45 protein-coding genes (1 of these 45 running past the window's edge) are annotated in these 57,671 nt (G+C 66.0%); 10 read left to right on the top strand and 35 right to left on the bottom strand.

Annotated elements, in window-relative coordinates; genetic code table 11:
* The 8 genes from AC3WTC_RS14180 to gap all read right to left on the bottom strand — a co-directional run.
* Positions 1-266: the 5' portion of an ABC transporter substrate-binding protein gene (locus tag AC3WTC_RS14180; protein WP_492711703.1), read on the bottom strand. The gene continues 847 nt to the left of window position 1, outside the view; only the first 266 of its 1,113 coding nucleotides appear in the window; its start codon is at positions 264-266; the stop codon falls past the left edge of the window.
* 135 nt (positions 267-401) lie between these two features.
* Entirely contained in the window at positions 402-1,406 is a 1,005-nt protein-coding gene (locus AC3WTC_RS14175; protein ID WP_025874258.1) for a class I fructose-bisphosphate aldolase, read from the bottom strand.
* 198 nt (positions 1,407-1,604) lie between these two features.
* Complete coding sequence (pyk, locus tag AC3WTC_RS14170) at positions 1,605-3,071, bottom strand: pyruvate kinase (protein WP_032975201.1); 1,467 nt, start codon at positions 3,069-3,071, stop codon at positions 1,605-1,607.
* Between the two features lie 181 nt (positions 3,072-3,252).
* Positions 3,253-3,921, bottom strand: coding sequence for an HAD hydrolase-like protein (locus tag AC3WTC_RS14165; protein ID WP_051501629.1), 669 nt, complete (start codon positions 3,919-3,921; stop codon positions 3,253-3,255).
* Positions 3,918-5,093, bottom strand: coding sequence for a phosphoglycerate kinase (locus AC3WTC_RS14160; protein WP_025874255.1), 1,176 nt, complete (start codon positions 5,091-5,093; stop codon positions 3,918-3,920). Before AC3WTC_RS14160 ends, AC3WTC_RS14165 begins: the two co-directional genes overlap by 4 nt.
* A 630-nt stretch (positions 5,094-5,723) precedes the next feature.
* Positions 5,724-7,100 (bottom strand): DUF3999 domain-containing protein, encoded by a 1,377-nt coding sequence (locus AC3WTC_RS14155; RefSeq protein WP_492711700.1) that lies wholly within the window; start codon positions 7,098-7,100, stop codon positions 5,724-5,726.
* Positions 7,097-9,781, bottom strand: coding sequence for a DUF2339 domain-containing protein (locus AC3WTC_RS14150; protein WP_492711698.1), 2,685 nt, complete (start codon positions 9,779-9,781; stop codon positions 7,097-7,099). The genes AC3WTC_RS14155 and AC3WTC_RS14150 overlap by 4 nt, the downstream gene beginning before the upstream one ends.
* A 127-nt stretch (positions 9,782-9,908) precedes the next feature.
* Positions 9,909-10,913, bottom strand: coding sequence for a type I glyceraldehyde-3-phosphate dehydrogenase (gap, locus tag AC3WTC_RS14145; RefSeq protein ID WP_025874252.1), 1,005 nt, complete (start codon positions 10,911-10,913; stop codon positions 9,909-9,911).
* A 193-nt stretch (positions 10,914-11,106) separates the two neighbouring features.
* Between gap and AC3WTC_RS14140 the strand changes: the two genes are divergently transcribed.
* The 3 genes from AC3WTC_RS14140 (at position 11,107) to AC3WTC_RS14130 (ending at position 13,907) form a co-directional block, all read left to right on the top strand.
* Positions 11,107-11,736, top strand: a complete 630-nt coding sequence (locus AC3WTC_RS14140) for an OmpW/AlkL family protein (protein ID WP_025874251.1) — start codon at positions 11,107-11,109, stop codon at positions 11,734-11,736.
* A 541-nt stretch (positions 11,737-12,277) separates the two neighbouring features.
* Positions 12,278-13,096 carry a S1/P1 nuclease gene (locus AC3WTC_RS14135; RefSeq protein ID WP_032977182.1) on the top strand — a complete coding sequence of 273 codons (819 nt, stop codon included), beginning with the start codon at positions 12,278-12,280 and terminating at the stop codon, positions 13,094-13,096.
* 10 nt (positions 13,097-13,106) lie between these two features.
* Positions 13,107-13,907 (top strand): MBL fold metallo-hydrolase, encoded by an 801-nt coding sequence (locus tag AC3WTC_RS14130; RefSeq protein WP_492711696.1) that lies wholly within the window; start codon positions 13,107-13,109, stop codon positions 13,905-13,907.
* Between the two features lie 41 nt (positions 13,908-13,948).
* Here AC3WTC_RS14130 and AC3WTC_RS14125 read toward each other — a convergent pair whose 3' ends face one another.
* Genes AC3WTC_RS14125 through AC3WTC_RS14115 form a run of 3 tightly spaced genes read right to left on the bottom strand, consistent with a single transcriptional unit; the run spans position 13,949 to position 16,120 of the window.
* Positions 13,949-14,509 (bottom strand): hypothetical protein, encoded by a 561-nt coding sequence (locus AC3WTC_RS14125; protein ID WP_492711695.1) that lies wholly within the window; start codon positions 14,507-14,509, stop codon positions 13,949-13,951.
* Positions 14,509-15,762: a M56 family metallopeptidase gene (locus AC3WTC_RS14120; protein WP_492711693.1), complete on the bottom strand. Its 1,254-nt coding sequence runs from the start codon at positions 15,760-15,762 to the stop codon at positions 14,509-14,511. Before AC3WTC_RS14120 ends, AC3WTC_RS14125 begins: the two co-directional genes overlap by 1 nt.
* On the bottom strand, positions 15,755-16,120 hold the full coding sequence (locus AC3WTC_RS14115) for a BlaI/MecI/CopY family transcriptional regulator (protein ID WP_025874246.1): 366 nt from the start codon (positions 16,118-16,120) through the stop codon (positions 15,755-15,757). The genes AC3WTC_RS14120 and AC3WTC_RS14115 overlap by 8 nt, the downstream gene beginning before the upstream one ends.
* A gap of 118 nt (positions 16,121-16,238) precedes the next feature.
* Here AC3WTC_RS14115 and AC3WTC_RS14110 point away from each other — a divergent pair, with 118 nt between their 5' ends.
* The 4 genes from AC3WTC_RS14110 to ybiA all read left to right on the top strand — a co-directional run bounded on the left by AC3WTC_RS14110 (position 16,239) and on the right by ybiA (position 20,001).
* Positions 16,239-16,796 carry a flavin reductase family protein gene (locus AC3WTC_RS14110; RefSeq protein ID WP_492711691.1) on the top strand — a complete coding sequence of 186 codons (558 nt, stop codon included), beginning with the start codon at positions 16,239-16,241 and terminating at the stop codon, positions 16,794-16,796.
* Between the two features lie 32 nt (positions 16,797-16,828).
* The gene (locus tag AC3WTC_RS14105; protein WP_100436847.1) at positions 16,829-18,781 is read left to right on the top strand and encodes an acetyl-CoA hydrolase/transferase C-terminal domain-containing protein; all 1,953 of its coding nucleotides are present in this window, start codon (positions 16,829-16,831) and stop codon (positions 18,779-18,781) included.
* 161 nt (positions 18,782-18,942) lie between these two features.
* A complete protein-coding gene (locus AC3WTC_RS14100; protein ID WP_202968391.1) occupies positions 18,943-19,353 on the top strand; it encodes a hypothetical protein in 411 nt (136 codons plus the stop codon).
* 99 nt (positions 19,354-19,452) lie between these two features.
* The gene (ybiA, locus tag AC3WTC_RS14095) at positions 19,453-20,001 is read left to right on the top strand and encodes a riboflavin biosynthesis intermediates N-glycosidase (protein WP_492711690.1); all 549 of its coding nucleotides are present in this window, start codon (positions 19,453-19,455) and stop codon (positions 19,999-20,001) included.
* A 111-nt stretch (positions 20,002-20,112) separates the two neighbouring features.
* On the opposite strand, the gene tkt is transcribed toward ybiA, so the two are convergent.
* The 13 genes from tkt to AC3WTC_RS14030 all read right to left on the bottom strand — a co-directional run bounded on the left by tkt (position 20,113) and on the right by AC3WTC_RS14030 (position 36,160).
* Positions 20,113-22,110 carry a transketolase gene (gene tkt / locus AC3WTC_RS14090; RefSeq protein ID WP_032977193.1) on the bottom strand — a complete coding sequence of 666 codons (1,998 nt, stop codon included), beginning with the start codon at positions 22,108-22,110 and terminating at the stop codon, positions 20,113-20,115.
* A gap of 202 nt (positions 22,111-22,312) precedes the next feature.
* The gene (locus AC3WTC_RS14085) at positions 22,313-23,647 is read right to left on the bottom strand and encodes a dicarboxylate/amino acid:cation symporter (RefSeq protein ID WP_025874240.1); all 1,335 of its coding nucleotides are present in this window, start codon (positions 23,645-23,647) and stop codon (positions 22,313-22,315) included.
* A gap of 57 nt (positions 23,648-23,704) precedes the next feature.
* Positions 23,705-25,405 (bottom strand): BatD family protein, encoded by a 1,701-nt coding sequence (locus AC3WTC_RS14080; RefSeq protein WP_492711689.1) that lies wholly within the window; start codon positions 25,403-25,405, stop codon positions 23,705-23,707.
* Positions 25,402-27,261, bottom strand: a complete 1,860-nt coding sequence (locus tag AC3WTC_RS14075; protein WP_492711688.1) for a tetratricopeptide repeat protein — start codon at positions 27,259-27,261, stop codon at positions 25,402-25,404. Before AC3WTC_RS14075 ends, AC3WTC_RS14080 begins: the two co-directional genes overlap by 4 nt.
* On the bottom strand, positions 27,258-28,262 hold the full coding sequence (locus AC3WTC_RS14070; RefSeq protein ID WP_492711687.1) for a vWA domain-containing protein: 1,005 nt from the start codon (positions 28,260-28,262) through the stop codon (positions 27,258-27,260). The genes AC3WTC_RS14075 and AC3WTC_RS14070 overlap by 4 nt, the downstream gene beginning before the upstream one ends.
* Positions 28,259-28,708, bottom strand: coding sequence for a DUF4381 family protein (locus tag AC3WTC_RS14065; RefSeq protein WP_492711686.1), 450 nt, complete (start codon positions 28,706-28,708; stop codon positions 28,259-28,261). The genes AC3WTC_RS14070 and AC3WTC_RS14065 overlap by 4 nt, the downstream gene beginning before the upstream one ends.
* Positions 28,705-29,634, bottom strand: coding sequence for a DUF58 domain-containing protein (locus AC3WTC_RS14060; protein WP_025874235.1), 930 nt, complete (start codon positions 29,632-29,634; stop codon positions 28,705-28,707). The genes AC3WTC_RS14065 and AC3WTC_RS14060 overlap by 4 nt, the downstream gene beginning before the upstream one ends.
* An 8-nt stretch (positions 29,635-29,642) precedes the next feature.
* A complete protein-coding gene (locus AC3WTC_RS14055) occupies positions 29,643-30,668 on the bottom strand; it encodes an AAA family ATPase (RefSeq protein WP_100436853.1) in 1,026 nt (341 codons plus the stop codon).
* Between the two features lie 347 nt (positions 30,669-31,015).
* Complete coding sequence (locus tag AC3WTC_RS14050) at positions 31,016-32,998, bottom strand: type IV pilus secretin PilQ (RefSeq protein WP_059064959.1); 1,983 nt, start codon at positions 32,996-32,998, stop codon at positions 31,016-31,018.
* 21 nt (positions 32,999-33,019) lie between these two features.
* Complete coding sequence (locus AC3WTC_RS14045) at positions 33,020-33,526, bottom strand: pilus assembly protein PilP (protein ID WP_080150643.1); 507 nt, start codon at positions 33,524-33,526, stop codon at positions 33,020-33,022.
* Positions 33,527-33,552: 26 nt separating this feature from the next.
* Positions 33,553-34,209 (bottom strand): type IV pilus inner membrane component PilO, encoded by a 657-nt coding sequence (locus tag AC3WTC_RS14040; RefSeq protein WP_025874231.1) that lies wholly within the window; start codon positions 34,207-34,209, stop codon positions 33,553-33,555.
* Positions 34,206-35,102: a PilN domain-containing protein gene (locus AC3WTC_RS14035; protein ID WP_134833024.1), complete on the bottom strand. Its 897-nt coding sequence runs from the start codon at positions 35,100-35,102 to the stop codon at positions 34,206-34,208. Before AC3WTC_RS14035 ends, AC3WTC_RS14040 begins: the two co-directional genes overlap by 4 nt.
* On the bottom strand, positions 35,102-36,160 hold the full coding sequence (locus tag AC3WTC_RS14030) for a pilus assembly protein PilM (RefSeq protein ID WP_032951624.1): 1,059 nt from the start codon (positions 36,158-36,160) through the stop codon (positions 35,102-35,104). The genes AC3WTC_RS14035 and AC3WTC_RS14030 overlap by 1 nt, the downstream gene beginning before the upstream one ends.
* A 217-nt stretch (positions 36,161-36,377) precedes the next feature.
* Between AC3WTC_RS14030 and AC3WTC_RS14025 the strand changes: the two genes are divergently transcribed.
* Entirely contained in the window at positions 36,378-38,804 is a 2,427-nt protein-coding gene (locus AC3WTC_RS14025; RefSeq protein WP_140227852.1) for a penicillin-binding protein 1A, read from the top strand.
* 310 nt (positions 38,805-39,114) lie between these two features.
* Positions 39,115-39,759, top strand: coding sequence for a hypothetical protein (locus tag AC3WTC_RS14020; protein ID WP_059064965.1), 645 nt, complete (start codon positions 39,115-39,117; stop codon positions 39,757-39,759).
* 61 nt (positions 39,760-39,820) lie between these two features.
* Here AC3WTC_RS14020 and AC3WTC_RS14015 read toward each other — a convergent pair whose 3' ends face one another.
* The 7 genes from AC3WTC_RS14015 to AC3WTC_RS13985 all read right to left on the bottom strand — a co-directional run bounded on the left by AC3WTC_RS14015 (position 39,821) and on the right by AC3WTC_RS13985 (position 51,809).
* Positions 39,821-40,558, bottom strand: a complete 738-nt coding sequence (locus AC3WTC_RS14015; RefSeq protein WP_492711685.1) for a hypothetical protein — start codon at positions 40,556-40,558, stop codon at positions 39,821-39,823.
* Positions 40,559-40,627: 69 nt separating this feature from the next.
* On the bottom strand, positions 40,628-45,457 hold the full coding sequence (locus AC3WTC_RS14010; RefSeq protein ID WP_492711683.1) for an ESPR-type extended signal peptide-containing protein: 4,830 nt from the start codon (positions 45,455-45,457) through the stop codon (positions 40,628-40,630).
* Positions 45,458-45,523: 66 nt separating this feature from the next.
* Positions 45,524-46,222: a pilus assembly protein gene (locus tag AC3WTC_RS14005; RefSeq protein ID WP_492711682.1), complete on the bottom strand. Its 699-nt coding sequence runs from the start codon at positions 46,220-46,222 to the stop codon at positions 45,524-45,526.
* Between the two features lie 19 nt (positions 46,223-46,241).
* Positions 46,242-47,372 (bottom strand): CblD like pilus biogenesis initiator family protein, encoded by a 1,131-nt coding sequence (locus tag AC3WTC_RS14000; protein WP_492711680.1) that lies wholly within the window; start codon positions 47,370-47,372, stop codon positions 46,242-46,244.
* A complete protein-coding gene (locus AC3WTC_RS13995; RefSeq protein ID WP_492711678.1) occupies positions 47,369-50,092 on the bottom strand; it encodes a TcfC E-set like domain-containing protein in 2,724 nt (907 codons plus the stop codon). Before AC3WTC_RS13995 ends, AC3WTC_RS14000 begins: the two co-directional genes overlap by 4 nt.
* A 49-nt stretch (positions 50,093-50,141) precedes the next feature.
* Positions 50,142-50,648 (bottom strand): CS1 type fimbrial major subunit, encoded by a 507-nt coding sequence (locus AC3WTC_RS13990; RefSeq protein WP_025874221.1) that lies wholly within the window; start codon positions 50,646-50,648, stop codon positions 50,142-50,144.
* 393 nt (positions 50,649-51,041) lie between these two features.
* Positions 51,042-51,809: an alpha/beta fold hydrolase gene (locus AC3WTC_RS13985; RefSeq protein ID WP_492711676.1), complete on the bottom strand. Its 768-nt coding sequence runs from the start codon at positions 51,807-51,809 to the stop codon at positions 51,042-51,044.
* A gap of 93 nt (positions 51,810-51,902) precedes the next feature.
* On the opposite strand from AC3WTC_RS13985, the gene AC3WTC_RS13980 reads away from it, so the two are divergent.
* Entirely contained in the window at positions 51,903-52,676 is a 774-nt protein-coding gene (locus AC3WTC_RS13980; RefSeq protein WP_492711675.1) for an AraC family transcriptional regulator, read from the top strand.
* Between the two features lie 237 nt (positions 52,677-52,913).
* Here the strand turns inward: AC3WTC_RS13980 and AC3WTC_RS13975 are convergent, their stop codons facing one another.
* From AC3WTC_RS13975 to AC3WTC_RS13960, 4 genes are all read right to left on the bottom strand, one after another.
* Entirely contained in the window at positions 52,914-54,014 is a 1,101-nt protein-coding gene (locus tag AC3WTC_RS13975; protein ID WP_154881016.1) for a hypothetical protein, read from the bottom strand.
* A 608-nt stretch (positions 54,015-54,622) separates the two neighbouring features.
* A complete protein-coding gene (locus tag AC3WTC_RS13970; protein ID WP_025874217.1) occupies positions 54,623-55,900 on the bottom strand; it encodes a citrate synthase in 1,278 nt (425 codons plus the stop codon).
* A gap of 296 nt (positions 55,901-56,196) precedes the next feature.
* A complete protein-coding gene (locus AC3WTC_RS13965) occupies positions 56,197-56,439 on the bottom strand; it encodes a type B 50S ribosomal protein L31 (RefSeq protein ID WP_006389217.1) in 243 nt (80 codons plus the stop codon).
* An 87-nt stretch (positions 56,440-56,526) separates the two neighbouring features.
* Positions 56,527-57,465, bottom strand: a complete 939-nt coding sequence (locus AC3WTC_RS13960; RefSeq protein WP_059064983.1) for a nucleoside hydrolase — start codon at positions 57,463-57,465, stop codon at positions 56,527-56,529.
* Positions 57,466-57,671: the final 206 nt, after the last annotated feature.

Below are 57,671 nucleotides of genomic sequence, written 5' to 3'. Positions count from 1 at the left end.
CCATTGTTGAACACGGCGATCGAGCCGCGCAGCGCACCAGTCAACGTGATGCCGACCAGTTGCTTGTCTTCCAGCTTCAGCTGGTACAGCTGATGGTGGCTGCCATCGTTGAAATTGACGCCGCTGCGCGAGGTGATTTCGCCGGAGACCGGCTTGTCGAACTCCAGCGAGGGGGCCTTGCCCATGTCCGTGCTGCCACCCATCCGGTTGCAGCCGCCGACAGCCAGCACGGTGGCCACGGCCAGCGTGATTGCGGTGATACGCATGTTTTTTCTCCTTGGCCTTCCATGTATGCCCCACGCACTGGCCTGGCGTGCGGGAGGCGGCAACGATACCGGCAAAAGCAAACGCCGGCGTGATGCCGGCGCTGCCTTGTTCAGTTCATGCTGCGCAACGACGGATCAGCCGTTCCACTTGCCCAGCGCGGCCTGGCCGTTTTCCTTGGCGCGCTCGTAGACGGTCTTCTGTGCTGCGGCGTAGTTGCCCTTCATGTCCTTGGCCCACAGCTTCAGTGCCGCCTGCTGCATGGCACGGCCATAAGAGAAGCTCAGCGGCCACGGCAGGTTGCCCATCTGGTTCATGGCGTTGAGGTGGGCGGTGGACTGCTCGTCGCTCTGGCCACCGGACAGGAACACCACGCCCGGCAGGATCGCCGGCACGGTGCTCTTCAGGCACATCACGGTCGACTCGGCCACTTCCTCGACATCGGCCTGCTCGTCGCAGCCCTTGCCCGAGATGACCATCGAAGCCTTCAGGATGGTGCCTTCCAGCAGCACGTTCTGCTGGTACAGCGCGTCGAACAGCGAACGCAGGGTGGCTTCGGTGACTTCGTAGCAGGTCTCGATGTCGTGCTCGCCGTCCATGATCACTTCCGGCTCGACCATCGGCACCAGGCCGCATTCCTGGCACAGCGCGGCGTAGCGGGCCAGCGCATGTGCGTTCGACTCGATGCAGGTGCCCGACGGAATGCTCTCGCCGATGTTGATGACCGCACGCCACTTGGCGAAGCGCGCGCCCAGCTTGTAGTACTCCTGCAGGCGCTCACGCAGGCCGTCCAGGCCCTCGGTGACCAACTCGCCCGGGCAGCCGGCCAGCGGGTGCGCACCCTTGTCCACCTTGATGCCCGGGATCATGCCGTGGTCGGACATGTACTTGGCGAACGGCACGCCGTCCTTGGTCGACTGGCGGATGGTCTCGTCGTACAGGATGGCGCCGGAAATGTGCTCGTTGAGCTTCGGCGTGGTCAGCAGCAGTTCGCGGTAGGCGCGACGGTTCTCTTCGGTGTTCTCGATGCCGACGCTGGCAAAGCGCTTGGCGATGGTACCGGTGGATTCGTCGATCGCGATGATGCCCTTGCCCGGGGCAACCATGGCCTGGGCGGTTTCAGCCAGCTGTTCGATGCTCATGTACTTCCTGTGGCGGGTGCGGGAAAAACGTAAGTATAGCCCCGCTATCCGTTGCCCCGACGTGGAGGCTCGGATGGAACCGGTTCCACTGTCGGTGCGGGACAGGAAATGTCCTGCCGGATCGGGTCAGAGCCCCTTTCGGGGATCTGACCCCGGGTCGGATCCGCGCCCGCGGCTCCGACCCGATGTGGCCACCTCTTACAGGTCGCCCAGACCGCTGGCGCGGCCGTCTTCGCCCACTTCCAGCAGGCGCAGGGTATTGGTCGCGCCGTGGGTTTCCATGTGCTCACCGCTGGTGAACACCACACGGTCGCCGGCCTGCAGCATGCCGCCCTCCACCAGCAGGCGGATGCTGCCGCGTGCGGCTTCGCGCGGGGTGAAGCCCCGGCTGTCGAAGTTGATCGGGAACACATCGCGCATCAGCGCCATCTGCCGGCGGGCGCCGTCGTGGCGGGTGACCGCGAACACCGGTGCCGAGGCACGGAATCGCGACAGGTAGCGCGCGGTGCCACCGGATTCGGTCATCGCCACGATCGCGCGCACGCCCACGTGCTGGGACAGGAACATGGTGGCCATGGCAATGGCCTGGTCGGCACGTTCCAGGTTGCGCGGCGAAGCGCCGAAGTCGGTCTCGGTCTGGAACTGGCGCTCGGCACCCAGGCAGATGCGCGCCATCGCTTCGACCGCCTTGACCGGATACGCACCGGCGGCGGTTTCGGCCGACAGCATCACCGCATCGGTACCGTCGATGACCGAGTTGGCCACGTCCAGCACTTCGGCACGGGTCGGGATCGGGCTTTCGACCATCGACTGCAGCATCTGGGTGGCGGTGATCACCACCTTGTTCTGCGCCAGCGAGGCCTTGATGATCTTCTTCTGCAGGCCCGGCAGTTCGGCATCGCCGATTTCCACGCCCAGGTCGCCACGCGCCACCATCACCACGTCACTGGCGTCGACGATCTCTTCCAGGTTCTCGATGGCCTCGGTGCGCTCGATCTTGGACACCAGCGCGGCGTAGCAGCCGTGCGATTCGGCGATCTCGCGCGCATCGTTCATGTCCTGCGCATTGCGGCAGAACGACACGGCGATGAAATCCACGCCGATCTTGGCGACGATGCCGATCAGTTCCTTGTCGCGCTCGGTCAGCGCGCCCAGCGACAGGCCACCGCCCTGCTTGTTCAGGCCCTTGCGATCGGACAACGGACCGTCATTGAGCACGGTGTTGATGATGCGCTCGCCCTGCACTTCCACCACCTGCAGCTGCATCAGGCCATCGTCGAGCAGCAGCACGTCACCGGCGGTCACGTCCTGCGGCAGGCCGAGGTAGCTCACGCCCACCTGGGTGGCATCGCCGGGGCCGGCATCGGTGCTGGCGATCAGGTCGAAGCGGTCACCGGCCTTGAGATGCACCTTGCCCTCGGCGAAGCGCTCGATGCGGATCTTCGGGCCCGGCAGGTCTGCCAGGATGCCCACTTCCACACCCACGCGCTGCGCGGCGGCGCGCACATCGGCGGCACGCTTGGCCTGGCCGGACGGGTCACCGTGGCTGAAGTTGAGGCGCACCACGTTGACGCCGGCGCGGAACAGATCCTCCAGCACGCCCGGCGGATCGGTAGCCGGACCGAGGGTGGCAAGGATCTTGGTGCGACGCTGACGCTCGAACATGATGGATGGGCCTCTCCCGTTAAAGGACGGAAATTAGCACATCCTTCACGTCCCATGTATACGGTTACAGCCTTGTGCTGCCTGACTCTGCGGGACATCGCATGGACATGTTCCGGACATACGCTGGTCGATGGCAGCGGAAACGCCGCCGGGCAAGGCCCGGCGCGCGGGATGGTCCAACTCAGGCGAGCAAGGCCAGCAGCTGCGCCGGATCACGGGCCAGCTGCCCGGCACCGGCCTCGGTCAGCTCCTGCTCGCCACCAAAGCCCCACAGCACGCCCACACTGCGCAGCCCGTGGTGACGGGCGCCCTCGATGTCCATGCGGCGGTCGCCGATCATCCAGCAGCGTTCCGGCGCCAGCTGCAGGCGATGCAGCGCCTCGCCCACCAGCTGCGGCTTGCTGCTGCGCGAGCCATCCGGGGTTGAACCGATCACGTCCTCGAACAGGCCACCGAACGGCAGATGCTCGACGATGCGGCGGGCATGCGGCTCGTTCTTGGCGGTGACCACCGCAAGGCGATGGCCGCGTGCGTGCAGCGCGCGTACCACCGCTTCGATGTCCGGGTAGATCGTATGCTCGCGCCAGCCTTCCACGTCGAAACGCTCGCGATAGAAGGCCACGGCCTGCTCCACCCGCTCGGGCTCACCGAACAACGGCGCGAACGTGGTGCGCAGCGACGGACCGATCCAGCCCAGCAGCGTTTCCTGCGGCGGCACCGGGTGATCCATTTTCTGCAGCGCATAGGCGATGCAGGTGGTGATGCCCACTTCCGAATCGATCAGCGTGCCGTCCATGTCGAAGAAGAGCGTTGCACGCTCTTCTCCGTCCACCCGCGGATCGACGCTCATGCGCCGCGCGCGGCCAGGGCAGCCACCGCCGGCAGCGTCTTGCCTTCCAGGAATTCCAGGAACGCGCCGCCACCGGTGGAGATGTAGCTGACCTGCTGGGCGATATCGAACTTGTCGACCGCGGCCAGGGTATCGCCACCACCGGCGATGGAGAACGCCGGCGAGCTGGCGATGGCGCGGGCCAGCGCTTCGGTGCCCTTGCTGAAGGCTTCGAACTCGAACACGCCGACCGGGCCGTTCCAGACCACGGTGCCGGCCTTGGCGATCAGCTGTGCGTACTGCGCGGCCGTCTGCGGGCCGATATCCAGGATCAGGTCATCCTCGGCCACCGCATCGACGGCCTTCACTTCGGCAGCCGCGTCGGGCAGGAACTGCTTGGCGGTGACCACGTCCACCGGCAGCGGGATGTCCGCACCCCGCGCCTTGGCGTCGGCCACGATCTTCCGGGCGGTATCCAGCAGGTCCGGCTCGTACAGCGACTTGCCGACCTTGTAGCCGGCCGCCGCGATGAAGGTGTTGGCGATGCCGCCACCAACGATCAGCTGATCGACCTTGCCGACCAGGTTGGCCAGCAGCTCCAGCTTGGTGCTGACCTTGCTGCCGGCGACGATGGCCAGCAGCGGCTTGGCCGGCGCATCCAGGGCCTTGGCCAGTGCATCCAGCTCGGCCATCAGCAGCGGGCCACCGGCAGCGACCGGGGCGAAACGGATCACGCCATGGGTGGATGCCTGCGCGCGGTGCGCGGTACCGAACGCATCCATCACGAACACATCGCAGAGGGCGGCGTACTTCTTCGACAGGGCTTCATCGTCCTTGCCCTCGCCAACGTTCATGCGGCAGTTTTCCAGCAGCACCAGCTGGCCCGGCTGCACGTCGACGCCGTCGACCCAGTCACGCACCAGCGGCACTTCGCGGCCCAGCAGCACCGACAGGCGCTCGGCCACCGGCGCCAGCGAATCGGCTTCGCTCCACACGCCTTCCTTGGGGCGGCCCAGGTGCGAGGTGACCATCACCGCCGCGCCCTGCTCCAGCGCGCGCTTGAGCGTCGGCAGGGAAGCGGTGATGCGCTGTTCGGAGGTGATGCGGCCATTCTCGATCGGCACGTTCAGATCCTGGCGGATCAGCACGCGCTTGCCGGAGAGGTCGAGGTCGGTCATGCGGACGATGGACATGGGCAACTCTTTGGCTCTGGAGATGGGATGCCGGCGTGCGGCAGACGGTCATTGTATCGGGTGCCGATGCCTGCGGCAGGCAGAGGCCAACGGCTAACGGCAACAGCCACGGCAACAGCAACGGCCAGAGCGCTGGCGCTTCGTGGTGCTGTGGGTGGGCCGGGGTGGTATGGGTTGGCAGGGGACGCCGTAAACCCATCCTTGGGGGCTTGGCCGCGGCATCCATGCCGCGGACACCCCTGCCAACCCATACCGCCCCGGCCCCGACACGTTCATGAGGCGGAGCGGACGGCGGAAGCAAAAGCGGTTTCTGGTGTCGGATGAAGAAAGAAAAGAAGGGGGCGGATCCGTTTTTCCTGCGGAAAAAGGCTCCGACCTCGATGGCCGTGGAGCGAAGCGACCCGCTTTGGCTCCTGCTCTTCTTTTTTCTTTTCCGTGGGTGGATGCACACGGAAATTGTCAGAGGCCGGGCGGGTGGGCTGGGCAGGGGTGTCAGCCGCATGGATGCGGCTGCCAAGCCTACAAGGACGTACTTGCGGCGTCCCCTGCACAGTCCACCCGCCCGGCCAGACCACGGCTTCTGCTCTCAACGACTGCCCACCCACGAGGGGCTGCGCCGTTCGCTGCAAACTACGCCGAAGGCGACGGCTTCTGCTTCAGCAGGCTCAACGCCAGTCCACCAACAACCAGCACGCCCAGCCCCAGCAACGCCCACAGCAACCACGCCTTCCAATCGTGCTGCGGCTTCAGCGCTGCGTCACCGGCGAGCGTCTCCGGACTGCCCTCCAAGCGTGCCAGCGTCGGCTGCCACGACGGATCATTGCGCTGCCGCAGTTCCTCGATCAGCACCGTGATCGGCGCCTCCGCGCGGCGCGCGGTCGTACTGCCCACGGCCAGCGCGTAGGGCGCTGCGCCCTGGCTGAGGAACACCATCACCTCCGGTTGATAGCCCAAGCGCAGGGTCGGGGCGCTGGTGGTCTCCACCGGGCTCGCGACCAGCTTCCAGTAACGGTCGCGGTACATGCCGCCCAACGGCTGGGCCGCCGATTGCTGGCGCTGGCCCGGTGCCCCCTGCTGCAGCTGATAGGCGATCCAGGGCGCGCTGCGGCGCTGCCATTCGGCGCTTTCGTCGTCGCGGCTGAACAGGGTCCACTGCACCAGGCTGTTGTCGGTGCTGGCCACGTCGGCGCGGGTCACCGGGAATCGACCATCCAGTTCAAAGGTGAATTCCCCCTTGCCCTGCGCGGTCGGTGTCAGCGACAGCCACTCCCAGGGCACCGTTGCCGGTGCCGGCGGCAGTTCGGCCAATACACTGCGCAGCTCCGGCAGGCGCGCCTCGCCCTGCGGCAGGATCCGCAGGTAGCGCACATTGCTGTCGACCTGCAGGCGTCGCTGCAGCAGGCGCTTGCCCGCACGCTGCAGGTCCACCAGGGGGACATCACGGGCGATCGACTGCCAGCGCTGCAGATCATCGCTGGCGTCAAGCTGTACCTGCGCCTGCAGCGGCTGGCCACTTTCGGCCCAGTCCAGCACCAGCGCTGCCAGCGGCTGCTGGCCAAGCACGCTGGCATCGATCAACCAGCCGCCCTGCCCGTTCGCCACCGCACCACCACTAAGCCTGGCCTCGACCCGGCGCACACGGCCGTCGGTATCGCGCTCGGTCAGCAGCTGCAGGTCGTTGCGCTGGGCCTCGGCCAGTGGTGGCAGCGCGAACCACGGCAGTTCGCGCTGCACCGGCGGCTGCGCCAACGGCTGGTCCGGCGCCAGCAGCGCCGATGGCAATGCCTGGCCGGCAGCGTTGAACACCTGCAGATCGCCCAGATCAGCGGCGCCTGCGCGGCGGTAGATCGCCGGCTCCAGCACCACACGATAGGCACCGGACTGCGCGCTGGACAGGCTCAACGGCCACTGTTCGGCGTACTGCGCGCGGTAGTCCGTGGCCTGCGCGGCAACCGCACCGGCCACGCCGAACAAGACCGGCAGCAACGCTCGGCTCCACTTCCTCATTGGTTTTCCTCCACGGTTGGCGGCGCGCTCGGCGGCGCGGGCGCCAGGTAGCCCACCACGGTGCACAGCAGGCCGTAGGCGATGAACGATGCGATTCCCAGCAGGTTGCCCAGATGCTGGCGGTCGATCAGCACCAGCTTGGCCAGCACCACGGCCATCAACACGGCACCGACCATCCACAGCACACGCTGGCCGCGACGCGAGCCCCACACCCAGGCGATCACGCCCAGTACGCTCCACAACACGGTCAGGCTGGTCTGGGCCAGGCTGAAGCGGGCCATCGTCGGATCCCAGACCACACCGCCCCAATGATGCACGCCATGCAGCACGGTACTGGTCAACGCGATGAAACCGGCCACGGCCAGCACCGGCACACGCAACCGCTGCAGCTGCGCCGGTCCCTGTGGGTCATACAGCCAGCGCGCGATCAGCAGCAGGCTGACCCACTGTGCAAGCTCGGCAGGATTGAGCAGCGGCAACCACGGCAACGGCGTAGCGTCGCCCGCCAGGGTCAGGCCGAACAACCAGGCCAGCGCCAGCACCGCGAAAATCACGCACTGCAGCGGCAGGCGCACCGGGTCAAACGCAGCACCCAGCGGCCAGCGCAGCACGTTCCAGCGCCACAGCGACAGCGCCGCCAGCAGCAGCCACGGCAGCGTGACCAGCAACGCGGTCCAGCCCTGCGCCAGGCGCGCGTCGCCGCCGCCCCACAGGGCCAGCAGCGAAAGCAGCGACGGCCACAGCAGCCACCACAGGAACTGCGCGATACGGGCCACGCCGCCGCTGCCCTGGCGCAGGCACAGCAGGCTGCGCACGCCGAGCACGGCGAACACTGCCCATGCCAATGCGCCGTAGCCGGCAAAGGGCTGCTGGTGGGCATCGCTCTGCAGCAGGGCCAGCGGGAAGCCGGCGGCCAGCATCGCCAACGCGGTCACGCCCAGCGCACGTGCCGGCATGCGGCGTTGCACCTCCGAGGCCAGCCAGGCGGTGACGGCGGCCAGCACCAACACCGCGTCGGCCTGCGCCGAATGCTGGAAGAAGCGGCCGATTTCATGCACCAGACCGCCCAACCACCACAGCAGGCCCCACAGGTAGTACGCCAGGGCGATGTCATGGCGCTGCCTGCGCTGATAGCTCCACGCCGCCGCGAAACCCGCCACGGCCAGCAGCAGTGCGCCGATCGCGGTCGGGTTGAGCAGGAAACGCTGGTCCTGGTGCCAATGGTCGGCGCCCACCACGAATGCGAATGCGGCGGCGAGCTGCAGCAGCGCACCGGTCACCTGCGGCAACCAGCGCTTCTGGCGCAACCCCAGCCACGCCAGGCCGGCACCTTCCAGCGCGAACACCGCACCGGTGGCCCGCGCCGACAATGCCAGCGGCACCGCCAGCGTCGCAAAGCCCACCGCCAGTACCGCATGCGACTGCGCCAGCACCGTGTACGACGCGCGTGCGATCAGGGCCCGTGCCAGCAACGCATAGATCGCTGCCAGGCCCAGCGCGCACAGGGCCAGCGTCATCGGTTGTTCGTGCAGCATGCCGGCCTGCAACGAGAAGGCGATCAGCGGCGTGCCGAACACCAGGCTGCCGTCGACCAGATCGCGACGCCCGGCCGGCTGCCGGCGCGCATACAACAACGGAATCAGCAGATAGAAGACGAAGAACAGCAGCAGGAACGGTTCGGTACTGGCGAACTTGGCCGCGTCGTACTGCAGCACGCCCCAGAAGGTGCCGATGCCGAAGGTGAACGCGAAACCCAGCAGGTTCAGCACACGCCACGGGCGATACCAGGCAATGGCGAAAATGCCCGCGTTGAGCACGGCGTAGTAGCTGAACAGCCCGACGTGGTTGCCACTGCCGGTGGACAGCCACAGCGGCGCCATGAAGCCGGCCAGGATGCCCAGCACTGCCAACGTGCGCGAGTTCTGCACGACCGCCAGCACGCACAGCCCCGCCACCAGCGCGATCGAGCTGGCAAAGGCGAAGCCGGGCGCGAGCAGATCGAAACGCTTGAAGGCAGCGAAGATGGTCAGCAGCAGTACGCCGATGGCGCCCCCCTGCAGGGCCAGCGCGAACATCCGCCGGCGCTCGCGCTGGTGCCAGCCGAAGGCCAGCAGGCCCAGCGCACCAACGGTGATGCCCGCCAGCCGCAGCTCGACCGGCACCACCAGCCAGCCCTGGTCGCTGACGTACTTGAGCAGCGCAGCAACGCCGGCCAACAGCACCAGCATGCCGATCTTCACCGGCACATTGCCCTGGGTGAACCAGTGTTTGACCGCACCGATCGCGCGCTCGACCAGGTTCGGCAGGGCCGGCTCCGCTGGCAAGGGCGGCAATGTGGGCTCAGGTGGCAACGGCGGTGGCGGCGACGGACGCGCCGGTTGGGCCGGTGGCGGCAGGTCCTCGCGGGCCGCGACCGGCGCAGATGCCGGGGTTGCCGTGGGCCGCAGGAACGAGGGCTCGCTGCTGGGTTCACGTGTTGCCGCAGGCGCGCGCGGCGGCTCGGCCACGGCCGAGGGCGCACGGTCTACGGTCCCTGCCGGGTTGGGCGCGACCTGCACGCTCTGTGCGGCTTCCAGCGCGGCGACCCGCCGGCGCAGGCCGGCAATCATCACCAGCGCCACCACCAGCAGCAGCGGTATCGCCAGCAGGACCAGTACTGCCAGGACCAAGAGTGCTTCCATTCCTCGCCTTCCAATGCGATCCCGCGCCACGATGGCGGCGGTCGACGGGCCCATGCTACGTCAGGCCGGGCCCCTTAAACGACGAACCCCGGCCAGGCCGGGGTTCGCGCGACGATCTTCGCAGGCCTTACTTGGCTGCGACGACCTTGGCCATTTCCAGGCACTTGTTGGAATAGCCCCACTCGTTGTCGTACCACGACACGAGCTTGACGAAGGTGCCGTCCAGCGCGATGCCGGCGTCTGCGTCGAACACCGAGGTGTGGGTTTCACCGCGGAAATCGGTGGCCACCACCTTGTCTTCGGTGTAGCCCAGGATGCCCTTCAGCGCGCCTTCGCTCTGTGCCTTCACTTCGGCGCAGATCTCGGCATAGGTGGCTTCCTTTTCCAGCTCGACCGTCAGGTCGACCACCGACACGTCCGAGGTCGGGACGCGGAAGCTCATGCCGGTCAGCTTCTTGTTCAGTTCCGGGATGACCACGCCGACGGCCTTGGCGGCACCGGTGGAGGACGGAATGATGTTCTCCAGGATGCCGCGGCCGCCGCGCCAGTCCTTGTTGGACGGGCCATCGACGGTCTTCTGCGTGGCGGTGGCCGCATGCACGGTGGTCATCAGGCCGCGCTTGATGCCCCACTTGTCATTGATGACCTTGGCCAGCGGCGCCAGGCAGTTGGTGGTGCACGAGGCGTTGGAGATGATCGCCTGGCCAGCGTAGGTCTTGTCGTTCACGCCGAACACGAACATCGGCGTGTCGTCCTTCGACGGTGCCGACAGGATGACCTTCTTGGCGCCGGCATCGATGTGCTTCTGCGCACTGACCTTGTCCAGGAACAGGCCGGTGGCTTCGAGCACGACGTCAACGCCGACTTCGTCCCACTTCAGGTTGGACGGATCGCGTTCCTGGGTCAGGCGGATCTTCTTGCCGTTGACCAGCAGATCCTTGCCATCGACGGCTACGTCGGCCTTGAAACGGCCGTGCACGGAGTCGTACTTGAGCATGTAGGCCAGGTAATCCGGCTCCAGCAGATCGTTGATGGCCACGATTTCGATGTCGTCGCCGAAGTTCAGCACCGCCGAGCGCAGGACGTTACGCCCGATGCGACCGAAACCGTTGATACCAACCTTGATTGCCATGTTCTCAAGCTCCTGCAGCCGCGACAGGTGCGGCGGGGTGGATAGGGCCCACAAGTCTAGCAGGCCGGCCTTGACCACCGCCGGCCAAGCCCGCCGCCGGGACGGGGGCCGGACAGGATTTGATCCGGATCAAAGCGTTAGCGCGGCGTGAGGCCGAGACTGGCCACATCCACCCAGCAACGAGATCACCCCCATGCGCAAGACCTCCCCCCTGATCGTGGCCAGCCTGGCCGCCGCCCTGTCGTTGGCCGCTGCCCCGGCCATGGCCCAGTCCAAGGGCGACTGGACCCTTTCCGCTGGTGTGCACCAGGTCGCCCCGAAGTCGAACAACGGCTGGCTGGCCGGCGGCACGCTGAAGGTCGACGTCGACAACGACGTCAAGCCGACCATCACCGGTGAGTACTTCATCGCCGACAACCTGGGCATCGAAGTACTGGCGGCGCTGCCGTTCAAGCACGACATCAACATCAACGGCCTGGGCCGCGTGGGCAGCACCAAGCAGCTGCCGCCGGTGGTCACCCTGCAGTACCACTTCAACAGCAAGGGCAAGGTGTCGCCGTTCGTGGGCGCCGGCCTGAACTACACGACCTTCTTCAGCGAAGACACCACCGGTGCGCTGGCGGGCAGCAAGCTGAAGCTGCAGGATTCGTGGGGCCTGGCCGCGCATGCGGGCATCGACTTTGCGATTGGCGAGAAGGGCGCCCTGCGCGTGGACATGCGCTGGATCGACATCGACAGCAAGGTGAAGCTGGACGGCGAGAAAATCGGCACGGTCAACATCGATCCGCTGGTCTACGGCGCGTCCTACGTCTTCAAGTTCTAAGGGGTTGATTAGCGGGGGCTGCCCCCCCGCTCCCCCGCTACAGGCAAAACCCTCGCAGCATGTTGCCCCGGTATGTGTGTGCCGGGGCTTTTTTGTTGGTGCAGAGCGCGGATCTGCGTTTGGGCGGGGCAAGTGAGTTGCTCAGGACACGCCGTAAATACGTCCATGTAGGCTCGATCGCCGCATCCATGCGGCGAACGGTCCTGAGCAACCCACTTGCCCCCCCTTCCATTTTTCCGCGCGCGCAGGCGCAAGCAGAAGCCGGCACCCGCATGACCCAGTTGCCATCGGCCGGATGCGATCCTGCATTTGACTCTGATTCTGCTTCTGACGTTTGCATCCGCGAACGCGGCCATGTTGGAGGTGTGCGGTCGGGGCAGGTAGCGCGGGACCGTTGGCGCCATGGATGGCGCCATCGAGCCCCCAAGGATGGGTTTACGGCGTGTCCCGCACTGCCTGCCCCGGCCGCACACACCCCGACGACAATGAACGCGCCGCTTTCCATCAACCACCCTTCTCCCCCGCTGGCTAGAATGAGCGGATGAAAGCACTGCACTCCCTGTTCCTCGCCGCCGCCCTCGCGCCGGCCCTGCTGACCCTGTCCGCACCCGCCCATGCCTGGGGCGCGCAAGGCCACCGCCTGGTCGCCGAAGTCGCCGACAGCCGCCTCAACCCGACCACGCGCGCTGAAGTCGACCGCCTGCTGGCCACCGAACCCGGCGCCACCCTTGCCAGCATCGCGCCCTGGGCCGACCAGCTGCGCGCCAAGGACCCGGGCCTGGGCCGTCGCTCGGCCGGTTGGCACTACGTCAACATCGCCGAAGATGGCTGCCACTACGAGGCGCCGAAGCACTGCAAGAGCGGCAACTGCATCGTCGAAGCGCTGAAGGCGCAGAGCGCGATCCTCGGCGACCGCAGCCTGACCGATGGCGAGCGCCTGCAGGCGCTGAAATTCGTCGTGCATCTGGTCGGTGACATCCACCAGCCGATGCACGCCGGCTACGGCCACGACAAGGGCGGCAACGATTTCCAGCTGCAGTTCGGCAACCGCGGTACCAACCTGCACTCGCTGTGGGACAGCGGCATGCTCAATACCCGCAAGGTCGACGATGCCGGTTACCTGCCGGTGCTGCGCGCACTGCCGGCGCCGAAGCTGGCGCGCCAGTCCAACCCGCAGCGCGATCCGGTCAGCTGGGCCGAAGCCAGCTGCCGCATTTCGGTGCAACCTGGCGTTTACCCTGCCTCGCGTAAGATCGGCGACGACTACACCACGCGCTACCGGCCGGTGGCCGAAGCGCAGCTGCGACTGGCCGGTGAAAACCTGGCGCAGTTGCTGAACCGCGTGCTCGCCACACGCTGAGGAGTGCCCGATGTCGGTCCAGGTGCAATCGTTCTTCCACCGTGACAGCAACACCTTCAGCTACCTGGTCAGCGACCCGGCCAGCAGCGAGGCCGCGCTGATCGACCCGGTACTGGATTACGACCCGGATACCGACGCCAGCAGCGAATTGCCGGTGCGCGCGATGCTCGATGCCATCGCGCAACAGCAGCTGCACGTGCGCTGGCTGCTGGAAACCCACGCCCATGCCGACCACGTGTCGGCAGGACGTCGGCTCAAGCAACGGTTCCCGCATGCGACGCTGGCCATCGGCGAAGGCATCCGTGCGGTGCAGGCCACGTTTGCACCGCGCTATGGCCTGCAGCTGCCCGAGGAACATGCCGTCTTCGATCACCTGTTCGCTGATGGCGAGACCTTCGCACTGGGTGAACTGCAGGGGCGCATCATCGCCGTACCCGGCCACACCAGCGACAGCATCGCCTATCTGATCGACGATGCGCTGTTCACCGGCGATTCGTTGTTCATGCCCGATGGCGGCACCGCACGCTGCGATTTTCCCGGCGGCGATGCTGCGCAGCTGTACCGCTCGATCCAGCGCCTGCTGGCCCTGCCCGATGCCACCCGCGTATTCGTCTGCCACGACTACGGCCCGGGCGGACGCGATTTCGCCAACGAAACCACCATTGGTGAACAGCGCGCGCACAATATCCACGTGCATGAAGGCGTGGCCGAGGCGGAGTTCGTCAGCGTGCGCCAGGCGCGTGATGCGACCCTGGCAGAACCGCAGCTGATGCAGCCAGCGGTGAAGGCCAACATCCAGGGCGGCGCGTAGGGCCCGCACGGTCGCCTCATCGCGCCAGCAATGACACCGCGTCATTTGCCCTGCGTGCGCACCACATGCTGGCCCTTCACGATCTCGAAGGTGAAGGCATACAGCAGGCTCACCGGCACCGGTTCGACGCGCTCGGCGCCTTGGCAGTCGCCACGGTCGCTCGGCACCTTGCCGGGGGCGAAGTGGCAGACCGCGGCGGGCGAATACTTCCACATCGCCACCGCCTCCTGCGCAGCCTGCAACAGCGGCGCATTCTCGCTCGCCGCGCCTGCCGCGCATTCGCTGCGGTCGACCAGCGCCAGGCTTCGCTCGACAGCGCCTTCGGCATCGATCACCACCTGCAGGCAGATCGTGGTCGGCGCCAGCTCGGTGCGCGGGTCACGATCACCGATCTGCGGATCCGGCGCCGCATACAGCTGCGGCATCCGATAGCCTTCGGTCGCTCCCAGCGTGTACGCCTGCACCTGGCCGCTGCCGCCTTTCCCCTCCGCATGCAGGCGCTGATGGCCGACACTCTCATTGCGGGTATCGACGGTGGTCAACCGTTCCTGGGTGGCGCAGCCTGCCAGTATCCCCACTGCCAACAGCAGCGCGATGCGCATCACCTTGCGGTCTCCGTCACGTCGTCGCTCTCATCCATGGCGAAGGTGATCGGAATGCGTACTGCGCCCGCCACCGGCTTGCCGTTCTTCAGCGCCGGGCGATAGGTCCAGCTTCGCGCTGCTGCAATCGATACCGCTTCGAACACGCCCGGATTGGTGGCGCTGAGCACCTGCACATCGGCGGGGTGTCCCTTGGCATCCACCTGCACGCGCAGGTTCACCACGCCTACCTGACGCTGCTCGATCGCAGACTTCGGATACGAGGGCGGCGACATCTTGTCGACCTGGATCGGACGGTCGAGCCCCGCTTCGGCCGCGTCTTCTCCAGCATATTCGAACGGTTCTACGTTGATCGACGGCACGTCCGCTGTCCCACTCTGGCTGGCCCACGCCACCGCCCCCACGCCCAGGCACAACCCGACCACCAGCACCTGCCCCGACACCCACGGCAATGCCTTCCGCTTGGACTGCTTCAACATGGCGATACGCTCCTTCAACACAGGCTGGCTGCGCCAGTGGCATACCGCCGGCGCAACCGGATGGACCAGCTGCGCCTTCAGCAGCGTGCTGGCGTAGAGGCCGCGCAGCGCAGGCTGCGGGGCGATGGTGCGGGCGTCGCAGGCCAGTTCCTGGTCACGCAGGAAACGGCGTGCGGACCATGGCAGCAGCGGATGGAACCAGAACACCGCGCGCATCAGCAGCAATACGCCGTTCGCCCAGTGATCGCCATTGCGACGATGGCTGTGCTCGTGCTGCAGGATCAGCGCCTGCTCCTGTGCAGTGAACTGCTGGTCGAAATCGGGGCCGACCACGATGCGCGGCCGCCACAGGCCCACCAGCGCCGGCAGCCCGGGATCGCCACTGGCCTGCCAGCTGCCATCGGCGCGTGCCTGCAGGCCGCCCATGCCGCGTTCGAAGCGGCGCTGTGCGCGCAGGTCGCGCAACAGGCAGACGCCCGCGCCCAGCGCCCACACCACCAACAGAAGCAAGGGCCATTGCAGCGACGCCGTTGGCAGGCTGTCCACGGCTTCCGGCACGACCTTCAGCGGCAAGGTCGGCACATGCTGCAACAGCGCGACCTGTGGCAGGGGAATCAACAGCGTGACCAACAGCAGGGGCAGCAGCCACCAGCTGCGGTAGGCCAGCCCGGCGCCGCCCAATCGCACCAGCAACGGCCGCGTCACCGCCAGCAGGATCACGCCCACCGCCAACCACAAGCTGGCCTGCCACAGTCCGTCGAGCAGCTCATTCATGGTCCAGCTCCTGGATCAGCTTCTTCAGTTCGGCGATGTCCTGTGCGCTGAGCTGGCCGCGTTCGCTGAAGTGCGCGACCAGCGGTGCCACGCGCCCTTCGAAGACACGGCCGATGAAGTCCTGGCTCTGCGCCTCCACCCAGGCCTGGCGCTGCAGCAGCGGCCGGTACAGGTAGCGCCGGCCATCGCGCTCGGCGGCGATCGCGCTCTTGGTCAGCAGGCGGTTGAGCAGGGTCTTGATGGTCGGCTCAGCCCAGTCGCGGTGCGCCAGTGCGGCCACCACCTCGTCGGCGCTGCGCGGTGCCTGCTGCCACAGCACCTCCATCACAACGGCTTCGGCTTCGCTGATCGGGGTCATGGTTTACATCCGTAATCGGCGATTCGATTACGCGCGTAATCGAATCGACTGTCAACCCCTCGACCGGTAATTCATCACGCCTGCGCCAGCATGGGGGGCCTCCACCGCAGGTACCGGCATGAAGCCCTTGCGCAAACGTGACTTCCCGGTCGAGCAGGCCCGGCGCTTCCTCGAACCCGGTCCGATCGTGCTGGTCAGCACCGCCTGGCAAGGCCAGCGCAACCTGATGACGATGGGCTGGCACATGGTGATGGGCTTCTCGCCCTCGCTGGTGGCCACCTACCTGTGGAACGAGAACCATAGCTTCAGCCTGGCCCGCAGCAGCGGCGAATGCGTGATCAACATCCCGGGCCTGGAGCTGCTGGACACGGTGGTCGATATCGGCAACTGCAGCGGCCGTGACGTGGACAAGTTCGAACGGTTCGGCCTGGATGCGATGCCAGCGCGGGAGGTGGGGGCACCGCTGGTGGGCCAGTGCCATTCCAGCTTCGAGTGCCGCCTGCATGACGACAGCCAGGTCGAATCGAGCAACCTGTTCATCTGGGAAATCGTGCGCGCCCATGTTGCGCCTCGCCCAAAGCTGCCGCGCACGGTGCATTACCGGGGCGATGGGCAGTTCATGGTGTCCGGTGCCGAAGTCTCGCGTCGACGGCGGTTCAAGCCCGACATGCTGTAATGCCAGCACTCCCCCAAGCAGGACCGCCCCGGATGACCGAACACCTCACCGACCTCGACGCCGCCGTTGACTGGCTGTTTGCGCGCGTGGATGGGCCGCTGCGGATCGGTGCGCCGCTGGCGCTGGGTAAACCACACCGCCTGCTCAACGCCCTGTATGCGCGCGTCGAACAGGACCCGTCGCGGCCGCTGCAGCTGTATACCGCGCTGTCACTGAACCCGCCGCAGGCAAAGGGCAACGGCCTGGAAGCGCGTTTCCTGGCGCCGTTCGCGGCCCGCCATTTCGGTGAAGACTTCCCGCGCCTGGCCTACGCCGATGCAATCGCCCGCGACGCGCTGCCGGCACACGTGCAGGTGGAAGAGTTCTACATGCAGTCCGGTGCCCTGCTCGGTTCGCGACAGGCGCAATCCAGCTACACCAGCCTCAACTACACCCACGCTGCCGACGCGGTAGCGCAGCGCGCGCCGCAGGTGATCGTGCAGAAAGTGGCGATGCGCCCGGACGACCGACGCCTTTCGCTGTCCTGCAACAACGACATCACCCAGGACACGCTGGACGCGATGACCGCACGCGGCCTGCCACGCCCGCTGCTGGTCGCCGAGATCGATCCGCAGCTGCCCTATCTGGGCGGCACGGCCACGGTCGACGTGTCCTTCTTCGATCTGGTCATCACCCCGCCAGCGCCGTATCCGGCGTTGTTCGGCCTGCCACGGCAACCGGTGGCCGACGCCGACTACGCCATCGGCCTGTATGCCAGCACCCTGGTGCGCGACGGTGGCACCCTGCAGATCGGCATCGGCACCCTGGCCGATGCACTCAGCCACGCATTGGTACTGCGCCACACCGACAACGCACGCTACCGCCGCGTGTTGAACGCGCTGGATCCGCAACTGGCCAGCCATCCGCTGGTACAGGAGATCGGCGGACTGGACCCGTTCGAGATCGGCCTGTACGGCTGCAGCGAAATGCTCAACGAGGGCTTCCGCCGGCTGGTGCAGACCGGTGTGATCAAGCGCAAGGTGCATGACGATCTGGCACTGATGCAGCGCATCGAGAACGGCAGCACGCTGTCCATCGACCATGCCACGTTGGAGGCCGAGGGCGAATACCTGCACGGCGCGTTCTACCTGGGCTCATCCGAATTCTACGAATGGCTGCGCACCCTGCCCGAGGACGAATGCCGGGCGATCGGCATGCGCCGCATCAGCGAGATCAACCAACTGTACGGTGGCAACGAAACGCTGGAGCGCCTGCAGCGCCGTCACGCCCGCTTCTTCAATTCCTGCATGATGGCCACCGCGCTGGGCGCGGCGGTATCCGACGCGCTGGAGGATGGCCGTGTGGTCTCCGGCGTGGGCGGCCAGTACAACTTCGTGGCGATGGGGCACGCCCTGCCGGAAGCGCGCAGTGTGCTGATGTTCCGCGCTGCCCGTGATGACCGCGGCCAGCGCGAATCCAACGTGCGCTGGAACTACGGGCACACAACCATTCCGCGCCACCTGCGTGACATCTATCTCAACGAGTACGGTATCGCCGACGTGCGTGGCCTGACCGACGACGACTGTGTGCACGCGATGGCGGCCATCACCGAAGCACCGTTCCAGGGCGCCCTGCTGCAGCAGGCCTTTTCGGCACGCAAGCTGGCCGCCACGGCGCAACCTGATGCGCAGCGGCTGCAGCGCAATACACCCCAGGCGCTGGCGGCGGCGCTGGCGCCGTTCCGCAACGATGGCACCCTGCCCGATTACCCGTTGGGCAGCGACTTCACCGAGATCGAACAGGTACTGGTGAAGGCACTGGGCTGGCTGAAGGCCAATACACAGACGCGCGGCAGCAAGCTGCGTACCGTGTGGGACGCGCTGTGGCAGCCTGCAGGTGATGGTGACGCGGTGTATCTGCAGCGGATGGAACTGCAGTCGCCCAAGGACTTCGGCGAACGGCTCAATGCACGGTTGTTGAGGCTGGCCCTGGCGCGCACCGCGTAGCTGCATCGCCGATTGCAGGACTGGGCTGGCGGGCTGGCTTGGCATTGGCTCGCCATTCCTGTATCACGATCGCTCGATCATTTTCCCGATTACGTCTCATGCGCCACCGCATTACAGCCATCCACCACAGAGCGTGCTTCTCGAGCAGCAGTTGTGCATGGTTGGCCATCAACGATGTGCCGATCGAGCTGTGGCTGGCCCAGCATCTGGACCATCCCGACCTCGAAGTGCATGGTCTTTCACTGATGTGGTTGATCGACGAGGATGAGGATGCGCTGGCCAATCGGCGCATCATCCCTGCCGCGAATGGAACCTCCACCCTGGTGCCGCTGCTGGTGTGTAGTGACGACATGGATTTCGCCTGTTCTACGCTGATGACCGAGCAGGTGATCGAGGGCGATGTCGTGCGCTGGCAGCGGTTCGGTCGCAGTGAAACCGGGGGCCTGGAAGTCGGCGCCTCCACGTGCTGGTATCCAGATAGCAAACCAGTGACATTTGCACTTGCCGACTTCAACCAGGCCTTGAGTGAGCATCAACGGCTCATCAAGGAATCCATCGGCAGCCAAGGCTGATCCAAGGAACACCGTAGCACTGACCTGGAACACCTCCCTGGACAGCCTCGGGCACGTGCACGCCAAGGCGTCAGCGTGTTCATGCGCTACGCTGTGCGGATGAACGACGATTCCCGTTTCCTGCATGACCTGCAACGCCGCCAAGCCGATGGCGAGCACCTGCGTTATCTGTGCTTCTGGGGCCACCAGCCGCCGCGCATGGGCGTGGCGGCGTCGTGTTTCAGCCAGTGGTACGACGCAGGTTTCAACATCGAAGGCGTGCACTACCCCACTGCCGAGCACTTCATGATGGCCGGCAAAGCGCGACTGTTTGGTGCCACCGACATCCTCGAACAGGTTCTCGCCAGCCGCACGCCTGACAAGGTGAAAGCGCTGGGCCGGAAGATCGACGGCTTCGACGAGGCTCTCTGGGCGCAGGCGCGCTACGCCCTGGTGGTCGAAGGCAATCGGGCCAAGTTCTCGCAGAATGCGGCGCTGGGTGATTTTCTGCGCGCCACGGCAGACCAGGTTCTGGTGGAAGCCAGTCCGGTGGATTTTATCTGGGGAATCGGCCTGGCCAAGGATCACGCCGATGCGCACAACCCGGCGCGGTGGCGCGGATTGAATCTGCTGGGGTTTGCGCTGATGGAAGTGCGGGACACGATGTAACGCGCATCCACGCGTGGCGTGGATCTACGGGCACGGCGGGCGAAACGGATCGACCGGCAAGGAAAAGGCCGGCTTTCGCCGGCCTTTTCCCTATTTCCATTGCAGCGGGACTTACAGCGCCTTGGCTGCTTCCACCACATGCGCGGTGGTGATGCCGAAGTGCTGGTACAGCTTATCGGCCGGGGCCGAGGCACCGAAGGTGTCGATACCGATCACTGCACCATCCAGGCCGACGAACTGGCGCCAGAAGCCGGTGACGCCAGCTTCGATGGCCACTCGCTTGCGCACGGCGTTCGGCAGCACCGATTCGCGGTAGGCCGCATCCTGGCGCAGGAACACATCGGTGGACGGCATCGAGACCACGCGGGTCTTCAGGCCGGCCGCATCCAGCTGCGCCTTCGCTTCGGTCGCCAGCGAGACTTCCGAACCGGTGGCGATCAGGATCACGTCCGGAGTGCCGGCAGCATCGGCCAGCACGTAACCACCGCGCTCGATCTGTGCGATCTGCTCAGCGTCGCGCGGCTGGTGCGGCAGGTTCTGGCGGCTGAACACCAGGCAGCTCGGGCCGTCCTGGCGGGTGATCGCAGCCTTCCAGCTCACGGCCGACTCGACGGCATCGCACGGGCGCCACACGTCATTGTTCGGGATGTAGCGCAGCGAGGCCAGATGCTCCACCGGCTGGTGGGTCGGGCCGTCTTCGCCCAGGCCGATCGAGTCGTGGGTGTAGACGTGGATGGCGTGGGCCGGGATCAGCGCGCTCATGCGCACGGCATTGCGGGCGTAATCGCTGAACACCAGGAAGGTGGCGTCGAACGGGATGAAACCACCGTGCAGGGCCAGGCCATTGGCGATCGCGGTCATGCCGAACTCGCGCACACCGTAGTACACGTAGTTGGCATTGGCATCGTCGGTGGCGACGGACTTGCTGCCCTTCCACAGGGTCAGGTTCGAGTGCGCCAGGTCAGCCGAACCGCCCACGATTTCCGGCAGCAGCGGCGCGAACGCCTCGATGGCCAGCTGCGACGCCTTGCGCGACGCAATGGTCTGGCCTTCGGCGGCAACCTGGGCGATGTAGGCGTCGGCCTTGGCGATGAAGTCGGCCGGCAGATCGCCATGCGAGCGGCGGGTCAGTTCAGCGGCTTCGGCCGGGTACTGCGCAGCGTACTTGTCGAACTGCTGCTCCCACTCGGCCTGGCGCAGGGTGCCGGTACCGCCGGCACGCCAGCCGGCGTAGATCTCTTCCGGAATCTCGAACGGGCCGTAGTTCCAGTCCAGCGCCTTGCGGGTGGCTTCCAGTTCGTCCTTGCCCAGCGGTGCGCCGTGGCTGGATTCCTTGCCGGACTTGTTCGGCGAGCCGAAACCAATGGTGGTGCGGCAGCAGATCAGGGTCGGCTTGCCGTCCTGCGACAGGGCCGCTTCGATACCGGCCTTGATGCTCTCCGGATCGTGGCCATCGACGCCACGGACCACGTTCCAGCCATAGGCCTCGAAACGCTCCGGGGTGTTGTCGGTGAACCAGCCTTCGGTGTTGCCGTCGATGGAGATGTGGTTGTCATCCCAGAAGCAGACCAGCTTGTGCAGGCCCCAGGTGCCGGCCAGCGAGGCGGCTTCGTGGGAAATGCCCTCCATCAGGCAGCCATCGCCCATGAACACCCAGGTGCGGTGGTCGACGATTTCCAGCTCCGGGCGGTTGAAGCGCTGTGCCAGCAGCTTCTCGGCCAAGGCAAAACCGACGGCGTTGGCGAAACCCTGGCCCAGCGGACCGGTGGTGGTCTCCACGCCCGGGGTCTCGTGACGCTCCGGATGGCCAGCGGTGTGGCTGCCCAGCTGGCGGAATGCCTTCAGCTGCTCGATCGGCAGGTCATACCCGCTCAGGTGCAACAGCGCGTACTGCAGCATCGAGCCGTGGCCGTTGGACAGCACGAAGCGGTCGCGGTTGAACCACTGCGGGTTGTTCGGGTTGTGACGGTGGTAGTCGTTCCAGAGGACTTCGGCGATGTCGGCCATGCCCATGGGCATGCCGGGATGGCCGGACTTTGCGGTTTCAACCGCATCGGCGGCGAGGAAGCGGATGGCGTTGGCCAACTGGCGACGGGTAGGCTGCGTCATGGTTCTGTCGGAATCGGGAGGCGGCCGCGGAACTGCGGGCGGCCTATTGTCCCACAGACGCCCGGCAGGGTCAGGTCGACCAGGGCATTAGTGCCGGCCGTTGGCCGGCAACGTCGTGATCTGCGCTGGATTCCGCATATGAAGAGGGGTCGGAGCCCCTTCCTGCGGAAAGGGATCCGACCCCGATCAGGCATTGCCTGGGTCAGTTGTCCAGACGGGCCGCGGCGGCAGCGGCCTCGGCCGGAGTGTCCGGCGCTTCGCCCTTGGCCACCAGCGTGGTCAGGGCCAGGTCGCCGGTCACGTTCAGCGCGGTGCGGCACATGTCCAGGAAGTGGTTCACGCCCAGGATCAGGCCGATGCCCAGCGGATTGACGCCGACCATCGCACAGATCATCGCCACCACCGGCAGCGAGCCGGACGGCACACCGGCCGTACCGATACCACCAAGGATGCAGACCGCCATCACCATGACCTGCTGGCCGATGCTCAGGTCGACACCGAAGAACTGGGCCAGGAAGATCACCGTCACGCCCTCGAACAGTGCGGTGCCGTTCTGGTTGGCGGTGGCGCCCACGGTCAGCACGAAGCGCGACACGCGCTGCGGCAGGCCCATCTGGTCGGCCACGCGCAGCGCGGTCGGCAGGGTGGCGTTGCTGGAGGCGGTGGAGAAGGCCATCACCGTGGCCTCCTGGGTCTGGCGGAAGAACGCCAGCGGTGAACGGCCCGACAGCCAGACCGCAGTGCCGTAGGTCACCACCATGTGCAGGCCCAACGCCAGCACCACCACGCCCACATACGCACCCAGGCGGATGATCAGATCGAAACCGAACAGCGCGGCCAGGTTGAACATGAAGCAGGCCACTGCATACGGCGCCAAGCGGATGACCAGGTTGATCAGGGTCATCGAGATCTCAAACACGCCTTCGATGGCGCGACGCAGCGGGGCGACCTTGGCCTCGTCGGTCAGCACCATGCCGATGCCGAACATCAGCGCGAAGAACATCAGCGACAGGATCGCGCCATTGTCGGAGGCGGCCTGCAGCACGTTGCTCGGCACGATCGACAGCAGCATGTCCATGCCCTTCGGCGTGCCATGGATGCCAGCAACGATTTCCTTGCTGCGCTCGGCGTTCTCCGACAGCATCAGCGCGGCCACCTGCGGGTCGACGCCCGCACCGGGCTTGAGCAGGTTGACCAGCACCAGGCCGATACCCACCGCGATGCCGGACAGCAGCACGGTGTAGGCCAGCGTCTTCCAGCCGATGCGGCCCAGGGCGCGGATGTCGCCCATCTCCGACACGCCCATGATCAGCGCCGAGAAGATCAGCGGCACGATCAGCATGAAGATCAGGTTGAGGAACAGGCCCGACGCCGGGGTGGTGACGTAGTCCATTACCCACTTGGCACCGGTCTGCAGGCCTTCGATGCTGCCGCCCAGGGCATGCACGATCAGTCCCAGGACCAGGCCGATCGCAAAGCCGATGCCCATCTTCCAATGCAGGGGCAACTTCTTCTTGTCGGCAGCAGCTGCTGTCATGCGCGGGATTCCTCGAAAAATGAATCTACTCTAACAAAGCGCGCAAGCCGCGCCGGTTCAGGGTTGCCGCGGCGGATACAGCGGCGGCAGCCCAGTGTCGACGGCGCCGGTGGCAGCCGACCAGTGCGGTCCGTCACGGAAGCTTTCGCGCAGGCGGGCCCGCAGCGCGCTGACATCCCCCATCCCACCCCAGCGCGCCTGCTGCAACGCCTGCAGGGTCTGCCGCTGGGCCGGATCGGCCAGGCGCTCGATCACCTGTTCCAGGCGTTCCACGCCGGCCATCGAACACAGCAGCGCCTCTACCTGGTCAAAGCCCTCGCCATCGATCGCCCGGCGCAGCTCGGCCACGCTGCCACGCGAGGACGTTGCAGGGGCACTGGCTCCTGGCCGGGGAACCGGACGGGTGTGGGCGACGGCACGGCGGCCACGTCGCCATCCCCATGCCAGGGTCAACAGCCATAGCAGCGCCAAGCCTGCGGCGGCAGCCATCCACGGCCACGGCCGGGGACCTGCTGCGGTGGGTGCAAGAGAGGATACAGCGGCGGGTGCGGCGTCTCCCGGCAACGCGGCATCGGTATCGATCGGTTGTGCCACCGGCGCGCCGGCCCGGCCTGCGGCCACGGCCAGTTCCAGATCCGGCAGGCTGGCCTGCTGGGCACTGCCACTGTCCACGTTCCACCAGGCCACGCGCGGCCCCGGCACGCGCAGGGATCCAGCCTGCCGCGGCACGATCGAGTAGCGACGGCTGATCTTCAGGCGTGGCGTGCTGCCGTTGAAGGTCTCCTCGTACTGGGCAGGTTCGGCGAACACCTGTGCGGCGTCGCCGAGGTCGGGCACGGGCAGATCGGTGAACTGGGCCCGGGTAGCGCCGTTGGCGATCGCTTCGACCATCACGGTGGCCGCTTCGCCCGTGCGCGCACTGCTGGGTGCAGCGGTGTAGCGCAATTGCAGGCTGTGCAGGGGCAGCCACGGCTGCACGGCCTGCGCCGGTTGCGCCTGCACCTGCAACGTGCGTTCGGCACCGACGGCATTCATGCGGCCATCGCCACCGCTCCCGAAGAAGTCATCGAAGAAGCCACCTGCACTGCGGCCGGTGAAGCGCGCGCCCGGCAGGCGCAACGCCCCGCTGCGCTCGGGGATCAGCAGGAAGCGACGTTCGACCACGTTGTAGCGACGGCCGTTGACCTGGCGCACGTCGCTGCGATCCTCCCCCACCCGCTGCAGCGAAGCGCCACTGGGTGTGTCGAGCACCAGTTCGCCCGACGCCAGCTGCGAGGCGAAGTACAGCCTGACCACCACGCCCACGCTCTGCTGCACGTAGGGCGTCGGGTCATCCACCTCGGTTTCGATGAAGGCGGTGGCATTGCTCTGCGGGGTGGCCACCACCGCATCACTTACCTGCAGCACCAAGGGCACCGTGCGTGCTGCGCCTACCTGTAATGAAGGCACCTGCAGCGTACCGGTGCGGCGCGGCGTCAACGCAACCGTATAGAGGTTGCGCTGCTGCACACCGCCATTGCTCCACTGCACCTGGCGGTTGCTGCTCTGCGCACTGAGCACGAAATCGGCATTCAACGGTGCATAGTCTGGCGCGCCCTGGTCGGTCTCGATGTGCAGGGTGACCGCATCACCGGCGGCGATGCTGTCCTGCTCCAGCCAGGCGCGCGTCTGCGCCATGGCCAACATCGGCAGCCACAGCAGCAGCATCGCCAGCACAGGCAAGGGCCACCGGATTTGCCTGCTCGCCATGCCTGTCATCGCCCTTCCCTCTTTCTACGTTCGTTTTCCAACTGGAACTTGGCCCGCAGCAGTGCCCCCGGATCATCCGGCACGCGCCGCATCCACGCCTCTACGGCCTGCTGTTCCTCACGCTGTTGCGGTGTGCCGCCATCGCCGCGCACTGCTGCCTTGCCGGCTTCGCCGGCGCGCGCCTGCTGCAGGGCCTGCTGCATGCGCTGGCGCTGCTGGGCATCGGCCTGCGCCTGGGCCTGCGCGTCGGCTGCCTGCGGCGGCTCCTGCTTCGCCCCCTGCTGGCCGGCACCTGCAGACGCCGGGTTCTGCTGGCCCTTCTGGCCCTGCGGTTCCTGCCGGCCTTGTTGGCCTTGCTGGCCCTGCTGCTGATTCTGCTGACCTTGCTGGCCTTGCTGGCCCTGCTGCTGATTCTGCTGACCTTGTTGGCCTTGCTGGCCCTGCTGGTTCTGCTGCTGTCCCTGCTGCGGCTTCTGCTGCCCCTTGCCCTGCCCCTGGCTGTTGTTCGACGACGATTTGCGCTTGCGCGCGGCGTCGACCACCGCACGGTTGGCGACGGCGTCGGCCATCTGCGGGTGGCGCGCCAAGGCCTTGTCGTAGGCGGCAATGGCACCGTCGTAGTCGCCCTGGCGGGCAAGCACATTGCCGAGGTTGTACCAGCCCGCATCGCTGTCGATCCCTTCGAACTGCTTGCGGGCAGTGGCGAAATCACCTTGACGGTACGCCTGCACACCCTCGGCCAGGCGTGCATGCTCACGCTGGTCGGCACGTTCCCACATCGTGCCCGCTGTCGGCGCAGCCATGGGCGCGCGCGGCTGTGCCTGCAACTGTCCGCTCAAGGGCAGAAGACCCACGGCCAGCACCGCCGCCAGCACCGCGCGGCGACGGAACGCCAGCAGTGCCAGCAGCATCACCGGCGGCAACAACCAATAGCCTTCGTCCTGCCACTGCCGGGCCTGCCCGGGCCGCTGCAGCGCACCGCCATCGCTGGCATCAAGTACGTCCAATGCCTTCAGGTCGCGATCATCGCTGGCGATGCGCTGGTAACGCCCACCGCCTGCGGTGGCGACGGCGCGCAGGCTGGTTTCATCCAGCGCGGCCTGTGCGATCTGGCCTTGACCATCGCGATAAGCGGCGCCGGACGGCGTGCCCAGGCCCAGCACCGACACCTGCAGGCCGAGGCCACGCGCCTGCGTTGCGGCAAGCGCCGCTTCGCTGTCAACCTGGTCGCTGACCAGGAGGATCTGGCCGCGCAGGGCACCGGTCTGCCGCAGCAACCTGACCGCCCAGTCGATGCCACGGTCGGCGCGCTGTCCATCACGCGGCATCACCTCCGGCGACAGCGCGTCCAGGTACAGCGCCACGTTGGCAGCGTCGTCGGTCAACGGCGCCACGGTATAGGCATCTTCGGCATACACCACCAGACCCACCTGGCCGCCTTGACGGGCGCGCAGCAGCGCACCGATCTTTGCCCGCGCCTGCAGCAGGCGCGAGGGTGGCAGGTCGGTCGCGGTGATGCGGCTGGAGAGATCCAGCACCACCACCAACGGCGCACTGGCCTGATAGATCGGCTGCGCCTGCTGCCTCCAGCTGGGGCCAGCCATCGCCAGTGCCGCCAGGGTCCAGCCCAACAGCAATGCCCATGGCAGGCGCGTGCGTCGCTTGCCCTCGCCCGCCAGGAGCTGCGACAGCAGATGGGCGTCGACCGCCTGCCGCCACGCGTCGCTGCGCCGTTGCCGGTAGATGGCCACGGCGACGATCAACGGCAGTGCCGCCAGCAGCCACAAGCCGTCCGGCCGCAGGAAATGCAATGCACTCCAATCGAACGCGCTCCAGTCGGGCATCTTCAGGAAAGTGGCGTTCATCGGCGACGTCCCGGCCAGGCCCACGCCAATGCGCCCAGCAGCAAGGCGACGGCCAGTGGCCATTCATAGCGCTCGTTGCGCGGACGCAGTGTCGGTCCCTTCGCTGCGATTGGCTCCAGCCTGTCCAGTTCGGCATAGATGCCGGCCAGCTGGTCGGTGTCACGCGCACGGAAGAAGCGGCCGCCGGTCATCTCGGCGATCCTGCGCAGCGTTGCCTCATCCACCGGGTCGCGGTCGGCGGCCACGGGAATGCCGAAGAACCGCGCGCTCCCGTCGCTGCCAAACGCCACGGTGTGCACGCGCACCCCTTCTGCACGTGCCAGCTCGGCTGCGCGCAGGGGTTCCAGCACACCGGCGTTGCTGACGCCGTCGGTCAGCAGGATCAGTACACGCTGCCCTTCGGGCTGGTTGCGCAGGCGTTTGACCGCCAGCGCGATGGCGTCACCAATGGCCGTCTCGCGCCCGGCAAGGCCAACCACGCTGTCGCGCAGTTGATCGCGCACGCTGGACAGATCCGCAGTCAACGGTGTGAGTGTGTAGGCACGATCACCGAACACCAGCAGGCCGACGCGATCGCCGGCACGACGGTCCAGGAAATCGGCCAGCACCGCCTTGGCTGCGGTCAAGCGCTCCACCGCCTGCGCACCGAGCACCATGTCCGGCTCGCTCATGCTGCCGGACACGTCCATTGCCAGCATCATCTGCCGGCCTTCCTGCGGCGGGGTAATCGCCTCACCCAGCTGCTGCGGACGCGCCATCGCCACGCACAGCGCCAGCCAGCCCAGCCACAGCAAGCCGCTGCGCAGCCAGGAAACGCCGACACGACCGCCGCCAGCCAGTGCTTCCAGTTCGGCAGCGGCGTAGGGCACGCGCAACGCAGCGCCCGGATCGGCCCGCCGCTTCCACGCCAACATCAGGATCGGCAACGGCAGTGCCAGCAGTGCCAGCGGCCAGGCCAGCTGCAGATCCGGCCATGGCCAGTAAGCTGCAAGCGCGCTCATCGGCGGCGCTCCTGCAGCAACGCCAGGTAGCGCGCCCGCGCCCACGCGCGCACGTCGGCCACGGCAGCGGCATCCACGTGTGGACGATAGGCCCCCTCGGCCAGCAGGTTGCGCTGCGCAGGCGGCAGGGTGTCCTTGGGGTCGACGTACTGCCACCACGCGTCATCGCGTAGTGCCTCGCTACCCGGTCGCGCCTGACGCGCCGCACGCCGCAGCAGGCTGGCGATGGCCGCAAGTTCCGACGGCGCGCCGTTCACTGCCGCAACCTCCTGATCGAACACGCGCATCCACTGCTGGCGGCGGCGATGACGACGCCATGCCACCGCAGCAACGATGGCCAGCAACAGCAGAACCAATGCGATCAGCATCAGCCAGCCAGGTGCGGGGGGCCACCACGCTGGCGAGGGCGGCAACTGCACGTCGCGCAGTGGCAGGGAGGCACTCATGCCGGCACCTCCGTCGGTGCCGGTGCCAGCCAGGCGTCGCTGGCCGCATCGGTGGACAGTACCTGCACATCGACGCGACGCGCGGCAAGCTGGCTGCGCAGCTGCTGCAGCGGTTCAACGAAATGCGCCTGCCAGTGCGCCTGCACATCGCTGCGGCGCAGGTCCAGGCCGATGCGCTGCTGCGCGGCGAGAAACTGCAGGGGCGCCGTTGGCGGCTGCAACTCAAGCGGATCGACCAACAGCAGCAGACTCAGGTCATGGTGCTGGGCCAACGCGCTCCAGCGCGCCGGCGGAATCCGGATCGCCTGCTGCGGATCGGCCAGTACCAGCATCCGGGCGCCGGGGCGCAGCACCCGACCGGCATGGTCCAGCGCGCGTTCCAGGCCAAGGTCATCGGCAGGTGGCTGCGCGTACCAGCGCGTGAGTGCATCGAGTACGCGCAGTACGCCGCGGGCACCGCCGGCCGGCGCGATCGGCGCCTCGCGATCACTACCGCGCAATGCACCGATGCGGTCGCCGCGGCGCTGTGCGGACCATGCCGCAACCGCGCCAGCGCGTGCTGCCTGCACCGACTTGAAGCGCACGCGGGTACCGAAGTACAGCGCAGGTGAAGTATCGGCAACGATCAGGGTGACCCGTTCGCGTTCTGCCTGGAACAATTTGGTGTGCGTGCGCCCGGTGCGCGCGGTGACGCGCCAGTCGATGTGGCGCGCGTCGTCGCCCGCCACGTATTCGCGCGATTCTGCGTATTCCATGCCGCGTCCGCGCAGCGGCGAAGGTGCTTGCCCGGCGCTGCCCGCGCGCCCACGACGAGGCGGCGGCGGACGCTGTGCCAGGCGGCGCAATGCCACCAGCTCGGCCAGTTGCGGTCGCAGGCCATCGCCTTCGCTGGTAACCGGAGCAGGTCCGTTGGTCGTGCCGGTCATGCGCGCGCTCAGGGCGCCGGTACCCGGGCCAGCAGCTCCTGCACCAGGCGCTCACCATCCCAGCCTTCGGCGATGGCTTCATAGCTGGGCAGAACCCGGTGGCGCAGCACATCGGCGGCCACGGCACGCACGTCGTCGGGAGTAACGAAATCACGCCCGGCCAACCACGCACGCGCCCGTGCGCAGCGCTCCAGTGCGATGGAGCCACGCGGGCTGGCGCCCCACGCGATGCGGCGCGCCAACGAGGCGTCGTAGCGCGAGGGGTCGCGCGAGGCCAGCACCAGCTCGATCAGATAGCGCTCAAGCGCAGGGGCCATGTGCAGTTCCAGCACCTCGCGGCGCGCATCGAAGACATCCTGCATCGGCAGTTTTTCCGGCGTCGCTGCGGCCTCGCCAAGCGCGCCGCGGGCGCGCTCGCGGGCCAGCCGCAGGATCTCCGACTCGGCCGCCTGGTCCGGATAACCAATGCGTACGTGCATCAGGAAACGATCCAGCTGCGCTTCCGGCAGCGGGAAGGTGCCTTCCTGCTCGATCGGATTCTGCGTGGCCATCACCAGGAACAGCGACGGCAGCGCATAGGTGTGGCGACCGACGGTGACCTGACGCTCGCCCATCGCTTCCAGCAGCGCGGACTGCACTTTCGCCGGCGCACGGTTGATTTCATCGGCCAGCAGGATCGGGTGGAAGATCGGCCCCGGCACGAATTCGAAACGGCCTTCCTGCGGGCGCCAGATCTCGGTACCGGTCAGGTCCGAAGGCAGCAGGTCCGGGGTGAACTGCACACGTGCGAAGTCTGCTTCCAGCCGCGCCGCCAAGGCCCGGATGGCCGTGGTCTTGGCCAGGCCCGGGGCACCTTCCACCAGCAGGTGGCCATCGGCCAGCAAGGCAATGAGCAGGCGTTCGACCAGCGCCGCCTGGCCGACGATCTCGGCCGACAGTGCATCGCGCAGATCGCTGAAAGCCGCATGCAGGCGCGAGGTGGTGGGGGCAGGCGGCGGAGAAATGGATTCGGGCATCGGCGGAGGCAGGTTCATGGGGGCCTTTGACCGGCGCGGGATGGCTCGGGTTCCCCACATCATCGCAGGCCGTCCGGCTGCTGGCATCAAGAACGGCTGAACAGCCTCCACGCAGGGCGGATCTATTGGGCATGACGTGATCCACCCATGCCTTATCCACGCATGGCGTGGATCTACTGGAGAGGCGTGGCGTGGATCTACTGGAGAGGCGTGGCGTGGCTCTACTGGGGAGGCGTGGCGTGGCTCTACTGGCGAGGCGTGGCGTGGATCTAGCAGGCCTGCGGTGAATCCATCGTCGGGCCTCCCGCGCAAACGACGCGGGGCCGCACGTGGCGGCCCCGGTCGGATACAACAGATGTGATGCCTCAGTTCTGGCGGGCCACGCGCAGGACCTTCGGGGTCACGAACACCAGCAGTTCGGCCTTGTCCTTGTTGCGACCACGCTTCTTGAACAGATTGCCCAGGAACGGCACATCGCCCAGGAACGGCACCTTGCTGACACTGTTGCGGTCGGTGAATTCATACACGCCACCGATCACCACGGTCTGGCCATCTTCCACCAGCACGGCGGTATTGACCTCGCGACGGTTGATGGACGGCACGGTACCGTAGCCCTGCAGCTGGATCAGCTGATCGACCTCGTCCTTCTTCACCGCCATGTTGAGGAACACGCGGTTGTCGTTGGTGATGGTCGGGGTGACCTTCAGTTCCAGCACCACTTCCTTGAACTGGACGTTCGGGGTGGCTACACCGCCAGCGCCGCCGCCACTGATGGTGACATAGCCGATTTCCTTGCCCTGTTTGATCAGCGCTTCGCGCTGATTGGTGGTCACCACCCGCGGGTTGGAAATCACTTCACCACGCGACTCTTCCTGCATGGCGGACAATTCCACGTCAAGCAGATAGCCGGCATTGAGGATCGACAGCGCCAGCGAACCAGGATTGCTGGCCGTTGCCACCGGCAGGTTCCAGTTCAGGCCGCGGGTGATGGCCGAACCGACCGACACCGGCGGCGGGCCCACGCGGCCACCGGCGATCCAATCGCGCTCAGCCTTGGCGTTGGTGCTGGCGGTGTCCACCTGCGATTCGCGGGTCTTCCGATTGGCCTCAAGGTCGCCGCTGAAGTACACGTTGTCACGGCTGCCACTGATGCCGAACTTGGCACCCAGTTCGCGCGCGAACGTGTCGGTGGCGATGACGATGCGTGCTTCGATCAATACCTGGTCGACCGGGCGGTCGATGACACTGATCAACTCGCGCATGCGCGCGATCTTCTTCGGAATGTCGCTGATCATCAGCGTGTTGGTGCGCTCGTCGGCGACGATGCGACCGCGTCCCGAGAGGAAGCCACTTTCTTCCTGCGAACTGCCACCACCGCCACCGCCGCCACCACCACCACCACCACCACCACCGCCGATTCCCTTGGCTTCGGTCAGCGCTTTGAAGATCTGCGTGGCGCTGTGGTAGTTGATCTGGACGTAGTCGGTCACCAGGTCTTCGCGGTTCTCGATCGCGATGCGCGCGTCTTCCTTCTCCTGCTCGAACTTGGCCAGCTCGGACTGCGGCGCAACCCACACCACGCTGCCGTCACGACGCTTGTCCAGGCCCTTGGCACGCAGCACGATATCCAGCGCCTGGTCCCACGGCACGTTGACCAGACGCAGGGTCACATTGCCCTGCACCGAGTCGGAGGCCACCACGTTCAGATTCGACTCTTCGGCAATCAACTGCAGCACGGTGCGCACCGGCACGTCCTGGAAGTTGAAGGTCACCGGCTTGCCGGCGTAGCCGCGCTGCGGCACGCCCTTGGCGGCCTGGGTCACGCTGCCGGCAGTGACTGCGCCAACGGCGGCCTGGGCCTGCCGTGGGCTGATCTCGACCACATACTCGTTGCCACTCTGGTAGGCCAGCGACTCGACCGGACCGCCCGTGCTCAGCACCAACTGGGTGCCGGCCCCGGACGGCTTGGCGTCGATGCGCTGCACCGGGGTGGCGAAGTCGGTGACGTTCATCGGCTTCTGCAGGTTGGCCGGCAGGCGTGCGTTGCCGACATCGACAACCACGCTGTTGCCCTGGCTGCGCAGGTCGGGCATGGCGCCCTGGCCGTCGAACTGCAGGATCAGGCGGCCAGCGCCGTCATCGCCACGCTTGAAATCGATGCGTGCGACCGACAGGCCTGCCGGTGCAGCCGCCGGCGTGGCGGCCAGCGCCGTGCCGGTCGGCTTTTCCGACGGTGCGGCGGCCAGCGCCGGAGCGCAGGCCAGCATCAACGCGACTCCCAGCGCGCTGATGCGGTTCAAGGTAGAGCGCCGGATGGGACGCAGCCCCTTGGCTTGGTGAAAGGTCATCGTGCTATCCCCAGTAAACGATCATTGATCTTCCAGCGCGAGCGTTGCTGGACGTTCCAGCCAGCCACCCGCGCCATCCGGCACCAGTTCGATCAGCTCCACGCGGTCTTCAAAGACCGCGGTGACCCGCCCGTCGCTCTGCCCCAGGTAACCACCGGGACGCACCCGATAGGTCACCTTGTCCGGCCCCATCACCAGCGCCACGGTGCCGGCGCCTGTTCCGATGGTGCCGACCATGTCCAGCGCGTCCAGCGGGAAGCCTTCCATCGGCTCCTTGCGCCGGTTCGGATCTGGCCGCAGTCCCCCATTCCCCTGCTGCGGGTTGGTCCAGGCATCGGTAAACGGATCGCGCATGCCCTGCGCGGAGTATTCAAAGGTCTCGAACTGCTGCATCACCGGCAGCGGTTCCAGCGGCTGCGCCGGTCGCGCACGCTCGCTCTCGACCCACTTTTCCAGATTGGGTGCATCGCCCGGCGTGCTGGTCACGCCGCGGCCACAGGCGGCCAGCAGCAGCACGGTCAACGCCATACCACCACGCGCAATGAAGGAACCGATCACTTCTTTTCCTCCTTGCCCGCTTCAGCCTTCTGCTGTTCGGCGACCTCGGCCTCATCCAGGTAACGGTAGGTCTTGACCGTGCCCGACAGTTCCAGCGCACCGGCGCGGATGTTGCCGCCGGTCTTGTCCTTCGGCTTGAGGTTGATGTCGTGCATGGTCAGGATCACCACCCGCGGCAACGAGGCCACGCCGCTGACGAAGGCACCGAACTGGTGGTAACTGCCCACCATCCGCAGCTTGATCGGCTTCTCGGCGTAGAACTCCTTGATCTGCTCCTGTTCGGGCTCGAACAGCTCGTTGGCCAGGCCGCTGGACAGCGCGGTCTGCGAGATGTCGATGATCAGGTCCGGCATTTCGGTCTTGCTGGGCAGCTGCCGCAGCATCTGCTGCAGCACCTGCTCCATCTGTGCCAGCTGCTGCTTCAACGGCTCCAGGTTGACCGCGCGTTCCTGTTCCTTGGTGAACTCGGCACGCAGCTCGGTTTCCCGCGATTCCAGGCCCGCCAGCTCCTCGCGCTTGCCGCTGATCAGCAGCATCCAGAGCACGAACATGATCACCAGAGCGATCAGCGAGCAGAACACGATCTTCGCGTTCCTCGGCCAGTTGCCGATGTCGTTGAAGTCCAGGTTCTTGATGTCGACTTTCTTGCTCATGCGCGATCCCCCTGCATCGGGGCGTGGAAGGCCTGCGGAGGCTGCGCCAGGCGGCTGCCCTCAGGCTTGGGTGCGGGTGCGGCTGGTGCAGGCGTGGTCGGCGCAGGCGTTGCCGCCGGTGCTGGGGCCTGTGCCGGAGCAGTTGCAGGCGTGGCTGCCGGTGCCGGAGTCGATCCCGGCGCCGGTGCGGCAGCAGCCGGTGCGGCGGCGTCCGGCCCGGCGCTGAGCGGTGCGACCGTCGGTGCCGCCGGCGTGGTGCCGGCCACACTGCCATCCGGGTTCAGGCCCGGCGTGGCGCCTGCTTCCTCGCTCTGCGCAGGCAGCTTGACCTTGACCTTGAACACGTACGGCAATGCCTTGATGTCAGCCACCGGGCCGGTCGCGCGCCCGTCCTTGTCCTTGTCAGGCTCACGCGCCTCGATGATCGCCAGCTCCGGATTGGTCATCCAGCCGGAAACTTCGAGGTTGCGCATGTATGCCGAGACACGGGCGTTGGACTGGGTGCGGCCCTCCAGGGTCAGCACGTCGCCTTCCTGCTGCAGAGCGGTGAGCACCACGCCATCGGGAATGGTGCGGACCAGCGCATCGAACAGGTGGACCATCTGCGAACGCTTGGCCTGCAGCTGCTCGATCACGGCCTTGCGGGCCAGCAGTCGATTCTTCTGCTCGTCGAGGCGGTCGATTTCCTTGTTCTGTTCCTTGACCTTGTCGATCTCGGTCTGCAGATAGGCATTGCGGTCATTCTGCCCGCTGACCTGCATGTCGTAGTAGAACCAGATCAACAGCGACAGCAGCAGGCCACCCAGGGCGGCCATGCCCAGCATGATGCCGAACTCGCGCTGGCGTTGCTTGCGCCGTTCGGCGCGCCAGGGCAATAGATTGATGCGTGCCATCAGTCAAAGCTCCTCAGCGCCAGACCGGTCGCGATCATCAGCGCGGGGGCATCCTGGGCCAGCGCGTGCGCCTGCACCTTCGGCCCCAGGGTCATCTGTGCCAGCGGGTTGGCGACCACGGTCGGCACGCCCAGCTGTTCCTCAACCATCTCCGGCAGGCCTGCAAGGGCAGCACAGCCGCCAGCCAGCACGATGTGATCGACGCGGTTGAACTCGCTGCCGGCGTAGAAGAACTGCAGCAGGCGGCTGATCTGCTGGACCGTGGCTTCCTTGAACGGCTCCAGCACTTCCATCTCGTAGCTTTCCGGCAGCCCGCCCTGGCGCTTGGCCAGACCGGCTTCCTCGTAGCTCAGGCCATAGCGGCGCATGATCTCGTCGGTCAGCTGCTTGCCGCCGAACACCTGTTCGCGGCTGTACAGGCTACGGCCACCACGCAGCACGTTGAGGGTGGTCATGGTGGCGCCGATATCGACCAGCGCAACCACGCCCTCGGCCGACACCGGCAGCTCGCTGGCCACCAGGGCGAAGGCGTTCTCGACCGCGAAGGCCTCCACGTCCATCACCTTGGCCTGCAGTCCGCCCAGTTCCAGCGCGGACTGGCGCAGTTCGACGTTTTCCGAACGCGAGGCCGCCAGCAGCACCTGGACCATTTCCGGGTTGTTCGGGATCGCCCCGATCACCTCGAAGTCCAGGTTCACTTCCTCGATCGGATACGGAATGTAGTTGACCGCTTCCAGCTCGATCTGGGCTTCCATGTCGTTCTCGTCCAGGTCGGCCGGCATCGGGATCACCTTGGTGATCACCGCCGAACCGGCCACGGCCGCAGCGGCCAGCTTGGCCTTGCTGCCGGAACGGTTCATCGCCCGGCGGATGGCCTCTCCCACGGCCTCCACTTCAACGATGTTCTTCTCCACCACCGCATTCGGCGGCAGCGGTTCCACGGCATAATGTTCCACACGGAAACGGTTGCCGCTGCGGGAAAGCTGCAACAGCTTTACCGCAGTCGAACTGATGTCGACGCCAATGAGCGGCGACTGACTTTTTGGGATGAGCCCCACGGTTTCTCCCCTGCCGACGGGCACTTGGACGCAAGAGCTGCGTCCGCGCATTAATAACGTATTCTTAGCAAATGGCAACCGCCCTGCTGTGACATCCCTCACAGGATGAACACGCAGCCCCTGGCGTCCCCTTGCACTCCCCAGTGCCGGCCCCAGCCGCCACCTTGCGTAATCTATACTCTGCGACCACGAAATTCGCAATCGGAATCTGACACCGATGACCCGTCTCCGCCGCTGGCTGCGCTGGATCTTTCTTGTTGTCCTGGTCCTGGCGCTGGTCGGAGCGGCCGCCGTTGGCGGCCTGTACTACGCCGTTTCTTCCAAGCTTCCCGACGTGCAGACCCTGCGCGACGTGGAAATGCAGGAGCCGATGTACGTCTACGCTGCCGACGGCAAGCTGATGGCGGTATTCGGTGAGACCCGGCGTACCCCCATCACCATGAAGGACGTGCCGGAGAAGCTGAAGCAGGCGTTCCTGGCCACCGAGGATGCCCGTTTCTACGAGCACGGCGGCGTGGACTACAAGGGCATCGGTCGCGCGGTGTGGCTGCTGGCCACCACCAACGACAAGCGCGTGCCCGGTGGCTCCACCATCACCCAGCAGGTGGCCCGCCAGTTCTTCCTCAGCTCCGAGTACAGCTATACCCGCAAGCTGGCCGAGATCCTGCTGGCGCGCAAGATCGAGTCCGAGCTGAGCAAGGACGAGATCTTCGAGCTGTACCTGAACAAGAGTTTCTTCGGCAACCGCGCCTACGGCGTGGCCGCCGCCGCCGAGTTCTACTACGGCAAGAAGCTGGGCGAACTGGACCTGGACGAGATGGCCTCGCTGGCCGGCATCCCCAAGTTCCCGTCCTCGGGCAACCCGATCTCCAACCCGGAGCGCGCCCGCCAGCGTCGTGACAACTATGTGCTGCAGCGCATGGCCGACCTGAAGTTCGTCAGCCAGGCCGAGGCCGATGCGGCCAAGGCCGTGCCGATGCACGCAACCGCCCACGAGCCGCCGGTGCAGGTCGATGCCCCGTACGTGGCCGAGCTGGTGCGCCAGGAAATGATCGCCCGCTTTGGCGGCGACGTGGTCAACAAGGGCTACCACGTCACCACCACCATCGATTCGACCCTGCAGACCGCCGCCAACCTGTCGGTGCGCGACGGGCTGCTGCTGTACGACCATCGCCACGGCTGGCACGGCGTGGAGAAGCAGGTGCAGTTGGGCGCCGGCGATGATGCCGCGGCCCTGGCCGAGCACCTGCGCGGCATGTTCGGCCAGGCCGGCCTGCTGCCGGCGATCGTCGCCAGCACCGGCGCCGACGGCAGCGCCAGCGTGGTGCTGGCCAACCGCAGCGAGATCGTGCTGCCGGCCGGCGCCGCCAAGTGGGCCAACAAGAGCCCGGCCAAGCTGGTGCAGCGCGGCGACATCGTGCGCGTGCGCGCTGGTGCCAAGGAGGGCGAATGGCTGCTCGACCAGCTCCCGCGCGGCCAGTCCGCCCTGGTTTCGCTGGACGCCCACAGCGGCGCCCTGAAGGCGCTGGTCGGCGGCTTCAGCTTCTCCGGCAACAAGTTCAACCGTGCCACCCAGGCCCGTCGCCAGCCCGGTTCGAGCTTCAAGCCGTTCGTCTATGCGGCCGCCTTCGACAAGGGTTACAACCCGGCCTCGATCGTGCTCGACGCCCCGGTCGTGTTCCGCGACCGCCGCGGCAAGACCTGGGCGCCGCAGAACGACGGCGGCGGCTTCCGCGGCCCGATGCGCCTGCGTGAAGCGCTGGTGCAGTCACGCAACCTGGTCTCGGTACGCCTGCTTGATGGCATGGGCGTGGACTACGCGCGCAAGTACATCAGCCAGTTCGGCTTTGCCGAATCCGAGCTGCCGCCGAACCTGTCGATGTCGCTGGGTACCGCCTCGCTGACCCCGCTGTCGGTGGCCCGCGGCTATGCCGTGTTCGCCAACGGCGGCTCGCGCGTGGACACCTGGCTGATCGACCAGGTCAACGACCGCGATGGCAACCTGGTGTTCAAGGAAAACCCGGCGATGGCCTGCCGCGACTGCGCCGGCAGCAGCGACCAGCCGGTGAACCAGGTCGTGGACGGCTTCAACTTCGGCGCCCCGGCACCCAAGGTCGATGCCACCGCCGCCACCAAGCCGGAAACCAAGACCGAAACGCCGGCCGCACCCGCCAACCCGGACGCGCGTACCGCGCCGCGTGCGATCGACGCCCGTACCGCCTACCAGCTGGTGTCGATGATGCGCGACGTGGTCCAGCGCGGCACCGGCGCGCAGGCCAAGGTACTCGGCCGCGAAGACGTGGGCGGCAAGACCGGCTCCACCAATGATCACCGTGACGCCTGGTTCTCCGGCTTCGGCGGCCCGTACGTGACCACCGTGTGGGTGGGCCGCGACGACTTCCGCTCGCTGGGCTACCGCGAATACGGTGGCAAGGCCGCGCTGCCGATCTGGATCGACTACATGCGCACTGCGCTGAAGGACACCCCGATCGCACAGAACGAACCGCCGAGCGGCATGGTCCAGGCCACCCTCAACGGTGCGGTGGAGTGGGTGAAGGTGGAAGACATGGACCGCCTGACCGACTACGACCTCAACCTGCAGAGCACCCCGCAGGCTGACGCGGCCGCGTTCGATATCTTCTGAAGGCAGGCTGGGTGGGTACCAACCGTTGGTTGGCACCATGGCCCGACGCTGCCCTGGTAGTCGCCAACCTTGGTTGGCGCCGATGCATCCGCCGGGCATGGCCCGGCGCTACCCCGCTAGATGCCAACCTTGGTTGGCGCCGATGCATTCGCCGGGCATGGCCCGGCGCTACCATGCCGCACCCGTCGGGCACCCTCTTCCGGTAGCGCCGGGCCATGGCCGGCGAGCGGAGCGGCGCCGTTGCCTTCGCCCACGCAGATGTCACACGCCTGCGCTAGTCTGTGGCCAGGTCGCAACAGGGAGTCATCGCATGCACCGCGCTCACCAGCATGCTGTCAGCCAGACCCGCGAACGGCGTCATCGCCTCGCCCACGAAGCCGCCCGGCTGATGGCCGAAGGCGGAATCCGCGACTTCCACCAGGCCAAACTCAAGGCCGCCAGCCGCCTTGGCATCCACGATGATGCTTCCCTGCCCCGCAATGTCGAGATCGAACAGGCGCTGCGCGAGTACCAACGGCTGTTCTCCGGCCCGCAGCACGGCAGCGAACTACAGCGGCGGCGCGAGTCCGCGTTGCGGGCGCTGGAGTTCCTGCACGGGTTTTCGCCGCGCCTGGCCGGACCGGTGCTGGACGGCACCGCCGATGCCAACAGCCCCGTGCAGTTGCACCTGCACAGTGACGACCCGGAGGCCGTGCATCGCTTCCTGGACGAACATCGCATCCCCGCCGAATCGCGTACGCGGCGCCTGCGGATGGACCGTGAGCGCAACCTGGATGTACCGGTGTGGGTGTTCAGTGCCGAAGACCTGACCTTCGACCTGGCCGTCCTGCCCTACGATGCGTTGCGCCAGGCCCCGCTGTCGCCGGTGGACGAGAAACCCATGCGGCGGGCCTCGGCCACGCAGTTGCGGCAGCTGCTGGCCGAGATGGAAATCACCGCCTACATCGGCGGTTGATCATGGCAGAGCCGGGCCTGTGCCCGGCTCTGCGCCAAGAGCAGCCGAGCATGGCCCAGCGCTACTGGAAGATCAGCTGTTCCTGGGCAGGGGTTGCCAATCGTGCCAGCCACGGCACCGCCGCACGGTACGGATACTCGGCCATCATGCGCGCATGCATCTTCTGCAGGTCATGCAGGTTCCAGGCATGCGCATACACATCCTGGAAGTCATCCGCCCAACCACTGCGCACGCGCGTGCGTTCGCCATCAAGGTTCGGCACCAGGTACCACGGCACTTGCAGGATCTCGGCAAGCGCCTTGTTGCGTACCGCACTCTCATGCCCCGACCGCTGCAGCTGTTCGATGCGGAAACTCACGCGGCCGCAGGGAAAGGGCATGCAGGCACCGGTAGCGTTGATGTAGTCGGCGATGTCGGCGTACATGTCCGCCTGCAGCTTCATCGCCACCGGGTCCTGCAGCGTCTGCCGGACCCGCAACGTGCGCTGGGTGCTGCCGCGGATCTCCGCAGCACTGTAGAAGGGATCACCCGGCGTGGTGCCGCCGTGGCGCACCAGCACGATACGATGGATCGCTTCGTCGGTCAGCACTTCCACCCGCACGGCTGCGGCCTCCGGATGGATGCGCGGCTGCGGCACGTTCACCACGCGCCAGAACCCCCACACCATCAACCCCATGCAGACCATCAGCACCAGGCAGGCCAGCGTCCACGTATCCATGTCGTGGGTGAAGTAGCGGATGCGGGCGCGCCACAGGTAGTAGCGCCGATAGGTCATGAAGCGGCTCATGAAGCGATACATTGCGACCTCCTCTGCAATGGCCCCGGCGCGGCGGGGCTCGTTACGCGCATCACACCGGGGCGCCATGGCTTACCAGCCGATGCCCACACCCACACCCATGCTGCGTTCACCGCTGTTGGTGAAGGCACCATTGAGGCTGAAGGTGGCTGAGCCCTTGTCGTTGAGCACGCGCTGGTAACCCACCGCCATGGCCGACTCGCCCTCGGCGTAGCCCACGCCCGCGCCGAGGCGGTTGTAGGTGGCCAGGCCGGCGGTGTTCATGGCCATGGCCGTCTGCGCGCTGCTCATCGCCGCCATGCGGTTGAAGCGCTTGTCCATCTTGTCCAGGCGGCGCTCGAAGTTGCTGATCGCACCGTCGGTGTACTCGTTGGCACGGGCCAGCATCTTTTCCAACTCGGCGGTGTCGACCTGCGGCGTGGGCGCGGGCGAGTCATCCTTTTTCGCCTTCGGCTGCGGTGCAGGCGAAGCGTCCTCGCCTGCCGAAGCGACCTGCGGCGAACCGCTGGCTTCCGGGCTTGGCATGATCTCTTCGGTCGGCGCCGCCGATGCCGTGGCCATTGCACGCGCCTGCGGCTGGCCGTCCACGCGTTGCTCCAGGCCATCGATGCGACCGTTGAGCTGCTGCTGCGCGGCATGCAACTGGCCACCGTTGACCGCCTCGCGGCTGCCGGCGGCGATCAAGCCGTTGGCGACGTTGGAGATGACCATGCCGTTGGCACCCGCCAGGGTGAGCTGGGTGGTGCCGTCGCTGCGGACGGACGGAGATTCCTGGAACACCGAGCGGAGCTGGGTTTCCACGCGGTCGACACGGGAGCCGGTGGTGACTACGGCCGAGTCGAGCGTGGCGAGGGCTTCGTTGATGGTGTTCTGGTGTTGGCCCTGGACGTTGAAGCCGGGGGTGACGACACGACCATTCTCATCGAGACCCGCACCGCCCCCAAGTGCAGCTAGCGACTCGCTCAACTGTGCCACGGTGACTGCATCATGCTCACCAGTGCCACGACCAAGGTTCACCAAACGCCGTTTAACCGAGCCGTTACCGAATGAAGCCGTATTTGATTCGGTCGCGATTGAGTAGGAACCCAGCGCGAGCGCTCCATCAGCGCCTGCTACCACACGACTCGACGCGCCAAAGGCCACACCCTGGTTCGCATAGACATTCGAACCAACGCCCAGAGCAAACCCGCTCTCAGCAGAATCGGCCACGTTAGATCCTCGGCCCAGCGCAACTGAGTTCGTCCCTTGTGCAATCGAGTAACTCCCGATGGCCACACCACCTTCAGAGCCGGTAGACGCCTTGGCGGAATCCCCCAATGCGACACCGAGGAGACCAGCCTCGGCATCATTGCTCAGGCCGTCAAATCCCACGCTCAGGAAACGCCCCGTCTGCTCCAGCTCTCGCACGCGCAGATTTGTGGAGAACAGCTGCCCACCGTTCACAACATCCCTACTCCCAGACGACAGTTCACCATCTGATACACCCGTCAGCGTGGCGCCGCCGTAGTCGATCACGCCGTATGCGTCCCCGGCAGTTGAAGCACCAGATCCGCTTGCATCAAGCAATGCATTCAGTTCGCTTCGGTTCCGATCAACATCCTGCTTGACTGCAAACAGCTGATTGCCAGTCACCGCATCACGACTACCCGCAGCAATGCGACCATCTGCCAGATTCGACAGAACCATGCCCTGCGCGCCAGCCAGGTTCACCTGGGCGATTCCTTCTGCGCTGGTTGATGGCGACTGTTGGAATGTCGCACGCAGCTGGCCTTCGACGCCATCTACTCGGCTATCGGACCTGAGCACTGCGCCATCGAGCACAGCCAAGGCGTCACCTACGCTGTTCTGCGTGCCACCCTGTACATTGTAGACAGGAGCAATGACATCGCCTCCTGAGCCAAAGCCGGCGCCTCCGCCGAGCATTGCCAGTGCGTCACTGACCTGACCAATCGTCGATGCATCACCTTCATTCACACCCCGAGCGACATTCACAACCCGGCGCTTCAAAACACCTTGTCCAACTGAGACCGTCATCGCCTCAGTTGCAATGGAGCCGGCGCCCACGGCGACACTGTTGAAAGCAGCTTCGGAAACAGAGCTGCCGGCACCTATTGCAACACCCTTCTCCGACTCAACGGATGCCCTGACTCCTAGCGCGAAGCCATCCTCAGCCTTTGCCGCGACGCTTGAAGCCCTACCCAAGGAAACTGAGTTCTTTCCCGCTGCTATCGCGAAACTACCAACGGCCACCGCTCCTTCAGCCTCGGCCCTCGCCGAATCCCCGACCGCGACCGCGACCAATCCCGCAGCCGCGCTATCGGCCGGTCCACCGCCGCCTATAGCAACGAACTTTCCGGCGCCTTCAAGTGCCGAGATCTTCTCGTTGGCCGCAAACAACTGCCCACCATTCACGGCATCGGTACTGGCCGCCGAGCTGACATCCCCCGCCGCCACTCCCGATATGCGCGCACCTTCCATGTCCACAAGCAGGCGATCGGCACTGAACTTCACTACCCCATCCAGATCCGGATCAAAGTTGTCCACATCTGTACGAAGCTGGTCGATGTCGGCGCGGTTGATCGCGACGCGCTGGTCCTGTGCCGCAAGAGCCTGGGCATGCGTTGTCAGTTGCTGGCCGTGCAGCACCAGCGACTGGGCCTGAGTGGAAACAGCCTGGTTGGTGGCATGAAGCTGCTGTCCGGTCACGACATCGGTACTGGTGCTGCTCAGCACGCCATTGGCGACGTTGTTGACGCGCCGCTTCGCGCCGTCCTTGTTGGCCACATCCACCACGGTGCCCGCATTGTCTGCGCCCAGGCGCACATTGCCCGTGGCCGATACCTGGCTGACCAGACCACTCAACGCAGTGGCCCTGCCCAGCGCATTGTCCGCAGTGGTCTTGGCCGCAGTTGCCGCCGTCTGTGCGGCGTTGGCGGTGTTCTGCGCCGTGGTTACGTTGCTGTTGGTAGCCGCAAGCTGTCGGCCAGTGACAGCCTCGGTGCTGCTGTTGCTCAGCGTCGCGTCGGCAACCCCGCTGATACTGCGGTTGGCATTGGCCTTGTTGCGCACGTCCAACACAGTACCGGCATTTTCGCTGCCTATACGCATATTGCCCGTGGTGGACACCTGGCTCACCAGGCCGGCCAGGGTGGTGGCTTTGGCAAGCGCGCTGTCGGCTGCGGTCTTCGCCCCGGTAGCGGCCACCTGCGCGGCACTGGCTGTATTCTGTGCAGTGACCACGTTGGCATTGGTAGCGTTGAGCTGCTTGCCGGTCACGGCCTCGGTGCTGGACGTACTGAGCGTACCGTCGGCCAGATTGACCAGCTTGCGCTTGATGGCGCTGCTGCCGACGGAAATCTGATTGGCGGCGCTGGTCTGCGAACCATTGCCCAACGCCACCGAACCATTGTGCTGAGCCAGGGAACGATCACCAATGGCCACAGCACTTTCGGCCGAGGCCCTGGCCAGATTGCCCATGGCCGTCGCGTAGAGGCCGCCTGCGTGGGTACCGCGCCCGAGTGCGATGGAGTGCCCAGCGCTGGCCTCGCTCTGATATCCGATCGCGGTGGCGTGAATCACATCCGCCGATGCCTCATGGCCAATGGCAATGGCACGATCACCCACCGCGCTGGCCTGCAGCCCTGCCGCGACGGCACCATTGCCACTGCGGCTGCGCGAACCCAGCGAGACACCTGCATTCAGGTTTGCCACCTTGTTGCCAGCGGCATCCACACCAGCACGGGCGTCAAAACCCACGGCCACACTCTGGCCGTTGTAGCTTTTGGCATTGTACCCAAGCGCTGTACTCACCCCGTACGCAACCGACTCGGCGGTTGCGCCTTCACCCAGTGACAGTGCTCTCGCATTGATGCGATTGGTTGCCGCCGTCACGTTCTGATTGGTGGCGAACAGCTGCTGCCCGGTAACCGCATCGGTACTGGTTGCGCTCAGCGTGCCGTTGCGGACACCGTTGAGATAGCGGGCAGCACCACTTTTATTGCTGACCGTCAGTGTCGTGCCGGTGTTCTCCGCACCAATGCGAACCGCCCCGCCCGTGCTCGCCTGGCTGATCAGGCCACTGGTCGCAGTCGACAACTGATACAGCTGCTTTCCCGTTACTGCATCTGTGCTGGTGGCATTCAGGCGTGCATCGCCCACATTGACGATACGGCGCTTGGTGTTGGTGTTGCCAACCGATATCGTATTGCCTTCGTTGGCGACCGAACCACGTCCGAGTGCCACCGTGCCATTCGCAGTAGCCTTGGCCTCGTAGCCCATGGCCAGGCCGTCGAACTCGGCACGTGCCTTGCCGCCAAGCGCGATGGCGCCGGTCCAACCAGCGGTCCCTGCATAGGCATCACCGCCGATGGCAATCTTCGACACGCCTGCGCCCTCATTTGTCCTTGAGCCGCTGCCGACTGCGATGGAATTTTCGGTGTAAGCCTTCGCGTTGTGGCCGAACGCGATTGCACCAATACCATCGCCCACCGCATGCGCACCAAATACCGAGGCATATCCCTTTTTCGCCACCGCTCCGTAGCCAAATACTGAGTTCTTGTCACCCTCGGCAGACGTTCGGTTTCCGAAACTGGTGGAGTAGAGACCGTCGGTCCATGCTCCCCCTCCCATGGAAAGATAGTAGGAACTACGCGACGAAGCATTCGCATTTCCCACGTCCTCGTGCCCAACGAACGGAGCGCAGCGGACAATTCCGGACACACCACCATCACAGCCATAGAAAATGGCCGCGCTCGCAGTGGTGGAAAGTGAGCCAATCAAAACGGATGCCAGCAAGCCGCCTTGGACACCTCCCGCGCTGCGTCCCTTCCTTCGGGTCAGCTCACTTGCCACCACCCAGCATTGGCGGGCGGCGGACCAAAGTCGTCGATAGATCTTGTTCATGGATTCTCCTTAACAAACGAAACAGAAGGAACCGCTGTGGCACCAAGCCACAGCGGCGTGATGCATTCAGAGCGCGACGTTGTGCAGGTGCTCGCGATAGCCATCGCGGGTCAGCCGATAGCGCAGCTGCAGCGTGTGACCCGGCTGCAATGGGAACGGCAGCTCCAGCGCGCTGCCGGGGTACAGGCTGCGCGAGACGTCATGTGCGGTGCAGCGCGCACCATCGCAGTCAACGATGCTGGTGATGCCCACGCGTACCGTGCCGGTGTTGCGCAGCTGGTTTCCCTCCACCTGCACGTCCATCGTCGATTGCGCGGGCAGCACATTGACCAGTGCGCCCCAGACCAGGCTGACGCCGACATTGGCCTGGGCACTCTCACCCTCGCCTGCCGGGTCTGCACGTTCGGGGCCGCGCACGCCCTCGAAGTACACGCGGTATGCCGTTTCCTTTTCGACCGGCTGCAGCGGAATCACACGGATCAGCCGGTTGCCGCCACCGGCGAGGGCGAACTTTCCCGGCGTGATGGCGATGGCGGCCTCATTCGGCTCCACCTCAACCTCCTGTTCACCTGCCCCCGCCGGGTCGACGATGCGCTTGATAGATGCCTGCACGTACTGCGGTTGGGTGGACTGCGAGTAGATGCGTATCTGTGCGCCTTTCTTCGCGTCTACCGACGTACGCATGGGGTGCACGGTGAGATTGGCATGGGCAGGCAACGCCATCAGCAGCGACAGCGGCAGCAGGCAGCGGACTAGGGGTTTCATCGGGGACTCCATGTGGGGTTCAGGGCGTGACAGTGGGAACACGCAGTTCCACCTTGAGATCGCCGCTGTAGTAGCCGGGGCGCTTGGTGCTGACCGGCACGCGCGGTGTTTCCAGCGTCAATGGTGTAGGCACGCAGAACACCGGCTGCGTCATGCCGGGCAGCAGCACCAGGCGCAACCTTGCGGTATCGATGCCATGCAGCAGCTGCTCCACGCCGTTGCGCATGGGCACTGCACTGCCGTTGTGATCCAGGGTGACGGTGTAGTCCACGCGCTGGGTGGTATCACTGCCGCCATCGACGTGCCATACCGAGTAGCCCAAGGGCCCGGGAGGTTGCGCGCCGCTGTCACGCACGGTGACGCCGAGGTAGCTGCTCTGCGAGCCAAGCCCGTCGTACAGGCACATGTCGAGCTGGGTACGGCCACCGATGGTCTGCGCGATGGGGTCGTACTGCAGGTTCAGGCCGACGTGCGGGGTGACCTGGTCGAAAAGCGGGAAGTAGATGGAGACCGCGTTCTTGTCCGTTACCGCAAGAGCAAAATCAAACGTATACGTTGCGATATTCAAATGAGATGGTGTGTGCAGTGAAAGAGCCAGTTGAGCCGTCCAGTTCCCTGCAACCAACCTCTCAAGCTGCTTTCCTTGCAGCTCCATTGACACAGCCGTTCCCACTGGTTTCCCGAAGCAGGGCGTGAAACTCGATGACCAAATCAGGCGAATTAAACTATCCCAGTAATCAAGGCTACAGGCTGTTGTTGCTTCGCCTCGACGCAGTTCTGCTACCACGTCGAGATCTTCTGTCATTCCACTTCGTCGTTCGGTAAATCGAAGTGGAATAACACTCTTGATGTTTGTCGCATTCTCAAGCGTGTCATTGACCGGGCATTTCCCCTGTGCTGAGTCACTGCTTGATTTGCAGGTCAGATACAACCTTCCGTAGTCAAGCGTCCCAAGCAGTTCATAGCCCAGCACAGTCCTCCGCGGCCACAACTCGATATCTCCCGGCATCGCAGAGCGATCCCAACTCATCACGATGTCGCGGTGCTCGCTCGACGGATGCGTCTCCGGCGGCTGTTGCGCCTTCGCCCTCGGCACCAACAGCACCAGCCCACACAACACCGCCATCACCCACCACACACGCCGACTCACTTCGCACCTCCCGCTGCTGCGGTCTGTGGCGTGGCGGCAATCAGCGCCTGCTCCTGCAGCAACCGCGTCACCCGTGCCTGGTGGCGAATGTCGGCGGGCAGCTGGGCCACGGCCAGCCGCTCGCACTGCACGGCGCCTACCAGCATCACCACGCTGCGGCGCTCGCGCACCTGCAGCGGGCAGTGCAGCAACCGGTCGTCCTGCAGCAGGTACAGGGTCTTCTCGCGTCGTGGGAAGTCGGCCACGAAACCTCCATTGCTGCCGGTGCCGGGCACCGGCGCGTTGAGAATGCGGGCGCCGCGCAGCGGTGCGCCGGCGATGTCCTGGGCGTTGCCGATGAAGGTGTAGGTCACTTCAATCGGCACCGGCATGCGCACCAGCCGGCCTGGTGGCAGGAACAACGGACGCGCGCCGCCCACACCGCTCACGCGCACGGCGGCGATGCTGTCCAGGGCGCTGGCGTCCTGCACTTCAGCGCGGTGCGACTGGTAGGCGGAAATCGGCAGCAGCCGGCGCTCGCCCAGCTTCAGTCGCTGTCGACGCAGCCCGCCCACCTGCAGCTCGGCGGCAACGCCGGTCAGGTCCAGGTCGTCGGTGTCATCCACCTGCACCGCCAGCCCCGCGTCGGCGCCAACGCCAGCGCCCCAGTACACGCCGCGCTTGCCGAAGGCCAGGCCGGAACTGTGCGTGGCGCTGTACGCCACTTCGTTGCCACCCTGGTGCTGGTAGCGCGACACCGTGGCACCGGTCTGGCCGATGCGGTTCTGCAGCTGGGTACTCAGCGTGGCGCTGTAGCGCTCGTTGTTGTTGCCGCGCAGTTCGCCCGATACCTCGCGGTACTGATCCTCGTATTCCTGGCGCAGCGTCTGCCCGGCGCTGTAGTTGATGTCCGGCCGCGCATGCTGTGGTTGCCGCACGTCCACGCCATAGCGTCGCTGCGAACTGCCGCGGTCATCGTGCTGCAGGCGGTTGAGGCTGAAATTGAGGTAGATGCCGCGGTCACGGCCGTCGCGCAGCCCACCGCCGCTGGTCTGCTGCCACACGCCGATGCGGCTGGAGACACTGAACTCGCCCCAGCGCTGGCTGCGGCTGTAGCTGGCCTGCCAGGTGCGGCTGAGCTGCGGTATGCGCGCGGGCTGTGGCATCCACGGCGGCAGCAGCGGGTCAAGCGCGGCCAGCGGATCATCATCCAGCCCCGGCCGCACGGTGCCTGCACGCCAGGTCTGGCGGCGCGTATAGGCCACGTAGGCGTTGCCGCCGGCCACCGGCAGCGCCATCGAGGCGCTGAGCGAATCGGCGCAGCCGAGCCGGTCGCGCGCGTCATCCTCGAACTGGCAGGCACGGCCGCGCATGCGCTGGTGGTACACATTCCACGAAGCACGGCGACGGTAGGAAAGCTGATGCTGCTGGCCACGGCTGCCATCGCTGCCGTGCATGCCACTGAAGGTGGCGCGGACTTCCTGGGTGGCAAACACATGGCGCAGGTCTACCCGCAGTTCGCCGTAGCTGAAACCGCCCAGATCGGCGATGCCAGCGGTCATGGCCACGTTGCGCCCCATCGGCACGCGCAGGCCGCCCATGGCCGCCAGTTCGTCGTCGAAGCGGTCGCTGCGGCGCTCGTTGCGGCGGCCGCCCTGCAGGAACCACTGCACGCTGCTGTCGGTCCAGTCACCGCCCTTGTCGAACGGCGCGTCCTCGTTGCGTACCAGCACGCCGTCTTCGTAGATGCGCAGGCTGACGGTGTAGTTGCCCATGGGGAACCGGCGCGTATCGAGCTGGTTGATGCCTGCCTGCAGGTAGAAGGTCTGCAACAGGCGCTCGCCATCGAACGCATCCACACGCGCATCGCGCGCCAGCAGCACGGTGAGCGGCGTGGCCTGCACGGCGGCGGCGGAGTCCACGTAGGCCTGCGTGGTACCTAGGCGCAGGCCCTGGAAGCGATCCATCGGCAGCATGCTGAAACTGAAGGTGCCGCCCTGCGGGCTACTCAGGTTGCGGCGGTCCATGCGCCCGGCCTGCAGGTAGTGCTGCTGGCCCAGGTCATGGCGGTAGTAGGCGTTGTCGAGCTGGAAACGGCGGCTGGCAAGACCGCCGCGGTAGTGCTGCTGGCTGAAGGTCCAGTCGGCGGACAGGTGCCCGCGCTGGAACACGCCCAGTGCACCCATGCCCTGCGCGGCCAGCGCCTGGTAGCCCCGGCCACCGCTGACATTGAAGGTGTGCTGGTGCAGGAAGGCGTTCTCGGCATTGGCGCTGACCTGGTGGTAGCGCTCGGCGGCCGGCTCGCCGGGGATCCATTGGCGGGCGACAAACAGGCGCACTGCGCCCTCGCCTTCGTCATACAGCGCGCGCACGGCAGTGGGCTCCTGGGGAGGATCGATGTACCCGCAACCGGCACTGGCACCGCCGTAACGGCATGCCAGGTGGCTGTTGCGCGGTAGCGGCTGCGACAACGCCGGCAGCAGCGCAGCCTGCGCTTCGGCGGACAGCTGCAATGCCTGCAGCGCCTCGGCCGGGGTTTCCAGCTGCACGTGTTCCAGGGTCACGCGCACCGGCACCAGCCCGGTCGAACGACCGAACAGACGGATCTCCAGTTGTTCGGTCTGGCCTTCGACCAGATCCTCGAAACCGGCGGGAACGCCGCGCGCCGCGACCAGGGGTGTGGCCAGCGACAGGGCGAGCGCGACCGCCAGCCGGGTGACGGCGGGTGCGGGAGCATTCATGGGGATTACCGGAAGCAGCCGGCCCGGCAAGCGGGCCGGCGCGGGTGCCTTACGGGCTGGTGGTCTTCTGCTGCATGGCGATGGTGACGATGCCTTCGTAGCTGCCGCCGCGGGCGATCGGCGCCTGGACGGTCTGTGCAATACGCAGCGCCAGCGGGATCGATGCGCCCGGCAGTGCGCCGTCGAACAGGTCGGTTGCGGAGAAGTCCTGCGCCGCCACGGTCAGCGCCCTGCCATTGAGGCTGACGGTCAGCGGCACCGGCGCGCCGCCACCATCGGTGTTGAGCAGCTGCGGGGTGCTGCCAACACGCACTTCGATGTCCTTGCTTTCATCGTTGGAGTAGATGCGCACCTGCTGCGACCAGGGCACCAGGCCGCTGACCGGGTTGTGGACCATGTTGACCACCGAATCCAGCGCAGTGCCATCGGCCTTGAGCAGGGCCAGGGTCGGATCGACGTTGGCCCAGACCTTGATGTCGGCATCGAATGCATTGGCGGACAGCGAAACGGTAGCCAGCGCTGCAGCGAGCGCGGCCTTCTTCAGGATGGAGTTCATGGTGTCTCTCTCGGACGGTGGGATATGAGGCCTCCAGTGCGGAGGCATCACCCGCCTGCGTGGGGGCGGGCGACGGAGAGAATGGTAGGTACGCCTACCCTGCGACGGCCATTCAACCATTCCTAAATAGCTGAACGTTAAGGAAAATCTTTGAAGGCGTTCAATGTTTGAGGGTTATGCAAATTTCCTCACCCGGTCTTTGCAACAAACCTCATTGCGAGACATGCACTTTGCAGAGTCGAGCCATGATCGACGCACGGGTGCTCGTGCTGAACACTGGTGTCCAATCCTGGCCACCAGCGTGCCCTGCAGCACCACAGGCTGGTCGTCACGCTGGTCGCGGATGCGATGATCCGAAAAGATATGGAAACGACCTCCCGTGCCAGAAACCATTCATCCCGGAACCGACGTCTCTTTCAGGAACGATTCCATGGCCGCCACCAGGGCCAGCGGCGTTTCGTTCATCGGGTAATGCCCGGCATCCTCCAGGACCGCCATCGTGACCTGCCGGTAGCGGCGCAGATAGGTGCGCTCCATCAGTGCGCGGTTGAAGGTGGGATCGTGCCCACCCACCAGCACCTTCAACCGATGCTTGCCGACGATCTCATTGCTGAAATCGGTATCCGCCCATGCTGGAAGATAGGCAGCAAATGCTGCAGGTGAAGCGTGTGCCGCCGAATACGCGGCCTTCCAGTCGAGCCATTGCGCTGGCAGCCGCCCGCCGGTACTGCGATCGATGATGGTCCGACGCACGCCTACGTCCCCGGCTGCCGTTTCAAGCAGGCTTCGCGTCGCGGCGTCGTAGGCAATGCCGCCGCAGGGCACCGGCGCAATGGCCACCATGCCGTGTACCCGGTCCGGCGCAAGCACCGCCATTCGTTCAATGGCCATGCCGCCCATCGAATGACCCGCCACGCTGAAGCGTTCGTGGCCCAGGGCGGCCATCAGATCCAATGCATCGGATGCAATCTCGCCGATGGTATAGGCCCCCCGTGCATCGCGCATGCCGCCGTAGCCCCGGCAGTCCATGAAGATGTAGCTGAAGTCGTCGCGCGACAGCCATGGCTCGATGGGCTCGAACGCGTGCGCGTCGCCGAACCAGCCGTGCAGCACCAGGACAGCATGGGGTCCGTGTCCCACGCGATGGAAAGTATTGGTCATGTGGTTCCATTACAGCTGAGGGGAGCATTGATGCTAGGCAGCGCGGATCCGGCCCACCGTCGATGACGGGTCAATCGCTATAGAATCCGGGCCATGCGCAATTCGCTGCTTGATCCCTACGAAGACCTGCCACGCGATGTCGTGGTCACCTCGAACGACTACGCCGCCGAATTTGCGTTTCCCCGCCATGCCCACCGGCGCGGGCAGTTCGCATTCGCCGCGCGCGGCACCATCAGTGTGGCCACGCCGCAGGGGCGGTGGCTGGTTCCCCCACGGCGCGCCTGCTGGGTGCCTGCAGGCCTGGCGCATGAGATGACCATGCGCGGGCCGGTGACGATGCTCAACGCCTTTCTCTCCGCCGAGACGGCCGACGCAGTAGCGCTGCCGGCGCACTGCCGGGTGTACGCGGTCTCTGCGCTGTTGCAGCAGCTGCTGGAGGCGGCGGTGGACCTGCCCCCGCTGTACGACGAGGACGGGCGCGCAGGCAAACTGATGCAGCTGCTGGTGGCGGAAATCGCATCGATGCCGACACTTTCCCTGCATGCACCGCTGCCCACCGATGCACGCCTCGCACGTGTCTGCCGCGCATTGCTCGACAGTCCTTCGCTGGCAGTGCGCCTCGATGACGTTGCCGCCGAAGCAGGCATGAGCCGGCGCACGTTCACGCGCCTGTTCCGCGCCGATACGGGGGTGGGTTTTGCCGAGTGGCGGCAGCAGGTGTGCCTGCTGGTGGCCATCGAGCGGCTGGGACAGGGCCAGGCGGTGACGCGCGTGGCATTGGACTTGGGCTATGCAAGCCCGAGCGCGTTTTCTGCTGCCTTCCGGCGTGTGCTGGGATGTTCGCCGAGCCGGTACGCAGAAGCGTAGTACTCGGCCGATGCTTGGTTGTCATGCGCGCTGCGCGCGTGGGTCGAGCGTCGCTCGACGCTGTAAATGTCCATGTGCAACTGGATGGCATCAGGCCGCCTCGCGGCGGCCTGATGGATCTCACTCAACGACACGATCTCAGAAGAAGATCGCGTACAGGATCAACAGCGGAATCGGCACGCCCAAGAACCAGAGCAGAAGCGTTTTCATGGCAGGTCTCCTTGCATCAGATGCGGGTTACAGGTCGCGGCGACGGCCGCCCCAGGTGGCGCTCAGGCTGGCGAAGAACGCGCCGATCAGCAGGGTGATGAACAGCCACAGTGCGGCATAGGCCGTGGCCTTGCGCGCATCGTCGGCAGCTTGCTTGGCGGTGTTCTTGGCCTTTTCCAGCGCAGCACGCATGCGGGTCTGCACGTCGGTCACACGGGCCTGCGCTTCAGCCGGGCTCATGCCCGTCTCGCGCGCGATCAGCTGCGACAGGTACTGGGTATCGGCCGGGTCCAGGCCGTCCCCCTGCAGACTGTTGACGATGATGCGGTTCACTTCGGCACGGACTTCGCGGCGGTCGCCCATCGGGCCATTGCCCGGCATCGGGCGCGGCGGCGGCGGGGCTGTGCGGGCGTCACGTGGGCCAACGCTGGCGGCGGCCGGGGGCGGCGGCGGTGCGGCAGGGTCCATTGGGCTGGTACCCGGCGCTGCGCCCGCTGCCGGCGCAACCGGAGGTGCACCGGCAGCGTCCGGGCCCGCCGTGGTGGCACCGCGGAACAGCGAATCCACCCAGTAGTTGAGGTCGCTCTCCGGTGCGCCTGCAGCAGCGCTGCCAGCTCCGGCCACGGCAGCACCGGCAGTGGTGGCAGCGGCGCCTGCGGTCGCGCCGGCAACCTTTGCGCCGGCGCCCAGCACGCCACCGATGGCCGAGGTCAACAGGCCAGCAGTGAGCAGGGTCGCCACAGCCCAGGACACGAAGCCGTGCGCGGTGTCGCGGAAGTAGGTTTCATCACCGTGCAGCTGCGTCCACTTGGTGCGCAGGCGACCGGCCAGGTAGCCGCCAAGACCGGAAGCGGCCAGCGCGGTGAAGGTCAGCCACGCGACGCTGGTCCAGCCGAAGGTTTCCTTGGACACCCCTTCGAACGACCAGGGCGAAACCGAGGACAAGCCGAGGCCAACACCCAGGATCAGCAGGATCAGCGACAGTGCGGCGGCCGCAACGGCGCCGGCGAAAATGGCGCCCCAGGACACCGCGCTTTCGCTGGGCGGTGGCACGACGGGAGTGGCCACCACGGTGGCGATGTCAGGACCGAGTGGATCGCGCTCGGGCAGGTCGAAACGGGTACTCATGGGTTGGACGCTCCGTATCAGTGCTGCAGGTGCAGCTGGCGTCCTGAGGCTGCGCGAGCGCTTGTGAAGCTGGTGAGACCCTTGAATCACGCGGTCTTGCCGCGGCGAACATCGTGCCAAGCGCCGGACGCAGTAGATCCACGCCATGCGTGGATGATGTTTCGCGGACGCCCAAATCGTGCCAACCAAGGTTGGCATCCACCGAAGCCGGAGCGCAGTAGATCCACGCCATGCGTGGATGATGTTTCGCGGACGCCCAAATCGTGCCAACCAAGGTTGGCCCCCACCGAAGCCGGGGCGCAGTAGATCCACGCCATGCGTGGATGATGTTTCGCGGACACTCAAATCGTGCCAACCAAGGTTGGCACCCACCGAAGCCGGGGCGCAGTAGATCCACGCCATGCGTGGATGATGTTTCGCGGACGCCCAAATCGTGCCAACCAAGGTTGGCACCCACCGAAGCCGGAGCGCAGTAGATCCACGCCATGCGTGGATGATGTTTCGCGGGCGCCGAAAGCGTGCCAACCAAGGTTGGCATCTACCCAAAGCGAAGCAAAAAAAACGCCCCGCAATCGCGGGGCGTCTTCAGCACAACCTACCGCAGGCGATCAGCCCTGGTAGTCGCGCACGTCGTGGCCGGTGTAGACCTGGCGCGGACGGCCGATCTTCATTTCCGGGTCGACCTGCTGTTCCAGCCAATGCGAGACCCAGCCGGAGGTACGGCCCAGGGCGAACATGACGGTGAACATCTCGGTCGGGATCTGCAGCGCCTTGTAGATGATGCCGCTGTAGAAATCGACGTTCGGGTACAGCTTGCGCGCGACGAAGTACTCGTCCTGCAGCGCGGCCTGTTCCAGCTTCACGGCCACGTCCAGCAGCGGATCCTGCACGCCCAGCTGCTTGAGCACCTTGCCGGTCATCTCGCCGATGACCTTGGCGCGCGGGTCGAAGTTCTTGTACACGCGGTGGCCGAAGCCCATCAGGCGGAAGCCGGAGGTCTTGTCCTTGGCCTTCAGCACTGCCGATTCGACGTTGTCGGCCGAACCGATCTCTTCCAGCATCTTCAGCACGGCTTCGTTGGCACCGCCGTGGGCCGGACCCCACAGCGCGGTGACGCCAGCGGCGACCGACGCATACGGGTTGGCACCGGTCGAACCGACCAGACGCACGGTCGAGGTCGACGCGTTCTGCTCGTGGTCGGCGTGCAGGATGAACAGCAGGTCCAGTGCCTTGACCACGTCCTGGTTCAGTTCGTACTTGCCATCAGCCGACTCGAAGGTCTGCTTGAGGAAGCGGCTGACGTAGTCCAGCGAAGTATCCGGCTTGTTGGCCGGCAGGCCCTTGCCGTGGCGGTAGATCAGCGCCGACAGGGTCGGCACCTTGGCGATCAGGCGCACGGCAGCCTGGCGGCGCTGTTCGGCGTCGGACAGGTCCAGCGAGGCGTGGTAGATGCCCGACAGCTGCGCGATGGCGGCGGTCAGGATGGCCATCGGATGGGCATCCTTGGCGAAGCTGCCGATCAGGGTGTTGATCGACTCATCGACGTTGGCTTCGGCAGCCAGCTCGTCGGTGAAGGCCTTCAGCTGCTCGGCGCTCGGGCGCTCGCCGTTGATCAGCAGGTAGGCCACTTCGACGTAGCTCGACTTTTCCGACAGCTGCTCGATCGGGTAGCCGCGATACAGCAGCACGCCCTTGTCGCCGTCGATGTAGGTGATGGCGGACTTGCAGCTGGCCGTCGCGGTGAAACCGGAATCGTAGGTGAAATACCCCGTTTCCTTGGTCAGCTTCGCGATGTCGACGCAGTCGTTGCCGAGGGTGGGTTTGATGACGGGCAGAACGACCGACTTATCGCCGGCGTTGAGCGTGACCTGATCAAGATCGGACACTGTGTGCGCTCCTTCATGGGAAGGCGCCTGCCCAAGCGCATTGGTCAGGCACGTGAATGACGTCCTCGGCCTGTGCCGGGGATCAGGTCATTATCGCACAGCAGCATTTGCCGGGCGCTAGACAGAAGTCGTAGACGACAGGCAGCCGGCACCCTGCCAGCGAGCGGCCGGGATCGGCAAAAGCGTTGTCACAAGGACGCAGTGTTCCGTCCATCCAAACGCCCGTTGGGTAGGCGCTGGACAAAAACAAACGGCCGCGCAGAGCGCGGCCGTCGGTTCGAACCGGGAACGACGTATCAGCGCGCGTAGCGCTTCTGGAACTTGTCGATACGGCCCGAGGTGTCGATGACCTTGTGCTTGCCCGTGTAGAACGGATGCGAAGCCGAGGAAATTTCAACCTTCACCAGCGGGTAGTCGTTGCCGTCTTCCCACTTGATGGTTTCCTTCGTGCTCATGGTCGAGCGGGTCAGGATCTTGAAATCGGAGGTGACGTCATGGAAGACGACGTCGCGGTAGTTCGGATGGATATCGGCCTTCATGGGCTCACACCGTAAATGGGCTGGTGGTCAAGAGCGGCATTATAAGCACTGGTTGCCGCCCGGGGCAACCAGTGCAGGGGGCTGACCTCAGTCCGCACCCAGGGCCTGGCGTACCAGGGCCTCGAAACGCCCTTGGTCGTAGGCCATCAGCAGATCGCAGTTGTCCGGCTGGCCGGTCTGGCGGTTCCAGTCGACGATGGTCGCGCCGCGGCTGAACGTGCCGTTCAGTTCCACATTCAGCGGCCGCGATTCAACCTGCAGCTGCCCTTCCGGGTTCAACGCCCAGGCCATGGCCAGCGCGTCGGCGGTATACCAGCGGCCGCCCTTGCTGTCTTCGGACAGGCCACGGGTCTTGCGCGAGATCAACTCGTAGAAGCGCGCGCGATCGGAATCGGCACCCAGCCACTGCTCGGCTTCGGCCAACGGCAGGCCGTGGGCAACGGTGGCTTCCCAGTCCGACACCAGCAAGTGCGGGAACGCAGTGAACACCACATGCGCGGCTTCCGGATCGAAGGCGATGTTGAATTCGGCGGCGGGGGTGATGTTGCCGTGGCAGGTGACTGCGCCGCCCATCACCACGATGCGCTTGATGCGCTGGGGCAGGGTCGGATCGAGTTTCAGCGCCAGCGCCAGGTTGGTCAGCGGGCCGAGCATCACCAGCATCAGTTCGCCGGCATGCTGGTGCGAGAGGCGCAGGATGGCCAGCGCGGCGTGCTCGGCGTCGGCCTGGCGGCTCGGCGGCGGCAGGTCCACATCGCCATAGCCATCGCGGCCATGCACGTGGGCGGCGTCGACGGATGGATGCAGCAGCGGATCGGGGCTGCCGGCGAACACCGGCACGTCGGTGCGGCCGACGATGTCGCAGAGCTTGAGGGCGTTGCGGACGGTGTACTGCAGGCCTACGTTGCCGGCGGCGATGGTCAGGGCGACCACGTCATGCCGTTCATCGGCGAAGGCCATCAGCAGGGCCAGTGCGTCGTCGACACCGGGGTCGGTATCGATCAACAGCGGGATCTTCTTGGTCATCGTTGCCGTCTTCAGATCGGCAACGAAGTGTGGACCGGGATGATGACCGTTGCAAGTATGGGGGTTCGGGTTCGGCCGGGCTGCGCCCGGCACCCGCCGAATCAACGGCAACGGCAACGACAACGGCAGAAGCTGGCATTCCGTGGGATGGCGGGGTGGGTCCGGTTGCGGGGGACGCTGCAAGTACGTCCATGTAAGCTCGGTCG

The sequence above is a fragment of the Stenotrophomonas sp. FW305-C-20-S1 genome, from assembly GCF_058783335.1.
This window is presented reverse-complemented; position numbering and strand designations above follow the sequence as displayed.

Bases quoted from the DNA above. Each gene is read 5' to 3' on its own strand.
- AC3WTC_RS14175 (WP_025874258.1), bottom strand. From the start codon at position 1,406: ATGAGCATCGAACAGCTGGCTGAAACCGCCCAGGCCATGGTTGCCCCG.
- pyk (WP_032975201.1), bottom strand. From the start codon at position 3,071: ATGTTCGAGCGTCAGCGTCGCACCAAGATCCTTGCCACCCTCGGTCCG.
- AC3WTC_RS14165 (WP_051501629.1), bottom strand. From the start codon at position 3,921: ATGAGCGTCGATCCGCGGGTGGACGGAGAAGAGCGTGCAACGCTCTTC.
- AC3WTC_RS14160 (WP_025874255.1), bottom strand. From the start codon at position 5,093: ATGTCCATCGTCCGCATGACCGACCTCGACCTCTCCGGCAAGCGCGTG.
- AC3WTC_RS14155 (WP_492711700.1), bottom strand. From the start codon at position 7,100: ATGAGGAAGTGGAGCCGAGCGTTGCTGCCGGTCTTGTTCGGCGTGGCC.
- AC3WTC_RS14150 (WP_492711698.1), bottom strand. From the start codon at position 9,781: ATGGAAGCACTCTTGGTCCTGGCAGTACTGGTCCTGCTGGCGATACCG.
- gap (WP_025874252.1), bottom strand. From the start codon at position 10,913: ATGGCAATCAAGGTTGGTATCAACGGTTTCGGTCGCATCGGGCGTAAC.
- AC3WTC_RS14140 (WP_025874251.1), top strand. From the start codon at position 11,107: ATGCGCAAGACCTCCCCCCTGATCGTGGCCAGCCTGGCCGCCGCCCTG.
- AC3WTC_RS14135 (WP_032977182.1), top strand. From the start codon at position 12,278: ATGAAAGCACTGCACTCCCTGTTCCTCGCCGCCGCCCTCGCGCCGGCC.
- AC3WTC_RS14130 (WP_492711696.1), top strand. From the start codon at position 13,107: ATGTCGGTCCAGGTGCAATCGTTCTTCCACCGTGACAGCAACACCTTC.
- AC3WTC_RS14125 (WP_492711695.1), bottom strand. From the start codon at position 14,509: ATGCGCATCGCGCTGCTGTTGGCAGTGGGGATACTGGCAGGCTGCGCC.
- AC3WTC_RS14120 (WP_492711693.1), bottom strand. From the start codon at position 15,762: ATGAATGAGCTGCTCGACGGACTGTGGCAGGCCAGCTTGTGGTTGGCG.
- AC3WTC_RS14115 (WP_025874246.1), bottom strand. From the start codon at position 16,120: ATGACCCCGATCAGCGAAGCCGAAGCCGTTGTGATGGAGGTGCTGTGG.
- AC3WTC_RS14110 (WP_492711691.1), top strand. From the start codon at position 16,239: ATGAAGCCCTTGCGCAAACGTGACTTCCCGGTCGAGCAGGCCCGGCGC.
- AC3WTC_RS14105 (WP_100436847.1), top strand. From the start codon at position 16,829: ATGACCGAACACCTCACCGACCTCGACGCCGCCGTTGACTGGCTGTTT.
- ybiA (WP_492711690.1), top strand. From the start codon at position 19,453: ATGAACGACGATTCCCGTTTCCTGCATGACCTGCAACGCCGCCAAGCC.
- tkt (WP_032977193.1), bottom strand. From the start codon at position 22,110: ATGACGCAGCCTACCCGTCGCCAGTTGGCCAACGCCATCCGCTTCCTC.
- AC3WTC_RS14085 (WP_025874240.1), bottom strand. From the start codon at position 23,647: ATGACAGCAGCTGCTGCCGACAAGAAGAAGTTGCCCCTGCATTGGAAG.
- AC3WTC_RS14080 (WP_492711689.1), bottom strand. From the start codon at position 25,405: ATGACAGGCATGGCGAGCAGGCAAATCCGGTGGCCCTTGCCTGTGCTG.
- AC3WTC_RS14075 (WP_492711688.1), bottom strand. From the start codon at position 27,261: ATGAACGCCACTTTCCTGAAGATGCCCGACTGGAGCGCGTTCGATTGG.
- AC3WTC_RS14070 (WP_492711687.1), bottom strand. From the start codon at position 28,262: ATGAGCGCGCTTGCAGCTTACTGGCCATGGCCGGATCTGCAGCTGGCC.
- AC3WTC_RS14065 (WP_492711686.1), bottom strand. From the start codon at position 28,708: ATGAGTGCCTCCCTGCCACTGCGCGACGTGCAGTTGCCGCCCTCGCCA.
- AC3WTC_RS14060 (WP_025874235.1), bottom strand. From the start codon at position 29,634: ATGACCGGCACGACCAACGGACCTGCTCCGGTTACCAGCGAAGGCGAT.
- AC3WTC_RS14055 (WP_100436853.1), bottom strand. From the start codon at position 30,668: ATGAACCTGCCTCCGCCGATGCCCGAATCCATTTCTCCGCCGCCTGCC.
- AC3WTC_RS14050 (WP_059064959.1), bottom strand. From the start codon at position 32,998: ATGACCTTTCACCAAGCCAAGGGGCTGCGTCCCATCCGGCGCTCTACC.
- AC3WTC_RS14045 (WP_080150643.1), bottom strand. From the start codon at position 33,526: ATGGCGTTGACCGTGCTGCTGCTGGCCGCCTGTGGCCGCGGCGTGACC.
- AC3WTC_RS14040 (WP_025874231.1), bottom strand. From the start codon at position 34,209: ATGAGCAAGAAAGTCGACATCAAGAACCTGGACTTCAACGACATCGGC.
- AC3WTC_RS14035 (WP_134833024.1), bottom strand. From the start codon at position 35,102: ATGGCACGCATCAATCTATTGCCCTGGCGCGCCGAACGGCGCAAGCAA.
- AC3WTC_RS14025 (WP_140227852.1), top strand. From the start codon at position 36,378: ATGACCCGTCTCCGCCGCTGGCTGCGCTGGATCTTTCTTGTTGTCCTG.
- AC3WTC_RS14020 (WP_059064965.1), top strand. From the start codon at position 39,115: ATGCACCGCGCTCACCAGCATGCTGTCAGCCAGACCCGCGAACGGCGT.
- AC3WTC_RS14015 (WP_492711685.1), bottom strand. From the start codon at position 40,558: ATGTATCGCTTCATGAGCCGCTTCATGACCTATCGGCGCTACTACCTG.
- AC3WTC_RS14010 (WP_492711683.1), bottom strand. From the start codon at position 45,457: ATGAACAAGATCTATCGACGACTTTGGTCCGCCGCCCGCCAATGCTGG.
- AC3WTC_RS14005 (WP_492711682.1), bottom strand. From the start codon at position 46,222: ATGAAACCCCTAGTCCGCTGCCTGCTGCCGCTGTCGCTGCTGATGGCG.
- AC3WTC_RS13995 (WP_492711678.1), bottom strand. From the start codon at position 50,092: ATGAATGCTCCCGCACCCGCCGTCACCCGGCTGGCGGTCGCGCTCGCC.
- AC3WTC_RS13990 (WP_025874221.1), bottom strand. From the start codon at position 50,648: ATGAACTCCATCCTGAAGAAGGCCGCGCTCGCTGCAGCGCTGGCTACC.
- AC3WTC_RS13985 (WP_492711676.1), bottom strand. From the start codon at position 51,809: ATGACCAATACTTTCCATCGCGTGGGACACGGACCCCATGCTGTCCTG.
- AC3WTC_RS13980 (WP_492711675.1), top strand. From the start codon at position 51,903: ATGCGCAATTCGCTGCTTGATCCCTACGAAGACCTGCCACGCGATGTC.
- AC3WTC_RS13975 (WP_154881016.1), bottom strand. From the start codon at position 54,014: ATGAGTACCCGTTTCGACCTGCCCGAGCGCGATCCACTCGGTCCTGAC.
- AC3WTC_RS13965 (WP_006389217.1), bottom strand. From the start codon at position 56,439: ATGAAGGCCGATATCCATCCGAACTACCGCGACGTCGTCTTCCATGAC.
- AC3WTC_RS13960 (WP_059064983.1), bottom strand. From the start codon at position 57,465: ATGACCAAGAAGATCCCGCTGTTGATCGATACCGACCCCGGTGTCGAC.